The organism is Janthinobacterium sp. GW821-FHT03C10 (assembly GCF_059420865.1).
Map to the genome: position 1 here is coordinate 237,438 of NZ_JBWKUN010000006.1, position 57,012 is coordinate 294,449.

The window sequence follows — 57,012 nt, forward strand, 5'->3', positions numbered from 1 at the left end:
GTCACGCAAGACACCATGGCCAACATGCTGGGCGTGCGCCGCGAAAGCGTCACCGTCACGGCCCGCAAGCTGCAGGACGAAGGCTTGATCCAGTACCGCCGCGGCACCGTCGAAGTGCTCGACCGCGAAGGCCTGGAAGCGGCCGCCGGCAATTGCTACAAGGCAGCGCGCGCCGGTTTCGAACAATTCCGCAGCGGCATCAGCGCACACAATTAAGCACCACGCTGGCAAACGGGCAGGCAAGCGGGTATCGTAGGCATTCCCGCTAACTTCCCCGGAGACTGGCCATGAAACTGATCGGCATGCTCGACTCGCCCTATGTGCGCAGGGTCGCCATCTGTTTGCACTTGCAGGGAATTGCTTACGAGCACTTGCCTCTGTCCGTGTTCCGCAACATGGATGCCGTGCGCGAGATCAACCCCGTCATCAAGGTGCCGACCCTGGTCCTGGACGACGGGCAAGTGCTGATGGACTCCACCTTGATCCTGCACTATCTATCGCTGCTGCGCCCGGACATGTCCGCCCCTCCCCTCGCCGACAGCGTGCGGGCGCTGCGCCTGACGGGCCTGGCCTTGGCCGCCTATGAAAAAGCCGTGCAGATCGTCTACGAACGCAAGCTGCGTCCGCTCGACAAGCAACACGCGCCGTGGCTGGAACGGGTCAGCATGCAACTGCATGCCGCCTGGAATGCGCTGGAACAGGAATGCGCGCACCTGCCCCTGCCTGGCGAGACGGGCAACATCGACCAGGCGGGCGTGACCATCGCCGTCGGCTGGAGCTTCGCCCAGCTGGAAACGCCCGATATCGTCAAGCCGGCCGACTACCCGGCCGTGCACGCCTTTACACGCTCGGCGGAAACCCTGCCCGCCTTCCTGGCCACGCCGCCAGTCTGACGCGCCGGCTAATCGCCGGAAGTGGCTGCGGCAGTGGCCAGGTCAACGTGCCACCAGCCCGGCCTGACGTCGTCAAACGCGTGGTATGCGGGCGCAAAGGCCGCCTGGCTGGGATCATCAAAACTGCCCACCAGCAAAGCCACCGTGGGCGCATCGTCGATGGCGCCGATGGAACTGCCGCAAACGGCGCAAAACGCCCGGCTGGAATAATCGGAAGATCGGTAGGTGGCCGGCGCGCCGGCCGTGCCCGTCCAGTGCACTTGATCGCGCGCAAACTCCACCCACGCCACCGTCGGCGCGCCCGTATGCTGCTGGCAATTGCGGCAGGAGCAGCTGTGCGGATTGCTGCCCTCGCCCCTCACTTCGAAGCGCACCGCGCCACATAAGCAGCCGCCTGTTTGCACCACATTCTCCATTGTTTCTCCTCGTTTGCACCGTTGCGTGCTCTGCCAGCAGATACGTACCCGGTACAATATTGCCACAACCCTCTACCTGGCGCGCCTGGCAGCACATGGCGCCGGCACTATGAAAGAATAAATGGAAGACATCAATTGCGAAGGCTTGCCGCACATCCGCGTACTGGCAGGTGAAAACACCAGCGGCCCCGTGTATGAAACCCTGCCGGCGCGCCAGATTGACGAGCACGTCTACGAACTGCTGGCCTCGCCCGGCCTGACCCTGAACCTGGCGCGCGGCGACATCGTCAGCATCGCCGACCCGCTGGCCCCCGCCGAAGTATTAAAGCGCGGCGGCAACTTCTGCATCCAGATCTACGCCGACGACGTGCCGCAAGAAGCAGTGGACCAGCTCGAACGCGACGTGCAAGGCCAGCTGGGCGGCACCATGGATGGCCAGTACAAGGGCAACCTCACCTTCAGCGTGCCGGGACACCACGGCATCTACAACGTCAACGGCCCCTTCGACGCCTTCCGCGAGGCAACAGGCGTGGAATGGTACTTCGCCAACATCTACGTCAACCTTGATGACGACGATGATGAAACCTTGCTTAACTGGTGGGTGGATATGTAAGGTTGTCCGTGCACCAGGCGGGGCCATGATACATGTCAATGTTCTGTATTGCTCTGGCACACATCAAGCTGCTTGCCCGCGCCTTGCATACGCTCTCTCTATCATCAACCACAGAGAGCAACGCTATGCCCTACATTGCGCGTGCCGATTATGCGAAGCAAAAAGAGTTCGTGGGAAATGGCGAGTGCGTTACCCTGGTCAGGCACCTCACCGGCGCCCGTGCCTCATCGCTTTGGCGCGAAGGAGACAAAGTGCCGGATCTGCTGGAACAAGGCGGTATCGCGAAAGGTACAGTGATTGCCACCTTCGTCAACGGCCGCTATCAGAATCTGCGGCAGGGCAATCATGCGGCGCTGTTCATCCGCCAGGTGCCTGGCGGCATAGCAATTTTCGACCAGTGGCGTAACCACAAGCCCAGCGCCCGCGTGATCTACTTCGGCCGTTCCGCGGCCGGGGCATCGAATCGTCCCGAACGCTATTCGGTAGTGGAATGAAGCCGCTCACACTGGCGACATTGGTCATCGCTGCCGCGGCGATGCGGCCAGTTGCCGCGGCCCCCATTGCGTCCGTTTCTTGCCCGCAAGCGCCTCCCTCAAGCTGGAACCTGCCGGCCAGCAAACTCGATAGCGTACGCGTGCTGTCCTATCCGGCGCATCAGCCGCCAGCAGCTGGCGAAGCGTTGCCTATCCTGGCCCCGGACAAGGAATGGACACGCAACGGCACCTTGCATCAACGCTGGGACATCAATTTTGATGCACCCGAGTATCTGTTTCAGGTGGACTGCCTGTATGCCGGTACCGAACGCTACCTGCGCATGGCTTTGCCAGGCGTCAAACAGTGCGTTGCAGCCATTACACAGCAAACGAAAATAGTCAGTTTTCAGTGCAAATAGTGCGCTCAATACCACTCCTCAAGCCACTCCCCGCAGTTGCGTCAAACATGCAAAAATTCATTCAGAAATGACTGGTAAGCAAGGTCAGCAAGCGGCAAGCGCGTTCGATGTGCGGCAGCCCTACGATTGACATATCTCAAGGTAGCGGCCCAACACCGTGTCCATGCCCAGTTCCAGGCACTCGACCACCAGTGCATGGCCGATCGACACTTCCAGGATGCCGGAAATGTCCAGGAAGCGCGCCAGGTTGTGCAAATCGAGGTCGTGCCCCGCATTCACGCCCAGGCCCAGCGCCTGTGCCCGCCGCGCCGCCTGCAGATACGTGTCAAACACGGCCTCGGCCTGCGCGCCGCCATAACTCTCGGCAAACCGTTCCGTGTACAGCTCGACCCGCGCCGCACCCACCTCGCGCGCCCATTCCAGCGCCGGGTAGTCGGCATCGACGAACAGGCTGACGCGGATGCCCAGGTCGTTCAATTCCGCAATGACGGGGCGCAACAGCGCCACATGCCGTTCGATGTCCCAGCCGTGATCGGACGTCAGCTGGCCCGGCATATCGGGCACCAAGGTGCATTGCGCCGGGCGCGCGCTTTTCACCACCTCCAGAAAATCCGCCGCCGGATAGCCCTCCACATTCAGCTCGCGCCCCCGTTCCGCGCACAGGCGCTGCAACGGAGCAACATCATCGTAGCGCGCATGGCGCTGGTCCGGGCGCGGGTGCAAGGTGATGCCGGCGGCGCCCAGGTCGAGGAAGCGCGCGGAAAACGCGAGCAGGTCCGGGAAATTGCGGCCGCGCGAATTGCGCAGCAGGGCGATTTTATTGACGTTGACGGAGAGCTGGGTCATGAAAGGAATGAAGTGAAAGTGACGGGTCCGGCAGCGATTGTAGCGGATCGCCCGCACAGGGCACGGCCAACCGAACTCAGCGCTACGTGCTACGATGCAAGACAAGTTCCACGCTTTCAATACATACCATGACCTACCAGCTATTCCTGTTTGACCTGGACGATACCCTGCTCGATTTCCGGGCGTCCGAAAAACGCTCGTTCCTGCACACCATGCATGAACTGGGCTTGCGCAACGGCATCGACGGGCTGTTTTCCCAGTACCAGGAGATCAACGTCGACCTGTGGAAACGTTTCGAGACGGGTGAGGTGAGCAAGGATTTCCTGAAGGTGGAGCGCTTCCGCAAGACGTTTGCGCTGAACGGCATCGCCATCGACCCGGAACTGGCCAGCCGCCTGTATTTGGAATCGCTGCCGGACACGGTCGTGCTCATCGATGGCGCCAAGCAAGTGTGCGAAACGCTGTCGCGTATCGGCGAAGTGGGCATCATCACCAACGGCGTCGAGTCCATCCAGAACCGCCGCATCACCGCCTCCGGCCTGAGCGACTACATCTCCTTCGTCGCCACCTCCGAAGCCTGCGGCCACGCCAAGCCGGACGTGCGCTTCTTCGAATACGCGGCCAACATGGCCCGTACATTCAGCAAGGAAACGACCATCATCATCGGCGACCGCCTGGACGCCGACATCCTGGGCGCCAACCGCTACGGCATAGCCAGCTGCTGGTTCAACCCGGACGGCATGGCCAACACCTCGGCCGCCATCCCCACCTATGAAGTGGCCAGCCTGCACGACATCGTGCCAGCGCTGGAGATGATGCAGGTCAACTTGAAACAAGCTTGATCTTCCACAAGCGCACCGCCTGGATATGCGGGCAGCGGCACGAAAACACGCCGCTGTTCGCGTAGAGTGACGGCAAGCGCCCTGCCCGCCTGATTGCGCGTCAAGCGATCAATCGCGCGTCAGCACTTCCAGCAACTCAATCTCGAAGATCAAATTGGAATGCGGCGGAATCAAACCCACCTGCCGCTCGCCATACGCCAGCTCCGCCGGCACCCACAGCTTGCGCGTGCCGCCCACCTGCATGCCCTGCAAACCCAGAATCCAGCCCTGGATGACCTTGTTATTGCTCAATACACAGCGGAAAGGCTCGCCCCGCTTGTGCGACGAGTCAAACTCCGTCCCATCGTCCAGCCAGCCCCGGTAATGCGCCGTGACCAGCGCGCCGCGCGCCGCCGCCTTGCCGTCGCCGATGACAATATCGTCAATCTTCACTTCAGCCGTCATCTCGTTTCATCCTTCATCAATCGTCATGCCGCGATTGTACGACAGCACGAAAAAAGCCCCGGCAGTGGCCCGCCGGGGCTTGTTCTAATATTGCTCAATTCTGGTGGGCCTCCCGTGAGTCGAACACGGCACCAACGGATTATGAGACACATTCCCTACCAGTTACATGCAAACCGGATGCTTTTATCACTTACCTATCAAAAATATCACTAAATAAAGAATGCCACACCGCGCCCGATCCCCAAACCATTCAGAAGAAAAATTGCGAGCCAAGTAACAGTGAAATTTACAGCACCAAAAATAGAAATAGGCAGAAAATAGAAACTTACTTATTTAACCATATCATACAAGAAATTTACTGTCAGGCCCAAAATAATTGTAAGAACTATTGACCCAATAAACATAATATTTTTTCTTTGTAGTTTCTTTAATGTTTTATCTCTATATCTTTCAGTTGCCTTCGACAACACCACAAACGATGGACTAGGCCTTGCAAGTTGTATTGCAAGATAAAAAACAAATATCGCCGTCATGCAACAAATAACAAAAATAGCTACATGTCCAAATTGTTGGCCATCATTGGCATACGTATAATTTACCAATATATTCATTTTCTCATGAAGCTGAGTTAACCCTACTTGTTTCCCGCCTATTAGGGCGTCCAACTTCGACTTCAACAGATCCGCATTCCTCTGCTTATCCCAGGCACCAAAACCAAGCATGAAAAACATAAAAAATGGAAAAAACAACGAATAAAGTGGGAAAACCTTACGTCGCAACCACTCTTTCACTCCTTTATCAACAACACTAATAGCCTCAACTTCATCCAAAATCAATCGGAATAGATCGTCTGCCCAAGTTCGCTCTGTATGCCTAATTTCTATATCAACAACCCCAGTAGATTCTTTAATTCCAAGAAAAATCTCTAAAAAACCTCCAGAAGCAGTTCTTGTTTCAAACTCAAAAACCAAATCCTGTCTTTCCGGAACAAGTTTCCCGGGAAATTGAATCAAAAGGCTAATACTTATTTTCACACCCTTGCAGATAAAATTTTGCGTTTCCGCAAAATGTTCAAAAGCAGAAAATGATGTTATCACCCTCTTAATTCCATCCCCGTAAAAAATAACAGCTTCAAATGAAAGAGGCTCATGTGAATTTTGTTGGTTAATGCGTTGAGTAATCAATGAGCAAAAATGAATGAGCCAGGCATGATCAATCGAAAAAGCAGTATGAATTCGACGTTCGAGAGTTTGTGGCTGCCCCAACAAACCAGAGATAAATTCACCCAATGTTTTCTTATCAACTGGCATGGTAACAACTTTATCCGCCACTTCAATCCGAATTACTTCTGCCATATATACATCCTTTAAAAATAGTAAGGATTATCAAAAATAAAATCCACAAAAAGACAACTTGATGTTTTAATAAATCATAAAAAATCAGTTAGTCCGCTCTGGAAAAATCAACAATGGCAATTTTGACACGTATGTGGCAAGATGCCCAGCAGAAAAATGCGCATACCGTCTTACCGTCTGGGTCGATTGCCAACCACCTAATTCCTGCAAAACATGCAATGGCGTACCACGCTGTACATGCCAACTAGCCCATGTACAGGGTGGCAGGGTCAGGTCCGCCATTCAGACACAAGCCCAACCATAGCCGCATTGAACAACGATAATGACCTGTAGCGTACTTAATTGCAAATATAAGGACGAACGGCAGGCAAAGTGCACACACCTCCTATGCACTCCGTACCGCTATAAGATGAAATTAGTGACGAAGCCAGAACCAGCCCATCCGAACGACCAAACCTTGCGACGATTGTCTCGCGCATAAAAAAAGCCCCGGCAGTGGCCCGCCGGGGCTAATTCTATTATTGCAAGTTGGCAGGGTCAGGTCCGCAATTCAGACACAAGCACAACCATAACCGTATTGCAAAACGGTGATGAGCTGCGGTGTACTCAATTGCAAATACAAGATTGAACGGCAGGAAAAGTACGCAACGCCTCTTATATGCTCCGTACCACCATAAAGATGAAATTAGTGGCGAAGCCAGCTAGTCTGTCCCAATAGCAAACCTTGCGGTGATTGTCGCGCATAAAAAAAGCCCCGGCAGTGGCCCGCCGGGGCTTGTTCTAATATTGCTAAATTCTGGTGGGCCTCCCGTGAGTCGAACACGGCACCAACGGATTATGAGTCCGCTGCTCTAACCAAGCATGAGCTAGAGGCCCGGGGACTGCGGCGTGGCGGCGCTGTTGATGCCCGCCTCGCGCGGCCGTTTTGGAAACGGACACGCGAGGATAGGGGTATCAGGGGCGTACGTCAAGCCCTATTGGCTTCTAGTTGCCTTCCAAGAAGCTTTTCAGCTTGTCGGAGCGCGATGGGTGGCGCAGCTTGCGCAGCGCCTTGGCTTCGATCTGGCGGATGCGCTCGCGCGTCACGTCAAATTGCTTGCCCACTTCTTCCAGGGTGTGGTCAGTGGACATCTCGATGCCGAAACGCATGCGCAGCACTTTCGCTTCGCGTGGCGTCAGGGAATCGAGCACGTCCTTGACCACGCCCCGCATGGACGCATGCAGCGCTGCGTCGGCAGGGGCCAGGGTGTTGTTGTCCTCGATGAAGTCGCCCAGGTGCGAATCGTCGTCGTCGCCGATCGGCGTTTCCATCGAGATCGGTTCCTTGGCGATTTTCATGATCTTGCGGATCTTGTCCTCGGGCATTTCCATCTTGATCGCCAGGGTGGCCGGATCGGGCTCCGCGCCTGTTTCCTGCAGGATCTGGCGGGAAATCCGGTTCATCTTGTTGATCGTCTCGATCATGTGCACGGGAATGCGGATCGTGCGCGCCTGGTCGGCGATCGAGCGGGTAATCGCCTGGCGGATCCACCAGGTCGCATACGTGGAGAACTTGTAACCGCGGCGGTACTCGAACTTGTCGACGGCCTTCATCAGGCCGATATTGCCTTCCTGGATCAGGTCGAGGAATTGCAGGCCCCGGTTCGTGTATTTCTTGGCAATCGAAATAACCAGGCGCAAGTTGGCCTCCGTCATTTCGCGCTTGGCCTTGCGCGCCTTCATTTCACCGGCCGCCATCTGACGGTTGATATTGCGCAAGTCCGGCAGCGGCAAGACGACGCGCGCCTGCAGGTCGATCAGACGCTGCTGCAGTTCCTTGACGGTCGGAATGTTGCGGCCCAGGATGGCGCTGTAGGCGTGTCCTGCGTTGACTTCGCCATCGACCCAGTCGAGGTTGGTTTCATTGCCCGGGAAGACCTTGATGAAGTGGGCGCGCGGCATGCCGCAGCGGTTCACGGCCACGTCGAGGATCTGCTTCTCGATATGGCGCACTTCGTCGACTTGGCCGCGCAGGGTGTCGCACAGCTTTTCCACGACCTTGGCCGTGAAGCGGATGCCCAGCAACTCTTGCGAAATGGCTTCCTGTGCCTTGGCGTACGGTTTCGAGTTGTAGCCTTCTTTTTCGAAGGCGCGGCGCATCTTGTCGAATTGCTGCGAAATGACGGCAAATTTTTCCAGCGCCGTGCGTTTCAGCGTTTCCAGCTGCTCGGCGGAGAAGCCGGCGGCGCCCGAAGCGCTCGCTTCTTCCTCTTCTTCCTCTTCCTCTTCTTCCGCTTCGCCCTCTTCCTCGTCTTCTTCGACGGGAGCGGCCACGACAGGAGCGGCGGCGACCGGTTCGTTTTCATCGACGAGGCCGTCGACGATTTCATCGATCTTGATCTCTTCGTTGGCGATGCGGTCGGCGGCGGCGATGATTTCGGCGATCGTCACGGGACAGGCGGAAATGGCCTGGATCATGTCTTTCAAGCCATCTTCGATGCGCTTGGCAATCTCGATCTCGCCTTCGCGCGTCAGCAGCTCGACCGAGCCCATCTCGCGCATGTACATGCGCACGGGGTCGGTGGTGCGGCCGAAGTCGGAATCGACGGTCGACAAGGCGGCCTCGGCCGCCGCTTCCGCCTCGTCGTCGCTGGTGACGACGGCAACGTTATCGGACAGCAACAACGTTTCCGCATCGGGCGCGTGTTCGTAGACGGCGATGCCCATGTCATTGAAGGTACCGATGATGCCTTCGATGGCTTCCGGATCGACTATGTTTTCGGGCAAGTGATCGTTGATTTCCGCATACGTCAGGAAACCGCGTTCCTTGCCGAACTTGATCAGGGTCTTGAGTTTCTGGCGCCGGCGCTCGAGTTCTTCCTCGCTCGCTTCCGTGTCGGACGAGAAGGCGTCCTTCAGCAGCGCGCGCTCTTTCGCCTTGCGGTCCTTGGCCTTGGCCTTGTCGACGGCTTTCAGTTCGGCCCGCTCGACGGCGTTCAGGGCGGCGACTTCATCATTTTCTGGCTGGAATTCTTTTGGCTTGCGGCCGCGGCGGCCTGGCACTTTTACCGACGGCAAGACATAACCGGACGTATCGATGGCCGCCAGGGTGGCGGCGTCGGTGGTCTGGCTGACCACAGGCGGCGCGCTGGTCACGCGCGCTTCTGGCCGATCGAGCGCCTTTTCGGCTTTCGTGGTAACTTTAGTGGGCTTTGCAGCCGCTTTGGATTCGGGTTTCTTGATTGGCACAGGCGCTTTCGATTACACAACGACTTGCTTTACGGTGGATTAGGATAAAGTTTGCTGCCAGCTCCCTGTCTACCTGCGGGAACCACCATCTTCGAACCTGCCGACTACGCAAATTCGACACTGTTACGTTACTTACACCTCATCGGCCACGATCCGCGGGAAGCGCAGCAATTCCTGTCCACCGGCTGTTGCCAGCCGTCTCGGCAAAAATTCCTGCATCGACCGCGTTGGGAGCGAGAGCCTGGCGCGGCTTGCCAGCGTCCGCGGGCCTTGCCCGCAACGCCGAAAGCACCAGTTGGCCCTGGCTGCCGACACGATCCACCGCGCCGATCAAGAGCCTAACTTACTGAAAACAAATACTATTTACGAAACAGAACTAGCTTGCCAAAGCACACAATACTTAGCATTTAATTATAGCACGCGAAAAATGTTTTTCCAGTGCGCGCCATACCCTCAGGGCAAGGTTAGCGATTCACCAACTCGGCATCGCGTTCGCGTTCCAGCTCGCCTTGCTCCTGCATGATTTCGCGGTAGCGTACACCAATTTTCTCCGATGGCAAACCCGACGCAAACAATTGCTGCAATTCCGCCTTCAAGGCATTCAATTTGATCTCGCGGATGGTGCTCACCAGCCACGACAATTCGCTGTCGTAATCGGATTCCGTGCCGGCCGCGATCTCGCCGATGATCTCGTCGTATTCGCTGCCCAGCTCCTTCAGCTGCTGCGCCAGCGCGGCAAAGCTGCCGTGCTCGCCCAGCGCCTGGCCCACGGCCACCAGCTGCCCCAGGCTGTGCGCCGCATCGGGCCCCAGGTGCTGGAAGGCGGTCAGGGCCGCTTCATCGATGCGCAGGGTCAAGGGCGGGTGCGCCACCAGCATGCGCATGATCTTCAATTCCAGGCCGACAGGCACGGGGCGGCCCGATTTCGGCGGCGCGCGGTGCGCCACGGCAACGGGTTTGGCCAGCTCGAACAGGGCTTCGATCTCGGCCGGCGTGGACTGCGTCAACTGCGCCAGGCCGCGCACGATCTGCAGGCGCAGGGACGACGGCGCCATCAGCTGCAGCAGGGGTTTGGCGTCAAACTGCACGCGGGCGCGCCCTTCCGGTTCCGACAAATCATGCTCGCCCGACACCTCTTTCAGCAAGAATTGCGACAGCGGCATCGCTTCATGTACTTGCTGCTCGAAACCTTCGGCGCCGAACTCGCGGATATAGCTGTCCGGATCGTGTTCCGCCGGCAAGAACAGGAATTTGATGGTTTTATTATCCGACACGTGGGCCAGGCTCGCTTCCAGCGCGCGGCGGGCGGCGCGGCGGCCGGCCTTGTCGCCATCGAAGCTGAAAATCACGTTATCGGTCTGGCGCAGCAGTTTTTGCACGTGGGTGGGCGTGCACGCCGTCCCCAGGGTCGCCACCGCTTGCGGGAAACCCATCTGCGCCAGCGCCACCACGTCCATGTAACCCTCCGTCACCAGCACGTAGCCGGCGTCGCGGATGGCCTGGCGCGCCTCGAACAGCCCATATAGTTCGAATCCCTTGGAAAACAAGGGGGTTTCCGGCGAGTTCAGATATTTCGGTTCGCCATGGTCGAGCACGCGGCCGCCAAAGGCGATGACCTGGCCCTTGGTATTGCGAATCGGAAACATGATGCGTTCGCGGAAACGGTCGTAGCGCTTGCGGTTGTTGCCCTCTTCATCGACCTTGTCGATCACGAGACCGGCCTCGGCCAGAGCCACCACGTCGTAATCGGGGAAGACGGAACGCAGGTTATCCCAGCCGCCGGGCGCGAAACCCATGCCGAAGCGGGCGGCCACTTCGCCCGTCAAGCCCCGGTTCTTCAGGTAGGCGATGGCTTCCGGCGCGTGGCGCAATTGCCCCCGGTAATAGTCGCACGCCTGCGTCATGGCGTCGGACAGGGCCAGGCTTTGCGCCTGGATCTGCGCGCGCTGGGCCGGCGGGATCTTGTCGTCCGCTTCCGGCACGACCATGCCGACGTTTTGCGCCAGGTCCTTGACGGCGTCGACAAAGCCCATGCCCGAGTACTCGATCAGGAAGCCGATCGAGGTGCCATGCGCGCCGCAGCCGAAGCAGTGGTAGAACTGCTTGGTGGGGCTGACGGTAAAGCTGGGCGATTTTTCACTGTGGAACGGGCACAAGCCCATGAAATTGGCGCCGCCTTTTTTCAGCTGCACATAGCGCCCCACGACATCGACGATATCGACGCGGTTGAGCAAATCGGAAATGAAGGATTGAGGTATCACTGGCGAGGGCGGGTCTTGTTATAGGTCAGACTATACTACCGCACGTGGCCTGAGGTTGAGCCAGGTCAACGTGTGGGCTGTTTAACAGGCTGCCAGCGCGACGGCTGGCAGCCCTTGCTACTATTGTTGCTTACGCGGCCGGCGTCAAGGCTTTCTTGACCAGGGCGGACACCACGGTCATGTCGGCGCGGCCGGCCACCTTCGGCTTGACGATGGCCATGACCTTGCCCATGTCTTGCGGACCGGCGGCGCCCGAGGCGGCCACGGCGGCAGCCACTTCGGCCGCCACTTCTTCATCCGACAGACCGGCAGGCATGTAGCCGATCAGGTGCACCAGCTCGGCTTTTTCGATGTCGGCCAGGTCGGCACGGCCACCGGCTTCGAACTGGGTGATCGAATCCTTGCGCTGCTTGATCATCTTTTCCACGATGGCCGTCACGTGGGCATCCGTCAATTCGATGCGCTCGTCGACTTCCTTGCGCTTGATTTCCGCCAGCAACAGGCGAATCGTGCCCAGCTTGCCCGTTTCCTTGGCGCGCATGGCGTTTTTCATGTCTTCGGTAATTTGTTCTTTCAAGCTCATGGCAATCCTCGTTGGTCAGTATGGGAACGGTGCTCGTGCGCGGCCAGAAACAAGTACGGGCCACAAAAGCGAAAACCCGCTGCGGCGAACCGGAGCGGGTATGCGACTCATCTGAAGTATCACTCCAGGCGAATCAAAACAAAACCCGTGGCGAACAATGCGCCGAACTACCCGGGTTGGTTCTGACTGAACAGTCTTAGAATAATTTTTTCGGCAGTTGTTGGCTGCGGATGCGTTTGTAATGACGCTTGACAGCAGCTGCCAGCTTGCGCTTGCGCTCAGCTGTTGGCTTTTCGTAGAATTCGCGAGCGCGCAATTCGGTCAGCAGACCCGTTTTTTCGATGGTGCGTTTGAAGCGACGCATTGCGACTTCGAACGGCTCGTTTTCTTTAAGGCGAATAGTGGTCATGTAAAATTCAAACCGTTGAGGTGGTGTATAGGAAGAGATAGATAGTAGCAGCTTTTATTCGGAAAGGGAAGCCCCTCCCCACTTGCGTGCGGCATGCAGCCTGAGGTCGCTGCCGGAATGTGGCGTAAACCACGCACCGGTGCTCCCATCCTACAGAGTTGCTTACTGCAAGGCAATACCTGCCGCCACGCCGGAAGCCCAGGCCCACTGGAAGTTGTAGCCGCCCAGCCAGCCCGTCACGTCCACCGACTCGCCGATGAAATACAGGCCCGGCACTTTATTGGCCATCATGGTCTGCTGCGACAGTTCGCGCGTATCGATGCCGCCCCGCGTCACTTCCGCCTTGCGGTAGCCTTCGGAACCGTTGGGCACGATGGACCAGGCATTGATGGCCTGGCCCAGCTTGCGCAGCTGCGCGTCGGGCATGTCGGCGATGCGCGCGTCCGGCGCCAGGCCGTTGGCAGCCAGCAGGCAGTCGGCCAGGCGCTGCGGCAGCCATTGGGCGACGATATTGCCCAGCTGCTTCTTCAGGGTGCCCTTGCCTTCGATCAAGGTCTGCGCCACGTCCACTTCCGGCAGCAGGTTGATGACGATGGGCTCGCCCGGCAGCCAGTAGCTGGAAATCTGCAAAATCGCCGGGCCCGACAGGCCGCGATGCGTGAACAGCAAATCTTCGCGGAAACGCGCACCCGTGGCCTTGCGGCCTTTCAGGCTGCCCGTCTCCACATCCACTTCCAGCGCGATGCCGGACAGTTCCGCGAACGGCGCCCAGCTGGCCGGGTCGAACGTCAGCGGCACCAGGGCCGGACGCGGCTCGACCATCGCCAGATCGAATTGCTTGGCGATGCGGTAGGCAAAGTCGGTGGCGCCGATCTTCGGGATCGACAGGCCGCCCGTGGCGATGACGATGCTGGCCGTCTCGATGTCGCCGCTGTCCGTCTGCAGCACGAAGCCGCCGTCCGCTTGCTGGGCAACATTGTCGATCTTGCACGGCATGCGCCAATGCACACCGCCGGCGGCGCACTCGTCCTTGAGCATGTCGATAATCTGCTCGGCCGATTCATTGCAGAATTGCTGGCCCTTGTGCTTTTCGTGGTAGCCGATCCGGTATTTTTTCACCAGCGCGAGGAAATCCTGCGGCGTGTAGCGCGACAGCGCGCTCTTGCAGAAATGCGGGTTTTCCGAGAGGAAATTTTGCGGGGTGGCGTTGATATTGGTGAAGTTGCAACGCCCGCCACCCGAGATGCGGATCTTTTCGGCCAGCTTGGCCGCGTGATCGATCAACACCACGCGCTTGCCTTGCTGGGCGGCAACAGCCGCACACATCATGCCGGCCGCGCCCGCGCCGATCACTGCCACATCAAATTGTTTTGCCATAAGAATTCCGGTCACCGCTGATTACAAAGACGCCATTGTAAACTGCGGCGGCGCGGCTAGCGCGGCCGTGCCGCAATCTGCCGCGATGCCATCAGGCATTGCTCCACCTGCTCGGCGATCGACGGCGGCACGGGCAGCTCGCCGCGCAGCACGGCCGCGATCCAGGCGGCCGTGGTGGCCGCGTCGCGCTCGGCCGGCAAATGCGGCAGTTCTTCCACCAGCAACTGCTTTTCCACCAGCACCGTGCGCTCGCCGCCGTGAAACCAGTCGATCTGCTGCGCCTTGTTGGCGTTGGCCACCGTTTCGCCCTCCGTGCCGCGCATCAGGAAGGCGTCGCCGCGCGCGGGATCACAGGCGGTCAGGAAATACTCACCGAGCATTTCCAGGTATTCGGGATGCGTGTACGACACCAGGCGCAGGGCGGGCCCGGCGAACGGCTGCATGATTTTCACCAGGGTGTGCGTGGAATTGCGCACGCCCAGCACGCGCCGCAGCGACAGCATGTGCGCCAGGCGCGGCGCCAGCGCGTCGATCGGCAGGAAGGCCGCTTCGCCGCGCGCCATGGCGGCCTCGGCTTGTGCATGGTCGAGCGAGGCGGGCACGCCCAGCGCGGCCAGCACTTCGGCCGTCGTGATGCGGCCCGGGTCGCTGGTCACGCCATGCACGAGCACGGGTGCGTCCGCGCGCGCCAGCAGCAGCGCCAGCAAGGCCGTCAGGTTCGCCATCTTGCGCGCGCCGTTGTAGCTGGGAATGACGATCGGGGCGAACGCGCCTGCCGGCGCGGCCAGCGGGGCGAACGAGGCTTCGGCAGCGTCGAGGAAGCCGGCGATCTCGTCCACGGACTCGCCCTTGATGCGCATGGACAACAAAATGCCGCCCAGTTCCAGGTCCGACACGCGGCCCTCGAGCATGGCGCGGTACAGGGCGCAGGCGTCGTCACGCGTCATGCTGCGCGCGCCGTTCTTGCCGCGTCCTATTTCTTTAATAAAACGCGCGGCGGGAAATGGCTCGCCGGCCACGTCGGTATGGGGGATGGATACAGTCGTCATGGCGCCAGCTTACACGGATTTTTCCCCTTGCAGACGGGCTGGCGGATGCCATAGGCGCCGATGCAACAGTCTTTCCAGCTATTTTTTTGATGAATGTGCTTCGTGCCTGCATCCAAACGCGCCGCCGCTGCGTATAAGACTGCACAGGGGGGAACTCATCATGGAACACGCGATCAAACAGGAAACTGCCTTCGTCGGCATCGAAACGGGCAAGCTGCTGCTGAAAGCCGTGCTGCGCTCGGGCGGCGACGTGCTGTGCAAGGTGCTGGAAAACGATATGGCCGGCTACCGCTGGCTGCGCAGCTGGCTGCAAAGGAACGACGTGCCCGTCATGGGCTTGCGCGTCTGCATGCGCCTCGACGCCCCGTACAGCGAGGCGCCGGCCCGCGCGCTGGCGGACATGGGCATGCTGGTCTGCGACGCCCAGCCCGCGCAACTGGCAGACTATCTGCGCGGCCAAGGCTTGCCCGAGAACGCGGCACACGGCGCCGTGGTGCTGGCCAATTACTGCGAGGACAAACGCCCCGCTGGCTGGACGCCGCCCTCGCCCGCCTACGTGGAACTGCGCCTGTGGCTGCGCCGCCTGCACGCCATCGTAGGCGTGCGCAAGCAGGAGTCGGCGCGCCTCGATACCCATCTGCAGGCTGGCCAGCATGCGCTGCACGCCCTGTTGTGTCAGCAAATCGCCTGCCTGGACGCGCAGATACGCCAGCATGAAACGGCCATCCTCGCGCATGTGCGGCGCCATCCCGGCCTGCCCCGGCCGCCCGAGCTGGCCGGCAACTACCAGCGCATCGCCCGCTACAGCACCGGCGCCAGCCTGGCCGGCGGCCACTGAGCGCCCGGCAGCAAGGGGCCGGCGGCGTGCCGGCCCTGCCATAAAAACAACTCATGCATTCCCGTTTTGGCCCCATCCCCGCCGCCAGGCCGCATTTCCGCTACACTATTGCCTCTTAAAGAACGCAATAGCGAAAGCCGAGCCAGAATCATGAATACGCCAGACATCGAAAATATCAACGTCACCTCTTTCGCGCCCATGCCGACACCGGCCGAACTGCACGCCAAGCTGCCCCTGTCGGAGAGCGCCTTCGACACCGTCAGCCGCGGCCGCGAAGCGCTGCGCAACATCATCGACCGCAAGGACCAGCGCCTGTTCGTCGTCGTCGGTCCGTGCTCGATCCACGACCCCGTCGCCGGCCTCGATTACGCGCGCCGCCTGAAAGCGCTGCAAGAGGAAGTCAAGGATACGATGCTGCTGGTGATGCGCGTGTATTTCGAAAAACCGCGTACCACCACGGGCTGGAAGGGCTATATCAACGACCCGTACATGGACGATTCGTTCAAGGTCAACGAAGGCATGGAAAAGGCGCGCCAGTTCCTGCTCGATGTGTGCGAACTGGGCCTGCCCACCGCCACCGAAGCGCTGGACCCCATCTCGCCGCAATACCTGGGCGACCTGATCGCCTGGACGGCCATCGGCGCGCGCACCACCGAATCGCAGACGCACCGCGAAATGTCGTCGGGCCTGTCGACACCGGTCGGCTTCAAGAACGGCACCGACGGCGACATCAGCATCGCCGTCAACGCGATCCTGTCGTCCGCGCACCCGCACTCCTTCCTGGGCATCAACGGCGAAGGCAACGTCGCCATCGTGCGCACGCGCGGCAACGCGTATGGCCACGTGGTGCTGCGCGGCGGCGACGGCCGCCCGAACTACGATTCCGTCTCGATCGCCATCGCCGAACAGGCGCTGGCCAAGGCCAAGCTGCCCGCCAACCTGGTGGTCGACTGCTCGCACGCGAACAGCTATAAAAAGCCGGAACTGCAGCCGCTGGTGATGGGCGACGTGGTCAACCAGATCCGCCAGGGCAACCGCTCGCTGGTGGGCGTGATGATCGAATCGAACATCGTCGGCGGTAACCAGAAGATCCCGCAAGATCTGTCGCAACTGACCTACGGCTGCTCCGTCACGGACGGCTGCATCGACTGGGACACGACGGCCACCATGCTGCGCGACGCGCATGCGCACCTGCTCAATCGCCCGGCGTAAAATATACCGCCAACAATGTTGTCGGATTACGGCCCTGTGGGCCTAATCCGACCTACCCGGCCGGCCGCGTCAATACGTAGGTCGGCTTAGCGCGTAGCGCGTAAGCCGACACATCACTGCAGACAAAGAACGGCGCCCTGTGCGCCGTTTTTGCTTTTCCCTTCATCACGCCATCTGCACATGCGGCAGTACGGCGAACGATCCCGCCAACGCCTGCTCCGCCTTGCTGGCCGGGATATTCAGTTCATTGACGTCCAGGTAGATGCGCCCGTCCAGGATGCGCACGGCGTACATGCGCGCCATGCCCTGCACGGGCGCCACCAGGCGGCCCGAATCGAGCTCGATGATCCAGCCGTTTTTCGGCCCCATCAGGTTCTTCTCCATCAGCACCCCGTGCGCCAGCGGGCCGCCCAGGCAGGGCACCGTGTCGAGCAGCGCGTAGACCGTATCGTCAGCCGCGCGGAACAGCGCCACGCCGGGCAAATCCTGCCACGCCAGGCCCCGCTGCACCATGCGCACGCCCGCCAGCGGCATGTCCTTCAGGCGGCAAATCATTTTCCATTGTTCCGACATCGCAAGCTCCCTTGAGAAAGGCACACGCCTGTCTAAGCAAGAGCGGTGCCAGTGCCGTTCCAGGCGTAAAGCAGCCGCAATCCCGGGCAAAACCGGCCTGCGGCGCACTGCGCAAGTGCACACTGCCGCCGAAATGGTGCGCTGGCCGCACGGTGGACTGCGCGGCTTTCCTTTACAATGGCGGATTACTCCTCCCTATTCAGTACCTTCATGATTGTTCTTGGCGTCGAATCCTCCTGTGACGAAACTGGCCTGGCCTTGTACGACACGCAACGCGGCCTGCTGTCGCACGCCCTCTACTCGCAAGTAGCCATGCACGAGCAGTACGGCGGCGTGGTGCCGGAACTGGCGTCGCGCGACCATATCCGCCGCGCCATCCCGCTGCTCGAAGAGACCCTGACGAAGGCCGGCATCGGCCTGTCCGAAATCGACGCCATCGCCTACACGCAAGGGCCGGGACTGGCCGGCGCGCTGCTGGTGGGATCGTCCGTGGCCTGCAGCCTGGGCCTGGCCATCAACAAGCCGGTGCTGGGCATCCACCACCTGGAAGGCCATTTGCTGTCGCCGCTGCTGGCGTCCGAGCCGCCGGAATTCCCCTTCATCGCGCTGCTGGTATCGGGCGGCCACACGCAACTGATGCGCGTCGATGGCGTGGGCCAGTACACGATGCTGGGCGAAACCCTGGATGATGCGGCCGGCGAGGCATTCGACAAGTCGGCCAAGCTGCTGGGACTCGGTTACCCGGGCGGTCCCGCCATTTCGCGCCTGGCCGAATTCGGCGACCCGCTGGCGTATAAGCTGCCGCGCCCCATGCTGCACTCGAAGGATTTCAACTTCAGCTTTTCCGGACTGAAGACGGCCGTGCTGACCGTGGTGAAAAACCATGAAGAAAAAGTCATCGCCAATATCTGCGAGCAGGACAAGGCGAACATCGCGCGCGGCTTCGTCGACGCCATCGTCGACGTGCTGACCGCCAAATGCGTGTCGGCCCTCAAGCACACGGGCTTGAAGCGCCTGGTGATCGCCGGCGGCGTGGGCGCCAACGCGCAGCTGCGCGCTTCGCTCAATGCGGCCGCCGCCAAGAAGCGTTTCAAGGTGTATTACCCGGAGCTGGAATTCTGTACCGACAACGGCGCCATGATCGCCTTTGCCGGCGCCATGCGCCTGCAGATCAACCCGGCCGCCGCCAAGCACGATTACTCGTTCAACGTGCGCCCGCGCTGGCCGCTGGACGAAATCCGCGAAGTCTGATCACGCCAGCAGGAAGTTGCGCGCGCCCGCCAGGGCCGCGCCCTCTTCCACCGTCTCATCCTTCAATGCCACGCCCGACAACTGCCGGCTGAACGCCTGCGACAGCAGGTAGTGCAGCCGGTACGCGGCCGGCGCATACGCCAGCCCTTCCGGGCGCACGTTCGAGATGCAGTTGCGGCGCTCGTCCAGCAAGCCTGCCTTGGGCGCCCACGTCAGGTACAGGCCCAGGCTGTCCGGGGAACTCAAGCCCGGCCGCTCGCCGATCAGCACCAGCACTGCCCGCGCTTTGATCAATTCCCCCACCTCGTCGCCGACGGCCACGCGTCCCTGCGCCACGATGTGCACGGGCGACAGCGTCCACGCTTCCAGCGCCAGCCGTGCGCGCAGGGCGGCCAGGAACGGCGCCGCGTGGCGTTGTATCGCCAGCGCCGACAGGCCATCGGCCGCCACCAGCGCCAGATCCACTCCCGTCGTCCCTGCGGCCAGCCGCGCCCGTGAAGCGTCGTCGAGCCGGCGCCCCAGGTCGGGGCGCTGCAGGTAGTCGGCGCGCGTGGCGGCGGCGCTGTGCAGCTGCACGCAGGCTTGCCCCTGCGCGGCCAGGGCGCTTGCCAGCGCTTCGCCATCGAGGGCCAGGTGCACGGCGTCGCGCGCCTGCGCATGGGCCAGCTGGAACGCCAGCTGCGCGCGGGTCGGCACGCTCACGCCGCGGCGCCCCAGCGCGATGCGCGCCGCCGTATGGGCGCGCAGCGTTTGCCACGGGGTTTTCTCGTCCATGTATCCTCCTAATCTTCCAGGCGCAGCAGGGCCGCCTGGAAGGCCGGCGCCAGCGCCACGTTCAGATTTCCCCGCGCATCCGTGATCCGCATGCGCACCAGCCAGGCCGCGAATTCGGGCGCGGGGCGCAGGCCCAGCACGCGGCGCGCATACAGGGCGTCGTGGAACGAGGTGCTCTGGTAGCCGAGCATGATATCGTCCGCGCCCGGCACGCCCATGATGAAATTGCAGCCGGCCACGCCCAGCATGGTCAACAAGGCGTCCATGTCGTCCTGGTCCGCTTCCGCGTGGTTGGTGTAGCACACGTCGCAGCCCATGGGCAAACCCAATAACTTGGCGCAGAAATGGTCTTCCAGCCCCGCGCGCATGATCTGCTTGCCGTCGTACAGGTATTCGGGGCCGATGAAGCCCACCACCGAATTGACCAGCAGCGGGGAATACGCGCGCGCCACCGCATATGCGCGCGCCTCGCACGTCTGCTGGTCCATGCCGTGGTGGGCGCCGGCCGACAGGGCGCTGCCCTGCCCCGTCTCGAAATACATGACGTTGCTGCCCACCGTGCCGCGTCCCAGCGACAGGGCCGCCGCCTGCCCCTCGGCCAGCAGGGCCAGGTCGATGCCGAAGCTGCGGTTGGCTGCCTGCGTGCCCGCCACCGACTGGAACACCAGGTCGACGGGCGCGCCGCGGCGGATCGCTTCGAGCGTATTGGTAATGTGCGTCAGCACGCAGGACTGCGTGGGAATCTGATATTGATCGATGACGGCGTCGAGCAGCTGCAGCAGCGAAACCACCTGCGCCACATTGTCGGTGGCGGGATTGATGCCGATCACGGCGTCGCCGCTGCCCAGCAGCAGGCCGTCGAGGACGGAGGCGGCGATGCCCGTGGCGTCGTCCGTCGGGTGGTTCGGCTGCAGCCGCGCGGACAAACGCCCTTCCAGCCCCAGGGTATTGCGGAAAGCCGTGACGACCCTGCACTTGCGGGCCACCAGCACCAGGTCCTGCAGGCGCATGATTTTTGAGACGGCGGCCGCCATTTCCGGCGTGATGCCGGCGGCCACCTGCGACAGCACCTGCGTATCCGTCGCGTCGTCCAGCAGCCAGTCGCGAAAGTCGCCTACGCACAGGTGGGAAATCGGCGCAAAGGCGGCACGCTCGTGGCTATCGATGATCAGGCGCGTGACTTCATCGTCTTCGTACGGCACCAGCACCTCATTGAGGAAGGCCGACAGCGGCACGTCCGCCAGCGCCAGCTGCGCCGCCACCCGCTCGCGCGCGCTGGCGGCCGCCACGCCGGCCAGCACGTCGCCCGAACGCAGCGGCGTGGCCTTGGCCAGCAGCTCCTTCAGGCTGGCGAACTGGTAAACATGGCTGTCTATCGTATGGCTGAAGCGGGGCATAGATTGTGCTCCAAGGCATCCCAATGGCCCATTCTACGCCAGGCTACAGGCTGCGCAGCGCCCCTTCCAGCTGCGGATAGCGGAAGACAAAACCGTCGGCCAGCAGGCGGCGCGGGGCGACCCGCTGGCCTTCCACCAGCAAGTCGGCCTGCTCGCCCAGCAAGGCGCGCATGACAAAGGCCGGCGTGGGCACGACGCTGGGGCGGTGCAGCACGGTGCCCGCCACTTGGGCAAAGCGGCGCTGTTCGATGGCTTCCGGCGCGCAGAAGTTATACGGACCATTCACGGCACCCTCTTCGCTGCGGCGCGCCACATGGGCGATGGCGCGGATGACGTCGCGCACATGCACCCACGTGACCCACTGCCTGCCGCTGCCCAGCGGGCCGCCCGCGCCGAAGCGTATCGGCAGCAGCATCTGCGGCAGCGAACCCTGGTGGCCGAAGACGAGGCCGAAGCGCATGCAGCCCACCTGCACGCCATATTGCTCCGCCTGGCGCGCGGCCGCTTCCCACTCCTGGCACAGCTGCGACATGAAGATGGCTTGCGGCGCGCTCTCCTCCGTCAATTCCGTCGCATCGTCCTGCGGCTGCACGCCGTAGTAGCCGATGGCCGACGCCGACAGCAGTACCCTCGGCTTGTGCTGCGCGCGGGCGATCCACGCCACCAGATCCTGCGTCAGCGCCACGCGGCTGCGGCGCAGGGCCGCCTTGCGCGCGTCCGTCCAGCGCTTGCCGACGATGCGCGCGCCGGCCAGGTTGACCACCATGTCGATGCGCTGCGCATCAGCCAATTCATCGAACGACCGGATGCAGCGTACCTGGCCATCGAAGGTCCATGCGGCCTGCTTGGGCTGGCGCGTCAGCACCGTCACCGCGTGGCCGTCGGCCAGCAAGGCGCTGACCAGCTGCTGGCCGATGAAACCCGTGGCGCCCGTCACCAGCACGGATTGCGGCGCGGCGGCAAAGCGTAGATGCTCCTCTTGCTCTTGCTGCTCCTGCACCTTGCGCCGGCCCAGCTGCCACACGGCATACGCGTCGCGCAGGCCGGACAAGCCCACGCCCACGCCGCACAGGGCGAGGAAGACGCTGAGCCAGCCGTACGGCTGCCACACGAGGGCCGTCGGCAAGGTCGCCCAGTCGCTGCTGTTCAGGGCCAGCAGGGCGATGAAGGCGCCCGCGTTGATTGCCAGCACCGTGTGCGTGACCCGCTCCGTGGCGGGCAAGAGGCGGGTTTGATCTTCCACGACGAAATCCCACAGGGTCAGCACGATTTCCACGCCAAACACGATGACCAGCACCCAGGCCCAGGCGCCATGCCACTCCCAGGCCGCCAGGCCCACGAACAGCAGGCTGTAGATCAGCGCACGCGTGGCGTGGATGGTCAGTTCCAGCCGCGCCGAGGCCTTTTGCGGCAGCGCTTCCGTGATTTCATGGTGGTAGATGGTGTCGAAGGCGCCCAGGCAGCCTTGCGCCGCCATCAGTTGCAGGGCCAGCAGATGCGTATTCATGGTGTCTCCTTCATTTCCGGCGCGGCGGATTCGCGGAACACGCCGACCTGGGTAAACGTGGTGCCGAACAGGGCGTGGCGGATCTCGATGCGGATGTTGAACTGCTGCGGCGTGTCGTTGCGGTGGCACAGATAGGTCTTGCCGGGCGTGAGCACGCCGGGCAGCGGCATGCGCCAGCCGAAAAGATCCCAAAAATAGCCGTCGCTGGTGAAATGCAGGTTGCCATCTTCCACGTGCAGCACCAGCTTCATGCCCAGCCCCATGCCCACGTATTCGAGCACTTCACCTTGTTCGCTTTCGGCCATGTAGGAGGTGAAGCGGATGGGCGCGCGACCATGCAGGCGATAGGTGCGCTGCTTGAAGATGAAGGGGCAGCCGGGGCGCGAATACACTTCGATATCGACGGGGAAGTCGTGGTCGTCATGCGGGATCAGGGCGCCGTCGATGAAGGGGCGCGTGAGCCAGCCCAGCACCTTGCCCAGGCGCGAGCTGGTGAGTTCACTGAGCTCGCCCCGGTAGTACAGGGGCTGGCCCGGCGCGGGATTTTTCTCGAAGCGGCGGCGGATGTCCGGGTGCAGGGTCAGCCACCGCTCGCCCATGACCTTCTTGAACAATTCTCCTTCGGACGGGCCGTTCATGCTTTTCCCGGCCTGCCCGGCTTGCCCGGCTTGTCGTCCGGGCTGAGGAACTTGGCCACCTTGCCGCCCATCGACAGCATGCGCTGCAGGGTCGCCGGCGGCAGGTTCTTGTAGTCGCTGTAGGTGGCGCTGAGCATTTCCAGGAAAGCCAGCACTTCGCCCATGCGCGCCAGCGTTTCTGGCGGTATCGCCGCATCCTGTTCGCCCTCGATCGCGCACTCGCGCAGCACCGTCAGGGTGGGGTCGATCTCGCGCCGCTTGCGCTCCTCCATGATGACGCGGAAGATTTCCCATACATCCTGCAGGGCAACGAAATGGTCGCGCCGGTCCCCCATCACGTGCGTGATGCGCGCCAGGCCCCAGCTTTGCAATTCCTTCAGGCTGTTGCTGACGTTCGAGCGGGCCACGTTCAGGCTGGCCGCGATGTCTTCCGCCGTCAGCGGTGCATTCGCCAGGAACAGCAGCGCGTGGATCTGCGCCACCGTGCGGTTGACGCCCCAGCGGGTGCCCATTTCACCCCAGTGCAAAATATACTTTTGCGTGGTCGGACTCAATTCCATGATTTTCTCTTATTTCTGTTGTTACAGAAATGTAAGACGAAACAGAAAACCAGTCAAGCGCGATTCGTCAGGACTGGGCGGGCGGCTGGCCCATGGCGCGCAGAAATTGCTGCTGCGAGGCGTGCAGCTGGCCGTAACCGAGTTCGCGGTAGACGAGGCCGTGGCGCGGCGCCAGTTCGGCCAGGATGCGCGCCAGCGCCGGGTAGTGGCGGTGGTTCCAGGTGGGGAACAGATGGTGCGTCAGGTGCAGATTCAATCCGCCGAGCCAGTAGCCGAGCCAGCGCAGCGCGCGCGGTTTCGGCGTCCAGTCGCAGGCCGTATAAAACGTGTGCTGGTACCAGTCATGCGGCAGTGTGCCGTCCTGCCCCGGCTGGAAGAATTCCACTTCAGCCCAGTGCGTGCCGAGGATCAGCGCCACCAGCGCGCACGAGGCGAGCATCTGGCCCACGAAATACGCGCCCAGCACCACGCCCCAGCCGATGCCGTGCTGCTGCAGCACCCACATGGGCAGCGCCAGCACCAGCGCCACGTGGCCCAGCTTCCAGCCCAGGAAGGACATCCAGCCGCGCCAGCCCTGCAAGCGGCTGTGCGCGGCGACGGGCGTCTTGCCGAAGCGGTCCAGCCAGTCGCCATACCAGTTCAGATACGGCAGCGACAGGGCCGCCACCACGGGCCAGTACAGGTATTGATAGCGGTACTGGGGCGACCAGCGTTGGAACGGCGTCTGGCGCAGGAAGGGGTTCGGTTCCGTGTCGAGGTCATAGCCTTCCACGTTCGCATACGTGTGATGGAAATGCACGTGGCGGATGGTCCAGAAATCCGTGTCCACGCCCACGGGCAAGCCCACCAGGCGGATCAGGATGCGATTCAGGCGTCCCTGGCGGAAGACGGCGCTGTGGGCCGCATCGTGCAGGGTATTCATGGCCAGCGCCATGGCCGCCACCAGGCAGGCGACATAGCTGGCGACAAACGGCCAGGTGCTGCCGGCGCTCAAGGCCAGCGCATACAGCCCCGCCGTCAGCGCGGCCAGGAAGACGGTTTTCGCATGCAGGCGCCAGTCGCCGAAGCGGTGCTTTCCTTGGGCCGCCAGGTAGGCGTCGGCGCGCGCGCGCAGTTCGCGGCGGAAGGCGGAATCGCGGGCGGGCTGGAAGCGCAGCGGGGGAAGCTGGCTCACGCGCGCGTCCCCGCCGCGGCCGGCCACCACAGGCGGCGCGCGCCGTCGAGGCCATGCGCCAGCAGCGCGGCAAGGAACACCATGCCCCACACGTCGCGCGCGCCATACCAGCCGAGGAACAGCACGGGCATGGTCACGGCGATGGCCACCCAAGCGATGGCGCCCCAGCGGCGCGCGTCCGACAGGCCGCCCAGCGCCAGGGTGCCGCCAAAGATCAGCGCGAACAGGATGGCTTGCTGCGCGCCGGCCAGCACCGCTTCGTGATTGACGTAATAGATCACCAGGCCAAACAGAATCACGCCGCCGATACCGATGAACAGCTCGGGCACCTCGAAAGTGCCGCGCGACTGCCAGTGGGGAAAGCGCGCGCGCAGCCACTTGAACAGTTTGCCGTTGCTGGCCAGCAGGGGATTATGCGTTTGCGTCATGCCCTTCACGCCATAGCGCATTTCCACGCCCTCGAGTTCGGGCTGAAAGCTGCCGAACAGCCTGTCCCACAGCAGCAGGGTGCCGCCGAAATTGCGGTTGATGTAGCGTTTATCGGTGCCATGGTGCACGCGGTGGTGCGAGGGCGTGACCATGAAGCTATCGAGGATGCCGGACTTGTTCACCAGCGCATTGTGGTTGTAGAACTGCACCGTGTAATGCAGGGATGAGACGACGAGGAAGATTTCCAGCGGCACGCCCAGCACGGCCAGGATGGCGATGAACGGGAAATTCGTCAGCGACGAGTACCAGGAATTGCGCACGCCCAGCGACAGGTTGAAATGCTCGCCCTGGTGGTGCACCACGTGCACGGCCCACAGCAAGGGGATCTTATGGTGCAGCCGGTGCATCCAGTAAAAGCACAAATCCCAGGCAAAGAATGCGAACACCCATTGCGCCACCACGGGCCACTGGTCGACGATGTGCAGGTTCACATGGCGCAGCAGCAGGGCGAAGGCCGCCACTTCCACGCCGCGGAACACCCACATCAGGATGTGGCCGGAATTGAGGTTGAAGATCACGTCCTTCCACGGCACCGGGGTCTTGCGCACCCATTTGAGGATCAGCAGTTCAGCCAGCACGAAGGCCAGCATGACAAGGAAAGAGAGGGCAAAGGGGTTCATCATGATGCGGTTTCAGTGGAAATGGCGCGGCGAGCCGTCCAGAATACCTGCATTTTCGCCAGCATGCCGCCCGCCACGCCGACAGCCAGGCCGGCGGCCAGGTCGATGCTCACGTGCCGGCGCAGCGCGATGATGGCGTAGCAGATCGCCACGCCCAGCACCAGGGCCAGCGCGGAGCGCAGCAGGCGGCGCCTGTCGCACAAGGCCCACACGCACAGCAGGGTCAGGGCGCCATGCAGCGAGGGCAGGCAGTTTTGCGCGGAGTCCGCCGCCTGCAGCAGGCGCAGCGCCTGCGTGCTCCAGGCGGCACCGTCGCCCACGGGCGGATATGCGAGCGTGGTCGGATACAGCAGGAAGACCACGCCGCAGGCCAGCGCGGAAAGCGCCATGGCGCGCGCCAGCCAGCGCACGCGGGCCGCATCGGCCGCCAGGTAGGCGTAGGGGATCAGGATGAAGAACGACAGGTACAGCCAGATGGCGGCATCCGTGTAGGGAATGGCGCGGTCGAGCGCCGTTTCCGGCAGGAGCACGCCCTGCCCTTGCAGCACGTCGCTGGAAAAATACACGAGGCCGACGCTGCCCCAGCCGGCCAGCAAATGCAGCAGGCGGCAGCGTACACTCATGGGAGAAGGATTCATGCAGTCGCAAGGCGCCGGATGCGGCGCCGTTTCATGGTGGGGTCAAAGGGAGGCAATTCGCCGCTCGTCGTCCAGGCCAGGCTGTCGACGGCCACGCCCAGGCCGCGCAGCACCGTTGCCAGGTGATCGCGCAAGGCAGCCAGGCCAGCGTCGTCGAGGGCCGCGTGCAGCTGCAAGGCGCTGTCGCCCGACTGCAGCAGGCGGTAATCGGCGTCCGCCGGCAAGGCTTGCGCGAAGGCCCGCGTCAAGACGTCGGCAAACACGGCGACGGGAGCGCCGCCGTTCGCCGACAACATGGATGCTAGGGATGGCAAGGATGGCAAAAGCAGCATGTCGTCGCAGCGCCCTTCAATGCCATCGATGGCGCGCGTGGCGCGGCCGCACGGGCATGGCGTGGCGCGCGCGACCAGGATGTCGTCGAGGCGGTAGCGCACGATGGGCTGCGTGATGCGCGTGAAATCCGTAATCACGGGCACGAAACGGCGTTGCTCCGCATCGAGCCATTGCGGTTCGATGTGCACGTATTCCTCGTTCAGGTGCAGCACGCCGTGTTCGCAGCTGCTGGCGAGGAAACCCTCGGTGGCCTGGTAGATTTCATGCACGGCGCCGAACGCCTGCACGATCAGCGCGCGGTCCTGCGCTTCCAGCACTTCGGCCACGGAGATGACTTTTTTCGGCGCCAGCGCCAGGCTGCCATCGATGACGCGCAGCGCCAGCTGGCGCAGCACCTGGGCCGGCGCGACGATGACGGAAGGTTGATAGCGCGCCAGCTGCGCGCACAGGCTGTCGAACGGTGCGAACAGGTCGTAGAAGGCAAAGGTCAGCCACGGCGAGCGCACGGCCGTGTACAGATTGCTGTTCGCGCGCAGGAACAGCGCCACCTTTTCGCCGGAAAACAGGCCGTCAGGCAGCGCCTTGGCCAGCATCACGCCCGCCCATTGGGCCTTTTCGCGGGGGCTGACGGTAAACACGGCACGCCGCGACGACGTGCCCGACGACAGGCCCACCGTGATGTCGCCCACGGCCGGCGTAAAGTCGCGGCTATGCTCGGCCGCCATGGCCGCATCCATCGCCTGCGCCAACGTGATTCCCTCGGTATTCATGGCATCGAAATGCTCGAGCATCAGCGCCTTGTTCATCGTCGGCCACTGCGCCAGCGACAGCTTGCGGAACGGCGCAAAATACGTGCTGCGGGCGCACAGCACCTCGATGAAACGGGCCAGCTGCTTGTGCTGGTAGGCGTCCAGCTGCGCGCGGTCGGCAAAACGCAGGCGGCGCGTGCGCCAGTACGACAGCAACAGCCAGACAATACGCTTCACGGGCGGCCCGCCACTGGCAAATAATCGTTGGTATCTTCATGCGTGATGCGGATCTGCGCCTGGCCCGACTGGTGCAGCTGGTGCAGGCGGTTCAACGTCTCATAATACGGCGCGCGCTTGTGCTGGATGAGGAAGGACAGTTCGGACGGTCCGCGCAGCTGCTGGAAACTTTCCGGCACCCAGGCCGCGTCCGACGCCAGCAGGGTCCAGCCGCCGTCCTGCAGCACGAAGGCGCCGATATGCCCGATGGCGTGGCCGGGCAAGTCGACGATGTAGATCTCGCCCGTGCCGCTGACGTCGCGCCCGTGCGTGAACGGCAGCAAGGCGGCCGGCAAGGCCGTCTCGGGCACGCTTTCGACAAATGCCAGGCGGTCAGCGATATCGTTTGGCAGCAGCTCGGGCACGAAGGCCTGGCGCACGGCGGCCACGCCGGACAAACCCCGCACGGCGTCCCAGCCCGTTTTGGAGGCCATCAGCCGCGCGCCGGGAAAGTCGCGCAGGCCGGCGATATGGTCGGCGTGAAAGTGCGACAGCAGCAAGGTGTGGATATCGCCGGGCGATACGCCATGCGCGCGCAGCTGGCCGTGCAGCGACTCATTCTCGTCGAACGCAATCGGCGTCACCCACGCGTACATGCGGTACACGCCTTTCGACGTGGCGGCGCGGAAGTGTTCGGCGTATCCGGTGTCCCACAGGTACAGGCCCGCGCGCGTCGCTATCAGGTAGGCGCGCGAAGGGAAGCAGCGGCTGGCCAGCCCGCTGCCTTTCAAGACCATGCACGATGGGTGGGTGCAGTGGCCGACGCGAAATGCCGTGATGCTAGCCATTGCGCTCCTTGCCCACCTTGTGCGCCGCCGCTTCCTGGCGCATCCATTGCGCCGTGCGGGCGATGCCGTCCTGCAGGCTGACGACGGGGCGGTAGCCGAGCACCTTGCGCGCCTTGGCGTTATCGAGCGTCATGTCGAAACTGAGCGCGCCGATGCTGTAGGGCGTGAGCGCCGGTTCGCGCCGTGTAAAACGCGAGGCGAACTGCATCAGGCGCGCCGCCAGCGCCAGCACGCGATACGGCACGCTGACGATCTCGAACGGCTGCTGCAGGTGGTCGCAAAACAAGGTGCGCAAAATGTCGCACAGGCGCGCCGGCTCGCCATTCGTGATGTTGAAGGCGGCGCCCGAAGCGATGGTCTTGTGCACGGTGGCCAGCCACATCGCGTGCACGACATTGTCGACATAGGTGACGTCGATGGTGGCCGCGCCGCCATTGGGCAGCGGCAGCTTGCCGCCGCGCTCCCGCAGCACGCGCGCCAGGCGCGGAATCAAGACCTGGTCGTGCGGGCCGAAGATGGCGCGCGGGCGCAGGATCACGCATGTCATGCCGCGGTGGCGGTCGACGCACTCCTGCACCAGTTTTTCCGCCATCGCCTTGGAGCGCGCGTACGCGTTGACGAAGGCATCGGGACGGAAGGTTTCCGGCACCTCGTAGCGGTTGCGGTAATCGAAATAGATGGCCGGGGTGGAGATGTGCACGAAGCGCGCCACGTGCAGGCTGGCGGCCGCGCGCAGCAGCTGGGCCGTGGCCGTGACGTTGGCGGCGATGAAGTCGCGTTCCGCGCCCCACGGCGACGACAGCGCGGCGCAGTGCCAGACGGCGTCCATGCCGCGCACCAGCTCGTCGACCTGGCGCGGGGTGGCTTGCGCCAGGTCGAGCGCCACGAATTGCGCGCCCATGCGTTCCAGTTCGCGGCCCACGGCCGCGTTGCGGCCCGTGGCGCGCACTTCCACGCCCTGCGCCAGCAGGGTGCGCACGGCATTGCGCCCCAAGCCGCCCGTCGCTCCCGTGACCAGAATCCGCCTCATCGCACCACCTTCACAGGTCAAGAATCATGCCGCCGATGGTCAGGCCCGCGGCCGTGCCCATCATCAGCAAACGCTGGCCTGCCACGGCCCGCCCCGTCATCACCGCCTCGTGCAGGGCGGTGGGCAGGGACGCGGCCACCTGGTTGCCATGCGTTTCAAAGATCTTGATGATTTTAGCATCGGGAACGTCGAGGATGCGCGCCGCATGCGCGAGGCCCAGCGGGCTGGCCTGGTGCGGCACGACCACGTCGATTTTATCCAGTCCCGCGCCCGATTCCTGCATGAGTTCCGTCAGGAAATCCGGCATCACCTTGACGGCCAGGCGGAACACGGCCTTGCCATCCATGCGGAACAGGTAGTCGCCCGGTTCGCAGCCGTTGCGGGGGTTGCGCTCGGTACCGCCGCCGCGGATTTCGCAGTAGCGCCGCCCTTCCGGATACGTGCCCATCTTGTAGGCGCGGATGCCGGCGCTGCCGTCGCCCCGCTCGACGATGACGGCGGCGGCGCCGTCGCCAAAGATCATCGACGCTTCCGGCTCGCTCCAGTCGACCCCGCGCGAGGCGAGGTCGGACGAGACGATGGCGATGCGGCGGTAGGCGCCGCCGGCCAGCATGGACGCGGCCACGCGGAAAGCGGCCATGAAACTGAGGCAACTGGCGTTGACGTCGAAGCTTTGCGTGCCTGGCGGCAAACCGGCATGTTCGGCCACGAAGCAGGCCGTATTCGGCAAGGCTTGCTCGGGCACGCCGCAGGCGCAGATCAGCAAGTCGATGTCGGCCGGACGCAGGCTGGCATTCTTCAGCGCGTCGAGCAGGGCGGCGGCGCCCAGCTGGCTTTGCGATTCATCGGGCGCGGCGACAAAGCGCGACAGCACGCCGCTCTTGCGCAGGGTATAGCCGTCCGGATGCCCCAATTTCAGGTCCAGGCTGGCGGAAGTCACACTATGCGACGGCAAGGCTTTGCCCGTCGCGATCAGGCGAACTGGAATCATGTTGGCCTTAACAAAGTAAAGTAAATATGGTCTATGTATGGTCTATGCGCTAATCGCGTGCCAGCGGCGGCAAATCGACCCCGCAGTTCTTGCAGAAATTGGCATCGTCATCGAGCCCTTCTTTCAGACACGTGGGACAGGTACGCGTGGTGACCAGCTTGGAGCTGCGCTGCACCGTCATCTCGGCGCTGATAATGCCGGTAGGCACTGCCAGGATGCCCCAGCCCAGCAGCATCATCAGCGAGGCGATGGTGCGCCCGATATCCGTCTTCGGCGTGATGTCGCCGAAACCGACCGTGGTCATGGTGCTGATGGCCCAGTAAATCGACGTGGGGATACTGCTGTAACCGTTTTCCGGCCCCTCCACGACATACATTACAGTACCCAGCAGAAAGACCACCATCATGACAAAAGACAAGAAAATGAGGATCTTGCGCCGGCTGGCCAGCAAGGCCCGCCCCAGCACCGTGTACTCATGCACATACGAGGTGAGCTTGAGGATACGGAACATGCGCAGCAGGCGCAAAATGCGCACGTCGATCAGCACGTGCGCGCCCGGCAGCAGCAAGCCGATATAGGTCGGCACGATGGCCAGCAAGTCGATGATGCCGAAAAAACTCTTGGCGTAGCGCACCGGATGCTGCAGGCACGACAGGCGGGCGAAATATTCGATGGTAAATAAAATGGTGAAAAACCATTCGAGCGCCGTCAGCCAGGTGCCATAGCGCTCGGCCACGGAGGCGACACTGCTGAGCACGACCACCGTCACGCTGATCAGGATGGCGGCGATCAGCAGCAGGTCGAAGGCGCGGCCCGTGCGCGTTTCCGCCTCGAAAATGACGGTGTACACCTGTTCGCGCCAGCCCCGCTCGGGCTTGCCATATTTCTGTTGCGTTTCCTGCGCGGCAATTTGCTGCGGCGTCAGCGGAGCCGCCCCGCTCTTCGTCGCGGCTTTCATGTGGTTAGTGTGCTCATATACTATTATTGTATAGATAATTGACAAAGCACGGCGACACGCACGTTTGCACTAAGGTTTGCCCTACGACAATTTTTTCGCCAGCAGCACGGCATTGCGCCGGTCGCGCTCCGCTTGCACGATGTCCGTCGTGCGCGCTTCCGACAGGCCCACCGTGTGCAGCACGGTGGCCGTCAGCTGCAGCGCCGACTCCAGCGCCTCGGGCACGACCAGGGTGGCGCCCGCCTGGATCAGGGCCACCGCATGCGCCTCGTCGCGCGCGCGCGCATACACGGGCAGCAGCGGATACTCGCGACGGATCGATTTGACGGCGTGCAGCACGGACGCCGCATGGTCCATCGTCAGCACGACGGCGGCGGCGCGGTCGGCATTGACCTTTTGCAACAGTTCCGCGCGCGACGCATCGCCGAAATACACGGGAAAGCCGCGCGGATGCAGGGTCGTCACCAGGCGCGCATCATTTTCAATCGCCACATACGCGATATCCTGCTCCGTCAGCACCTTGGCCAGCAACTGCCCCACCCGGCCGAAACCGGCGATGATGACGGTGCTGCCCTGCGGCGGCAGCGCGCCGTGCGCCAAGTCGGCCAGTTGATGGTGGTGGCGCCGCTCCCACCAGTTGCCGAAGGCGCGCGCCGCCTTGGCCAGCGCCGGCGTGGCGAACAGGCTCAGGCCCACCACCAGCATGACGAACTGCGCCACCTGCGGGCCGATCAGCTTGGTACCGAGCGCATATGCGACGACGATGAAGGCGAATTCGCCGCCCTGTCCCAGCAGCACGCCCGTTTCCACGGCGCGCCCCCAGTGAAAGCCGCCGAGGCGGAAAATCACGCTGATGACCAGGGTTTTCACCGCAAACAGGCTCAGCACGGCCAAGGGAATCAGGATGGGCGACTTGAGGATTTCGCGCACGTCGATCTGCATGCCCACCGACATGAAGAACAGGCCCATCAGCAAACCCTTGAAGGGCTCGATCGTCACTTCCACTTCGTGGCGAAATTCCGTTTCCGCCAGCAGCAGGCCGGCCAGCAAGGCGCCCAGCGCCATCGACAGGCCCGCCAGATACGTCAGGCCCGCGATGCCCAGGGTGCTGAGCAGGGTCAATGCCATGAACACGTCGGGCTGGCGTTTCTTGACGAAAAACTGGAACAGGGGACGGATCACGCGGCGTCCCAGCAGATAGATCAGCAGGATGGCGCCGGCCGATTTCACGGCCGCAAAGCTGAGCAGGTACGCCAGGTCGTCGCTGCGCCCGCTGGCGAACACGTCGATCAGGATGAACAGCGGCACCACCATCAGATCCTGGAACATCAGAATGGAAAAGCCCGCCTGGCCGGCCGGGGTCTGCAGGGAGCGCTGGTCCGTCAGCAGCTGCATCACCACGGCCGTGGACGACAGCGACAGCACCAGGCCCAGCACGATGGACGCTTCCAGCGACAGGCCGAAGTAATACGCGACGCCGCCGATCAGGCAGGCGCTGACGGCCACCTGCCCCACGCCCGCGCCGAACACCCAGCGCCGCAGCGCCCACAGCCGTTCCGTCGACAGTTCCAGGCCGATCATGAACATCAGAAACATCACGCCCAGCTCGGCCAGGCCGCTGACCTGCTCGGCGCGCACGAACGAAAAATACGTCAGCCACGTGAAGTCGCCTGCCCACAGGCCAAAGCCGAACGGGCCGAACAGGGCGCCCACGGCCAGGAAGCCGAGCACCTGGTTGACCTTCAGGCGTTGCAATAGCGGAATAAAAATCCCGGCCAAGGCGAGAAACAGCAGGGTTTCCCGCAAATACGGTAAGGCGTGTTGCTCTTCCAAGATAATCCTAACTTAATGGCATGCATGCCGAATTTACAATTGTCGCATGCTGGGCGACAGGGAAGTAAGTGCACACACGATATTTTTTCCACAGAGCAACATATCCGCTACTTGCCATCCTCTTTCGGCAACGCCAGCATGTCGGCACGGGGGCGGTCCCAGCCCGGCACGTAGGCGGGACATGGCCGGCCGCGGAATTGCCGCAGTTCCACGGTCGTGAAATTGGGCAACATGCCGGGGTTGAAGCGCACGTCCGTCAGCTTGTCCGCATTCAATCTGGGCATGCGGGCAAAGCGGAACCAGGCGTCCACATAGCAATTTTCTTCCTGCAGCGCACGCATGGCGCCCAGGCTGCCGGCCGCCTGGGCGGAGACGGCGATGCCGGGCGCAAGCTGCCGGCCTTGCTTGCTGGTTTCCGCCAGGCCGGCCGGGCAGGCGGCGGGCGCCAGCGATGCGGGCAGCAGGCTCAGGGTGCCGCGCCGCAAGGTATACACGTCCGTCTTGCTGTCGAGCGAGACATAGATCCAGCACAGGGGGTTGCTGGGAAACGCCGTCATCGCCACGTCCCACACGCGCGTGCCGGGATCGAGCCGCTGCACGGCCGCCTCGATGCGCGTGCGGCCGATGGCCGACGCCACGCCCTGCGTGCCGATAAACGTGGCGGCCAGCGCAAAGGCCAGCAGCAGCGGTCCCCGCCCCCGCTCGCCAGCCCGCCCTTGCAGCACGGCAAGGACCAAGCCCAGCCCCAGCAGCACGGCCAGCGCGGCGGGCGCCAGGTAGGTTTTATAGGTAAAGAAGCACAGGGCCGCCGCCAATCCGGCCAGCAGCACGCTTTTGACGATACCGTAGCGCAATGACATGATCACGGGCACGCCCAGCAGCACCCAGAACATGGGTTCGACAATGAAGACCATGTCGCCATACAGCCAGCGGCTGTTAAACGGGTAAAACGGGTGCAAGCCATAGGAATTGAGGAAATCCATGCCCATGTGCAAGCAAAATCCCAGCAGCAGACAAGCCGCCAGACCGATGCGGGCGGGCACGCTCTCCTTGAGCAAGCGCCGCGCGCCGGGCCACAACAGCCACAGCAGGGCCAGCAACAGCAGCGCCTGCGGCAAGGCCAGCAGCAAGGTATGCGTGTGGCCCCGGTGGTGCAGCATGTAGCCGAACGGACGCGGCAGCAGTCTGGTCAGCACCAGGTCCAGGTCGGGCGCGTTGCTGGCAAACCAGGCCGTAAACAGAAACAGCGCGCGCCGGGTGCGCTGTGCGGGGGCTTGCGGCTCGGGCGGCAGGCTGCGGTGTACCAGTTCGCCGACCCCGAGGCCGATGACCGAATGCGTAATATTATCCATGGGGCAATTTTACAGGATACGGCCACCCCAAGAGCAAAGGCCGGGGTCGTCCCCTCAGGGTACGCCCCCGGATTCTGCCATTGGGTTTGTTCAATCAAGCGGCTACAGCGCCTGTAAATCTTCCCCACGCATGCCCACCAGCAAGGCGCGGCCATCGGGCAGCACGCGGAACTCGCCATAGCGGGCCTTTTCCCAGCGCGCCGCCTCGCCTTCCTTGAAGAACCAGGCATCGCTGACCAGCACCCAGTTGCCATCCTTCGGCGTCAGCTCGAGCAGGAATTCGCCGGGCGCCAGCGCCTCCCTGGTGTACGGGCGCAGCAGTTCGGCCACGCCGCGCGCATCGCGCCGGGCCACCACGAAGGGACGGCCCGGCGCCCGCTCCACGCTGGCCAACGTGGAGAGGACGCCCAGGTTGACGAAATTGAGGCGCATGTAGTCGCCCTGCATCAGCGAGCGGGGATCGACGGGTTCCAGCGCCACGAAGATGGCCTCGCCCTTGGCAATCAATTGCTCCTTCTGCCAGATGCCGCCGTTGGCGACCAGCAGCACCAGCAGCAAGCCGCCCAGCGCACCCAGGCGCAAGAAGCGGCGTTCGACCGCCACGTCCGCCGGCTTGCTTTCCACCAGGTGCAGCACGGCGCCGCGCGTGGCCAGCCACGACAGGGCGCACAGCACGGCGCCGGCCACGGCCAGCAGCGCCGCCTTGCTGGCCAGCGGCCAGGCCAGCTGGTAATAAAAACTGCCGATGATCCACGCCGCCGCCAGCGCGGCGGCCACGGCCACGCGTGTACGCCCGCTCGTCACGCAGTAGGCGAGGATCAGCAGCACGGGCCCCAGCGCCGGCATGAACCACGCCAGCACGATCAGCACCAGCGCCACGCCGATGGCGGGCAACTGGCGCAGCGCCGGCCAGCGCCAGCCCGTCCAGGCGGCGGCGGCCGTGGCCAGCACGAGCGAGACGCCGTTCAACGCTTGCGCATACCAGGCGCCGGCATGGTGCCGGCTCACTTCGCGCGCCACTTCGCCCGTGAAGCCGCCGCCCAAGGCACCGCCCAGCATGAAGGTCATGCCGGACCAGAAGACCAGTCCCAGCAAGATGGCCAGGACCCACCCCGTCGACAGCGATTCCAGGAAGGCGGCGACGGGGGCGCCGCGGCCATCGTTGAAGGCCTGCTTCTGCAGCCAGTGGGCCGCCAGCCAGAGTGCCAGGGCCAGCATCCAGGCCAGATACAGTTGCGTCGGGTCGTTATCGAAGATCCAGTCGCGCGTGCTGTCGACGATGCCCAGCCCCAGCAGGCCGCAGGCGACCAGACCCAGCAGCACGCGCAGCCAGTCGCGCGGCAAGGCGGCGGCCACCACCAGGGTTGCCAGGCACAGCAGCAGCGACGCCGTCTGCGTGGAATAGTCGCGGTACAGGGCATAACCGAGCAAGCCGCCGCCCACCAGCAGGCAGGGCACGGCCAGCTGCTCGACAAACAGCGCCACGCCGCGCGTGCGGATCAGCAGCACGGACACCACCAGCACGATGGCGGCCACGACATACGCGCCGGGGCCGTGGCGCACCACGCTTTCCAGGCCCACGCCCAGCGCGATCATCAGGGGGATGGCGGCAAGCCAGGCGCCGAAGGCCGTCATCAGCACCAGCGGCCACGGCCGTACATCCTGCACGGGGCGGCTGGCGTTGGGCGGCAACAGGCCGGCGCGCGTGGCATCGTCGATCAGGGTGGCGAGCGCATCGTCGCGCTGAATGTTCATCTTGCTCATGCCGCCTCCTGGCGCGTGCGCCACAGAATGCCTTGCACGGTCAGCGCCAGCAGCACGGCGGCCAGCAAGCCCAGCATGGCCAGCGCGCCGACGCCATCGCCATGCCCGTTGAACAGCACGTGCGTCAGCCCTCCCACCAGCAAGGTATTGATACCGAGCGCGACGGCGCTCAGGCCGAACACGTCAAAGTAGCGGCGCGTGGCCAGCAGGACAGCGGCGACGGCCAGCAAGCCGAGACCGGCCCAGTACGGCGATTCGATCTCATTGCCGAACAAGGCACTGACGGCCGTGCCCGTGATGAGGATGGTGGCCAGCACCAGACCCAGGCGCAAGGCCCAGTTGCCCGCGCCCGTCCAGCGCGCCAGCAGGGGCGAGACAAACGCACAGGCCAGCAGCACGGCCAGCCAGCCGCTGACGAAAATGGAGAGATCGGCCGAATCGATGCGCCAGCTGTGGCGCGCATGCGCCTGCATCCACAGGGCGGCGGCCGTGGCCAGCACCAGCATCCACGGCGTCCACAGCACGTCGCTGCGCGCCACCAGGCACAGGGGCAAGGCCAGCACGGCCCACAGGGCGAACAGCTGCCACGGATCGGCGCCCGTCTGGTAGGTCTGGCCGAAATACGCGAACAGGCCGCCGATGGCCAGCAAGGCCATCAGCAGCAGCGGGATGCGCGCCTTGGGCACGGCGAAGGCGCCCACGCAGGCGGCGGCCAGCACGCCTTGCAGCAGGGCAAAGCGGCCCATGCGGCCCAGGTCTTCCCAGTTGGCGGCGACCCAGCAGATCAAGCCCATGCCCAGCAGCGCGGCGCCCAGCACGGCCACGCCGCGCGGCAGCCAGTAGGCCAGGCGCGCCGGTTCGCGCTGGAAGCCGGCCGCTTCCTGCAACTGCCGGGTTTGTTGGGCATCGAGCGCATGGGCCGAGGCGAGCTGGTACACGGCGAGGCGTAAATCCATCGTCTGCTTTCTGTGGGAATGGTGGGAAAATCGCGGGAGTCAGGTCAGCGCCCGACGCTCACGCCGCGCCAGAAGGCGACGTGGCCGGCAATTTGCTTGGCGGCGTCCTTGGGCTGGGGATAGTACCAGGCGGCGTTGGCATTCGTCTGGCCATCGACGACGAGGTCGTAATAGCTGGCCGTGCCCTTCCACGGGCAGACGCTCGTGTGGCTGCTGGGACGCAGGTACTCCTGCGTCACCGCCGACAAAGGAAAATATACATTGTTTTCAACGACTTGCACCTGATCGTCGGCGGCTTGCGCGATGACGGCGCCATTCCAGCTGGCTGTTGGCATTTGACTATCCTCCTTCTGCGCCGAGTGTAGCGCAAAAAGTCTGCCATGGCGCGCGCCATTGGCGCCCCGTTCAGGCGCCGGTGATGATCTGGCGCAAGGCTTGCTCAAACACCTCGGGAGGCTGGCCGCCGGAAATCAGGTGGCGCTCGTTGATGATGACGGCGGGCACCGAATTGATGCCGTTCTGTTGGTAGAAGCGCTCCTGCGCGCGCACCTCGTCCGCATAGGCATCGGACGCCAGCACCTCGGCCGCTTTCGCGGTATCGAGGCCCACCTTGCCCGCCACGTTCAGCAGCACCTCGTGCGAGGACGGATCCTGGCCTTGCGTGAAGTAGGCATCGAACAGCGCCATCTTGAGTTGCTTCTGGCGCCCTTCCAGCCCGGCCCAGTGCAGCAGCCGGTGCGCGTCGAAAGTGTTGTAGATGCGCCCGCGCTTGTCCATCGCAAAGGTAAAGCCCAGCTGTTCGCCGCGCGCGCGGATCGCTTCGCGCGATTGCGCCATCTGTTCGGGAGTGGAGCCGTATTTGCGGGCGATGTGTTCGCCGATATCCTCGCCTTCGGGCGGCATATTGGCGTTCAGCTCGAAGGGCTGAAAGTGGATCTCGGCCTGGACGGTGTCTTGCAACTTGTCCAGCGCCTGCTCCAGCGACTTCAGGCCGATCACGCACCAGGGGCAGGAAACGTCGGAAACGAAATCGATACGGAGGGGAGCGGGTGTGGCGGAGGTGGTGGAAACGGTCATGGTGAGCAGCCTTTGCGCGGGTCGGTGGCGGCCGCACCGCGCGGCGCCGCAAGCACTGCATATGCGTGCGGGCCGCGGGAAATCAAGCGCTTACTTTTTCTTGACGGGCGCCTTGGCCCCATCCTTCTTGCCGCCGATCTTGCTTTCTTTGCCAGAGAGCAAGTTCGCGATGTTCTGGCTGTGGCGGTAAGCCAGCAGCACGCTCATGACGATCACGGCCAGCAAGATGGGATCGACGCCGAACAGCAAGCCATAGTAAAACGGCGCGAACAGGGCCGCCACCAGGGCTGCCAGCGAGGAATAGCGGAAGGCGTAGGCGATGATCAGCCAGGTGGCCAGGGTCGCCAGGCCCAGCCAGGGATTAATGCCCAGCAACACGCCGAGGGCCGTGGCCACGCCCTTGCCGCCGACGAAGCGGAAGAACACGGGCCACAAATGGCCGAGGAAGACGGCGATGGCGACCAGGGCCACGGCCGTGTCGCCCACGCCCAGCGCGCTGGCAAAATGGTCGGCCAGGAACACGGCCAGCCAGCCCTTGGCGCCATCGCCCAGCAGGGTCATGATGGCCGCGCCCTTGTTGCCGCTGCGCAGCACGTTGGTGGCGCCCGGGTTTTTCGAGCCATAGGTGCGCGGATCGGCAATGCCGTAGACCTTGCTCATCACCACGGCAAACGATATCGAGCCGAGCAAGTAAGCGGCCACTGTCATTGCCACGGTTGTGATTACTGGATTCATTTCTTCCCTTTATTGTGTTTATTGCACCAGCATCGAGGCTGGCGCAGCAGAATATACACCAGCGTCCAGTCCAGGGACAGGGCGGCGTCTGGTTTTCTTAATCTTGCAGCGCGCACTGCACCGGCTTGGCCTTGAGCAAGTCGAGCAAGACCTGCGGCGCCAGCGAGACGAGGAAACCGCGCCGCCCGCCATTGATGTAGATGCGCGGCAATTCCAGGATCGATTGCTCCACATACACGGGCATGGTCTTTTTGGTGCCGAACGGCGAGGTGCCGCCGATCATGTAGCCGGAATGGCGCTGCGCCACCTCGGGCTTGCATGGCTCGACGGACTTGCAGCCGATGCCGCGCGCCAGGTTCTTGGTCGACACCTTGCAATCGCCATGCATGAGCACGATCATCGGCTTGGCCGCCTCGTCCTGCATCACCAGGGTCTTGATCACCGCATGTTCCGGTACCCCCAGTTCGCGCGCCGAGACGCTGGTGCCGCCGTGCTCCTCGTACGGATACGGGTGTTCTTCGAAGGAAACGTGATGCTTGCGCAGCAGCTGCGTCGCCTGGGTTTCGGAAATATGCTCTTTTTTAGCCATGCGTGATACGCTGATCGTTCAGTGAGGAGTGCTAATTATGCAGGAAGAAATCCGCTTTGCCACATTCAATGTCTGCAACCTGGCCCCCGCCGGGGCGAAATTGTATGACAACCTGGAACCGTTGAGCCCGGCGCAATACGAGGCCAAGGCGGAATGGACGGCGCGGCAGATCGACCTGCTCGACGCCGACGTGATCGGTTTCCAGGAAATTTTCTCGCAGGCGGCCCTGCGCGACGTGCTGTCGCGCACGCGCCACTACCGCGCAGCCACGCTGGCCGGCTACGATGCGACGGATATTGCCGGACGCATGCTGCCCACCGTGGCGCTCGTATCGCGCCTGCCGCTGGCCGGCGCTGGTGTTGCTTGGGCGAATTTTCCCGCCGGCGTGACCGTGTCCGCCGACAGGCAGCCTGCCGACGACAACGCCTGCCGCTTCGCCCGCGCGCCCCTGCATGTCCAGGTCATCTTGCCGGGCGGACAACTCACCGACGTGGTCGTCGTGCACTTGAAATCGCGCCGGCCCGACTACCGCCACGGCGACGGCAACGATGCGGCCGCCTACGCGCTGGCCAACCTGCGCTCGCTGCAGCGGCGCGGCGCGGAAGCCGTGGCCCTGCGCGTGCTGGCAAGCGAACTGGGCCACACTGGCCGTCCCCGCATCGTGCTGGGCGACTTCAACGACATCGCCAATGCCGTCACCACGTCCATCGTCATGGGCGCGGGCGCGCCGTGCGAACCGGGCATGGAAATGCGCGCGCGCCTGTACGACGCCAATGCCATCCAGCTGCGCCAGGATGCCCTGCGCCACGTGGGCTACACGAATATCCACGACAGCGCCTACATGACGATCGACCACATCCTCGTGTCCGAGCATTTCCACCCCGCCTCGCCGCGCGCCATCGGCGTGCTGCAGGAAGTGACGTATCTGAACGACCATTTGCTGCTGGGATTGCCGCATGCGTCCGACCATGGCCAAGTGCTCGCACGCATCAAGCTGCTGGGAAACATTCACTAATTCAATAACTTCGCCAGAGCACTGCCCGCCACTTGCGCGCTGGCATAGCGCCCCTGGTATTGCTGGCAGCCCTGCCCCCGCAGATACGCCAGCTGCTGCGCCGTTTCCACGCCTTCGGCGATCACCGTCAATTGCAGCTCGCGCGCCATGGCGATGATGGTGGCGGCGATGGCCGTGTCGGACTCGCCTGCCGCGCCGTCCGCCGCGGCCGGCAGGAACGACGGGTCGATCTTGAGTTGATCCACCGGATAATGGCGCAGATTGGCCAGGCGCGAATAGCCGGTGCCGAAATCGTCGATGGCCAGCCTGGCGCCCAGCGCGCGCAGCTGCGCCAGCACGCCGGCCAGGCGCGCGCCCCCTTTCATCAGCAAGGACTCCGTCACTTCCAGTTCCAGGCAGGCGGCGGGCAAGCCCGACACGGCCAGCGCCTCTTGCACGCTGAGCAATAAGTCATTGTGCAGACATTGCGCCGGCGACAGATTCACGGCCACGCGCCAGGCATGGCCCGCATCGTGCCAGGCGCGCGCGCGGCGGCAGGCTTGCTGCAGCACCCAGTTGCCGATCGACACCATCAAGCCGCATTCCTCGGCCACGGCGATGAAACGCTCGGGCGGCAGCAGGCCCAGTTGCGGGTGGCGCCAGCGCAGCAGCGCTTCGGCGCCGAGGATTTGCCCGCTGGCGACATCAAGCGCGGGCTGGAATTCGAGCACGAATTCGTCGCGCCCCAGCGCCGCGCGCAAGCCTTGCTCCAGGCTGGCCCGCTCGACGATTTGCGCATTCATCTCCGCATTGAAAAACTGAAAATTGTTACGCCCGCTTTCCTTCGCGTGGTACATGGCGATGTCGGCGTTGTGCACGAGGGTATCGATGCTGTCGCCATCGCTGGGAAAGATGGCCACGCCGATCGAGGTCGACACATGCAATTCGTACTCGCCCAGCTGATAGGGTTGCGTGACGGCATGCAGCAGGCTGGCCGCCACGTGGGCCACCTGGTCGATGCCGCCCACCTCGGCCAGGATGATGACGAACTCGTCGCCGCCATGCCGGCTGACGGTATCGACGCCGCGCACGCAGCGCACGAGGCGCCGCGCCACCTCCTTGAGCAGCAGGTCGCCCACGTGGTGGCCCATGCTGTCGTTGATGTGCTTGAAATGATCGAGATCCAGGTACAGGATGGCCAGCATGCTCAGCTTGCGCCGCGCGGCTGCCAGCGCCAGCGACAGCCGGTCCAGCAGCAGCACGCGGTTCGGCAAGTCGGTGAGGAAATCGTGCTCGGCCAGGTGGCGCGTGTGCTCCTCGTTTTTCTTGCGCTCGCTGATGTCGCTGAGGATGGCCAGATAATTGCTCAATTGCCCCTGCGGGTCGCGGATGGCCGTCAGCGACAGCCAGGCCGGATAGCGCCCGCCCACCTTGCGCTGGCCGACGATGTCGCCTTGCCAATAACCGTTGGCATCGACTTCGTCCCACACATGGTCGAAAAACGCGGGCGCGTCCGGCTCGACGCCGTGCGGGACGAAGGGTTTGCCCAGCATGTCGTCCAGGCTGTAGCCGCTGATCTCGCTGTACGCGGGATTCATGCTGACGACGCGCTGCTGCGGGTCCATCACGACGATGGCTTCGCGCGCATGCTCGACCACCTGCGCCGACAGGTACAGTGCCCGCTCGGCCAGTTTGCGTGAGGAAATATCACGGATCACGGCGTAAAACAGATAGCTATGGTCGAGCGTGACGGAGGTGAGCAGCACTTCGCCCCAGAACAGCTGGCCCGCGCACGTCTGATAGCGCCAGTCGTAGCGGCAGTTGCCGTCGGCGTGGGCCTGCGCCGCCAGCTGCGTGCCGCGCAACGAGGACAATTCGCCATCGGGCTGGCGCAAGGGCGAAAAGTCGCTGAGGCGGCGCCCCAGCAGCCGTGGCCGGTCTTCGCATTGAAACAAGGCAATGGCGGCCGGATTCGCCTCGGCGATGTGCTCGTCGCGCAGCAGCACGATGGCGTCGGCGGATTTCTCGTACAACTGGCGGAAATTGTCGCCCATCAACAACAAGGCGCCCTGCGCAGCGCCATCCTGGCCGCTGGCCGTGATGTCGGCATCGATGCACACCACTTGCCGCACACGTCCGGACTGCATGACCGGAAACACGGTGGAACAGATGCAGCGCGGCGCGGTCCCGTCGGCATCGAGCTTCCACAGGCGCATGCCGCGCGCCTTGCCGCTCTCCCACACGGCCGCCAGTTCGCCGGCAAGCTCCTCGGCCAGGGTGGCGCCACCGGGCAGCGAGGCGGCCACCCTGGCCCACGGCTGGCCCAGCGCCAGCTCGGCCGCCACGCCGTACAGGCGCGCCGCACCAAAGCTCCAGTAGCGCACGATGCCGTCGCGGTCGATGCCACGCACGGCCAGGCCGGGCGCCTGCTCGACGGCGGCAACGATGATGGACAGCAAATCGAGCGCCTTGCCGGCCGGCCCCGCCTGCGGTTCGGCCGCGGCCAGCAAACGGCCCGGCGACGGGGCGGCTCCGACAATCCGATCAGACATCAGGCCCCCCGTGGCGCGGCCGCGCGGCAACCGGCGGGCAAATGGCCTGTCCGGTGGCGCAACCATCCCGACCATTCTTGCGCGCCGGCGAATCGGCTTCTTGAGGAGGCGCAAGCATCGTGACGCGCACGGCGCGCATGCTGGCCGTGGTCTTTGGTCGCCGTTTTTTGCATTCCAGCCCCGATTTTGTGCAATCTGTCGCACGGCGATGGCGGCCGGACTTGAATCTTCCTAAAGTGGCAACATGCGCATCGCCGTGAACGGCGGCAGCGGCAGGCGTGTCGTCTGCGGCCGCCACGGTGATGCGCTACCCGAATTCCCCCGGCCCGCCGCAGGCCGGCCGCACCGAGACCTGGCGCCGAACCCCTGCGCCGCTCCTGAAAAAAACCTATGAAAAACGAGACCCTGCCCCCCGCCTCTCCCCTTGCCGCCACGCGCCGCCGGCGCTGGCGCACGCCCCTCTTGATCCTCGTCGTGCTGGGCCTGGCCGGCGGCGGCTGGACCGTGATGCAGTCGAAGCAGCAAGCGGCCAAGGCGGCCGAACAGCAAGCGAGCAAGAAGAAGGAACAGGAAAAGACGCCCGTGCATGAACTGGCGCAGGGCGACGTGGCCGCCATCGACGCGCGCGCACTCAGTATCAGCCTGCCCCTGTCCGGTTCGCTGGCGCCCGTGACCCAGGCCACCATCAAGGCCAAGGTTTCCGGCGTGATCCAGGAGACGACCTTGCAGGAAGGCCAGCACGTGGCCAACGGACAAATCCTCGTGCGCCTGGACGCGGCCGACCTGCGCGCCCGCCTGACGCAGCAGCAAGCCATGCTGGACGAAGCGCAGGCGCGCCTGTCGATGGCGGCCAAGAACGAGGCGAACAGCCAGGCGCTGCTCAAGCAAAAATACATTTCGCAGACGGCCTACGACACGACGCAGAATTCCGTCGACCTGGCGCGCGCCAACGTCAAGTCCGCCGCCGCCATGGTCGACATCGCCCGCATCGCGCTGGCCGACACGGTGATCCGCGCACCGATGGCCGGCATCGTCAGCAAGCGCCATCTGCAGGCGGGCGAAAAAGTCTCGCCCGACATGCCCGTCTACACCATCGTCAACCTGGCCCAAATGACCCTGGAAGCGCCCGTGCCCAGCGCGGAGATTCCCCGCATCAAGCTGGGCCAGGACGTGCACTTCAAGGTCGACGGTTTCGGCGCGCGCGACTTCGCCGGCAAGGTCATGCGCATCAACCCCACCACCGAGAGCGGCTCGCGCGCCATGCTCGTCTACATCGCCGTCGACAATGGCGATGGCGCGCTGCGCGGCGGCATGTTCGCCAAGGGCAGCATCGTCACCGAGCGATCAATCGTCGCGCCGCTGGTGCCCTTGACGGCCGTGCGCAACGAAAAGCAGGGCCCCGTCGTGTATGCGCTGGTGAACAGCAAGGTGGTCGCCCAGCCCGTCACCCTGGGCTTGCGCAACGAGGATGAAGGCTATGCGGAAGTCAAATCGGGCCTGGTGCCGGGCGCGAAAGTCATCATCGCCAGACTCGATGGCGTAAAACCGGGCCATGGCGTAACCTTCGCCGCGCCCGCCACGGCCCCCGCCGCGCCGGCGGCCGTGCTGGCACGAAAGGATTAAGCCATGTGGATGACCAAAGTCAGCATTCAAAACCCCGTCTTCGCCACCATGGTCATGGTGGCGCTGGTGGTGCTGGGCATCTTCTCCTACCGGGGCCTGGGCGTGGAGAGCATGCCCAGCGTGCAATTTCCGTTCGCCGCCATTGAAGTGAACTACCCGGGCGCCTCGCCCGAAGCCGTGGAAAACGACATCACGCGCCCCATCGAGGACGCCGTCAATACCGTCAGCGGCATCAAGACCATCCGCGCCAATTCGTGGGAAGGACGCGCCGGCGTCTACCTGGAATTCGAGCTGTCGACCAATATGGACAAGGCCATGCAGGACTTGCGCGACAAGGTGGCCCTGGTGCGCCCGCGCTTCCCGAAGGAAGCCAAGGATCCGTTCATCGCCCGCGCCGAGGGCGACAACGAACGCCCCATCGCCACCATCGTGCTGACCTCGACCGGGCATGACCTGCGCGCGCTGTCGATCATGACGGAGCAGATCATCAGCAAGCGCTTCCAGGGCGTGGCCGGCGTGGGGCAAGTCAAGCTGCGCGGCCTGCGCGCGCGCCAGATCCTCATCAGCATGAAGCCGATCGAACTCAATGCCCAGGGCATCGGCGTCGATGAAGTGATCCGCGCCATCCAGGCGACGAACACCAACCTGCCGGCCGGCTCCATCAGCCATGGCGCGGCAGAGCAGCTGGTGCGCGTGGAAGGCAAGATCAAGGATGCGCGCGAATTCGGCAAGATCATCGTCGCGCGCCGCGCCGTCGGCCCCGTCTACCTGGACCAGGTGGCCACCGTCGTCGACGGCGAGCAGGAAGAACTGTCGATTTCGCGCATGAACGGCCAGCAGGCCGTGACCATGGAAATCACCAAGGTGCAGGACGCCAACGTGGTCGAAGTGGGCACCGGCATCCTGAAAGTGGCGGCGGACCTGCAAAAGACCCTGCCGCCCGATATCACCCTGCGCGTGCTCGATGACGAATCGGAGCGGGTGCAAAGCCAGCTCAATAACGTCAAGCGCACCATCATCGAAGGCGCCGTGCTGACCATGATGATCGTCTTCCTGTTCCTGCACTCGTGGCGCTCGACCATCATCACGGGATTGACCCTTCCTATCTCCGTGCTGGCCAGCTTCATCGCCATGAAGGCCTTCGGCTTCACCCTGAACTTTCTGACCCTGATGGCGCTGTCCCTGTGCATCGGCCTGTTGATCGACGACGCCATCGTGGTGCGCGAAAACATCGTGCGCCACCTGGGCATGGGCAAGAACCACTACAAGGCGGCCAACGACGGCACCAATGAAATCGGCCTGGCCGTGATGGCCACCACCTTCGCCATCGTCGCCGTGTTCGTGCCCGTCGCCTTCATGGACGGCATCATCGGCCGCTTCTTCCTGCAGTTCGGCATCACCGTGGCCGTCGCCGTGCTCGTCTCGCTGTTCGTCAGCTTCACGCTCGACCCCATGCTGTCGTCCGTCTGGCGCGATCCCGTCAAGGACCGCTTCAAGTACGCGCCGTGGCTGGGCCGCTTCATGGCCTGGATCGAAACGGGCATCGACCGCCTGCACGTCTGGTACGGCAAGGTGCTGGCAGTGGCCCTGCGCTGGCGCAAGACCACGCTGGCCACGGCCGTGGCGCTGTTCGCGGGCAGCCTGATGCTCGTGCCCATGATCGGCGGCGAGATGTTCCCGGAAACGGACCAGGGCTGGGTCAACCTGCGCTTCAAGACGCCCGTCGGCTCCAGCCTCGAATACACGGATTCCAAGGTGCGCCAGATCGAAACGGCCTTGAAGGAATTTCCCGAGATCGACAGCCTGGTGGCCAATATCGGCACGCCCGATGGGCGCAACACGGCCGAGGTGAACCTGAAGCTGACGGACATCAAGACGCACAAGCGCCGCTCGCAGCAAGAACTGGAAAAACTGATCCGCGAACGCCTGGCGCCGATCGCCGGCATCACCCTGTCCGTCGGCCAGCGTCCCATCTTCATCGCCATCCTCGGCACGGATGAAGGCAAGCTCGATGCGGTGGCGCACACCCTGATGGACAAGATGCGCAACATCAAGGGCCTGGCCGACATGGAATACAGCCAGGAAGGCGCCAATCCCTCGACCACCGTGAAGATCAATAACGAACTGGCCAGCGACCTGGGCTTGTCGGTGCAGCAGATCGGCAATGCCTTGCGGCCGTTCGTGGCGGGCGACACGGTCAGCCACTGGCTGGCCAGCGACGGGCAGAACTACGACGTCAACGTGCAGCTGCCGAAATCGGGCCGTCAGAAAGTGGCCGACCTGGCCGACCTGTCGCTCGCGTCGAGCAAGTTTGACGCGAACGGCAAGCCCGTGATGATTCCGCTGCGCCAGGTGGTCGAATTCGTGCCGTCCTCCAGCCCGCAGGTGCTCAAACGCCAGGCCTTGCAGCGCCGCGTCGCCATCTATGCTGGCGTGCAGGGCCGCCCTGCCGGCGACGTCGGCGCCGACGTGCAGAAGGCCATCAAGTCCATCGACCTGCCGCCGGGCGTGCGCTTCGACGTGGCCGGCAATGCGCAGCAGATGGCCGAAACCATGGGCGGCGCGATGATGGCGCTGGGCATCGCCGTGATCTTCATCTACCTGGTGCTGGCGTCGCAATTCGGCAGCTTCCTGCAGCCGATCGCCATCATGGTGTCCTTGCCGCTGTCCCTGATCGGCGTGCTGGCCGCGCTGCTGATCACGGGCAGCACCCTGAACATCTTCTCCGTGATCGGCTTCATCATGCTCATGGGCTTAGTGACGAAGAACGCGATTTTGCTGGTCGACTTCACCAACCAGCGCCAGCGCGAAGGCCTGGGGCAGTTCGAGGCGCTGATGGAAGCGGGGCAGGTGCGTCTGCGGCCCATCCTGATGACGACCCTGGCGATGGTGTTCGGCATGCTGCCGATGGCCATCGGCATGGGCGACGGCGGCGAATCGCAGGCGCCGATGGGCCGCGCCGTCATCGGCGGCGTGATCACCTCGACGCTATTGACGCTGGTGGTGGTGCCCGTCGCCTACACCTATCTCGACAGCCTGGGCAAGCGCGCCGCGCGCTTTTTCGGTGGCAGCGGCGAGCATGCCGAATCCGCCGATGACGGCAAGGCACACGCCCACTGATTGACCGGTCGCCTTCACCGTCCCCGCATTGGCGGGGACGACGCGGCGGCTGCCTGAAGAGAGCTTCAGTTGACCAAAGCGGCCCCACTGGCTAGACTGTCCCCGTTATCAATGATATGGAGTGACTCGTGGGTGCTTGTTCCAGTGACAGTAGTCGATTGACCATCGGCGATCGGCCTTAGGCAAGACGCGCGCATTCCGCCCGCCCTGCCCTCGGCAAGGTGCGGTTTTACCAGCGGCAGTACTCTCTCGCCGCCACTTCCCTCCTCATCGTTCCACCGTGATCGTCTGCTGCCCCCTTGCGGGCGGATTGTCTTCGCCCTTGCACTCGCCTGTTCCTCCCCAGCCGGGAGAAACTGATGGTGGTATTTGACTTTGCGCTGCGCGTTGCCGCGGCATTGACCCTGGGCGCCATGATCGGCGCCGAACGCCAGCTGCGCCAGCGCATGGCGGGCCTGCGCACGAATGCGCTGGTGTCCGTCGGCGCCTCGCTGTTCGTGATGGTTTCCGTGCTCGAAGGCGATGCCTCGGGCCATATGCGCATCGCCGCGCAGGTGGTGTCGGGCATCGGTTTTCTCGGTGCCGGCGTCATCATGCGCGAGGGGATGACGGTGCGCGGCCTGAACACGGCCGCCACCCTGTGGTGCTCGGCCGCCATCGGCATCCTGTGCGGCCTGGGGTTTGCCCTGGAAGCGGCCATCGGCACGGGCTTCGTGCTGATCGCCAACCTGGTGCTGCGCCACCTGGCGCAACGCATCAACGCCCACGGCAGCGAAGCGGGCATCGAGACGGAAAGCATCTACCGCGTGACGGCCGTGTGCGAGGCGGAGCAGGAAGTGCAGGTGCGCAAGCTGATGCTGCGCTTGATCAGCGGCATGCCGGCCCTGATGCTGCAATCCTTGCACAGCGAGGATGCGGCGCACGCCGGGCGCATCGAAGTACGGGCCGACCTGCTCACGCCCCTCTCCAGCCTGGGATTACTGGAGCAGATCGTCAGCCAGGTCAGCCTGGAAGGCAGCGTCTCGGCCGTGCGCTGGGCGCTGGTGAACAACGCGGAATTTGTCGCCGAACGGGGAGTGTGATGATGAAAAAATTCTTCCATTGGTTTGCCGGGCGCGGTCCCGTCGTGGCCACCTACCGCCTGACCGTCACCTGCCCCGCGGCGCAAGCCGACCACGTGGTGCGCCTGCTGCTGGCCGAACTCAAAGGCGCTGGCCTGGCGCCGTCGCAGATGCTGCGCAGCTGGGACGAGGCCCGGCAAGTGGTGCGGCTGATCGCCACGGTGCTGTGCCAGGCCGTGCAGCGCGCCGTGCTGGTGCGCTTCGTCAACCGCGCGGGCGCCTGGCCGCAAGTGCGGCAGGTGCGCTGGGAAGGCGTCGCCCCGTCAGCTTGAGGCGGGCAGGCGCATGAGGAACAGCGCGCCGCCTTGCGGGCGGTTGCGCGCCTCGATGCTGCCGCCGTACGCGTGCACGATCGCTTGCGACAGGGCCAGGCCCAGGCCGAAGCCGGGCGCCTCGCCCGCGCGCGCCTGGGCACCGCGGTAAAAACGCTCGAACAGATGCGGCAAGTCTTCCACGCCGATGCCCGGTCCCGCGTCCGCCACGCCGACGAACGCATGTTCGCCCTCGCGCGCCACGTGCACGGTGATGCTGCTTCCTGGCGGCGAAAACTTCACGGCGTTATCGAGCAGATTGGCCAGCACCAGATCCACGGGACCGGCCGCCACGCGCGCCTGCACGGCCACGCTGTCATCGAAGACGATGCGGATGCCGCGCTGCGCGGCCGGCTTTTCCAGCCGCTGTGCGGCCGCCCGCACGAGCGGATTGAGCGCGATGGTTTCCACGGCATTGCGCTCCTGGCCCACGTCCAGGCGCGTGAGCATCAGGAGCTCTTCCACCAGCGTCGTCAGGCGCTGCACTTCGTCGAGACAGGACGCCAGCGCGTCGACATACTCGGGCGCTTCGCGCGGGCGGCGCAGGGTGATTTCGATTTCCGTGCGCAGGCGCGACAGGGGCGAGCGCAGTTCGTGCGAGGCGTCGGCCGTGAAGCGGCGCTGCGCATCGTAGCCCTGCTCCAGGCGGTCCAGCATGGCGTTCAGGGTATCGACCAGGCGGCCGATCTCGTCCTGCGTGCCGGGATGGGGCAGGCGCTGGTGCAGGCTGGCTTCGCCGATCGAATGCGCCTGGTCCACCACATCGTCAATGGCGCCCAGCACGCGGCGCGTGAGCATTTCGCCGGCCAGGCCCACGGCCGCCAGCAAGGCCAGCGCCATGGCGCCAAACAGCACGGTGGCCGCGGCCAGCACGTGGTTGGCGTCGTCGAGCGAACCGGCCACCTGCACCGTCAGGCGCGCGCCGGATGAGGGCACGGGAATCGAGACCATGCGCAGCGGCTCTTCGCCGAACTTGGGCAGGGTTTCGAAGACGGTCTCGCCGGCCGCCAGGCGCGCCAGCAGGGCGGGCGGCGCCGGCAGCTGCGCCGCCTCCAGGTTGCGGCTGCGCGCCAGCACGCGGCCTTCGCCATCGATGATCTGCACCAGGCGGTCCAGGCGCGTCAACGACGGCGGCGCCAGTCCCGGCGCCACCTCGTGCACCTGCACGGGCTGGCGCGGCGCGGCCGGCAGCATGGCCATTTCCGTCTCGGCCAGCGCCAGCAGGGCCGCATCGAGCTGGCCATGCACGGCGCGCGACAGGCCCCAGTAGCCGGCCAGCGCCGTGCAGGCGACGATGGAGAGGATGACGGCCAGGTGCACCAGCAGCAATCGCTTGCGAAAGCTAGCCATCATGGTTTTCCGCCAGGCGGAAGCCGCGTCCGCGCACCGTGTGGATCAAGGGCGGCAAGCCCGGCGCATCCACTTTTCCCCGCAGGTTGCGCACGTGGACGTCGATCAGGTTATCGATGCCGATCAGGTCCGCCTGCCAGATCTGCTCGGCCAGGCGCGCGCGGCTGACCACCTCGCCCGCCTGGCGCAGCAGGATCAGCAGAATCGCGTATTCCTTGGGCGTAAGCACCAGCGGCGCGCCGGCCCGCGTCGCCTGGTGGCTGACGGGATCGAGCGTCAGGTCCGCCAGCGCCAGCACCAGCGGGCGGCTGATGTCCGAGCGGCGCAGCAAGGCGCGGATGCGCGCCAGCAGCTCCTCGAATTCGAACGGTTTGGTCAGGTAATCGTCGGCGCCCGTGTTCAGGCCCGCCACGCGGTCGGCCGTGGCGTCGCGCGCCGTGAGCATCAGCACGGGCGTCTGGATGCCGCGCGCGCGCAAATCGCGGCAGAAATCGATGCCCTGCTTGCCCGGCAACATCCAGTCCAGCACGATCGCGTCGTAGTCGACGGCGTAGCTTTCGTCCTCGCCCTCTTCCGCGCTGTGCGCCACGTCGACGACAAAGCCTTCTTCCTGCAAGCCACGGGCCAGCAGGCGCGCCGCCTTGCGGTCGTCTTCCACCAGGAGGATTCTCATGCCTGCCTTTCATCGAGCCCTGCGTTTTCCATACGCGTATTTTAACGCGCCAGGCCCTCGCGCGACCGAACCTGAAGAATGATTCAGGCGTTCTTGGGCGCTTCTTCAGGAGCACATTGCTATGCTTTTCCGGCGCTGTCATACCGCTGCCCGCGCTCCCCTCTGACCGCCCGCCTGGGCACGGCATCCACGCATGCCCCATCACCATCAATAACAAGGAAACACGGGATGAACACGACCACCCGCAACGCCCTGGGCGCCAGCTGCGCCCTCGCTCTCGCCTGCTCGGCCCTGGCCGGCTGCGCCAAACCGACGGCGGCAGCCATGCCGCCCGCCCAATCGAGGCACCTGGACGACGGCAGCATCGCCGTCGACAGGATGTCGCCGCTGCGCCAGCGCCTGCAGATCGCGTCCGTGCAGGAACAGGAGTTCGCCACGCAGACGGAGGCGCCTGGCAGCATCGTAGCGATGCCGGAAAAACTGGTGAAGATCACGCCGCCCCTGGCCGGGCGCATCACGCGCCTGCAGCGCGCCCTGGGCGACAGCGTGAAGGCGGGCGACCCGCTGTTCACGCTCGACTCGGCGGAACTCAGTGCCGCCTACGCGGACGACAGCAAGGCAAAGTCCGTCCTGCTGCAGGCGCGTCAGGAACTGGAGCGCCAGAAAACCCTGTTCGAGGCGGAGATCGCCGCGCGCAAGGAGTACGAAGCGGCCCAGGCGGCCTTTGCGCAGGCGGGCAGCGACGCCCAGGCCAGCGCCGACAAGCTGGCCCAGTACGGCGCCGGCGCACGCGGCGCGCGCCGCGACTACGTGCTGCGTTCACCCATCGCCGGCACCGTGATCGCCATGGAAGGCGCCCAGGGCGGCTACTGGAACGATATCAACGCGCCCGTCATGACGGTGGCCGATCTGTCCACCGTGTGGCTGTCGGCCAACGTGGCCGAGCGGGACCTGGCCCAGGTCGCCGTGGGCCAGACGGCGCGCATCACCGTCGACGCCTGGCCCGGCAAGGCTTTCGAGGGCAAGGTCGCGTATGTGGGCGCCGTGCTCGATCCCGAGACGCGCACGGTGCAAGTGCGCGTGGCCATCGACAACCGCGCCGGCACCTTCAAGCCGGGCATGTTCGCCCACGCGGGATTCGCCGGCGCCAGCCGCCGCGCCCTCCTCGTGCCCGCGTCCGCCGTGCTGCAGAGCGGGCCGTCGACGCGCGTGATGGTCGAGCGCAGCCCGCTGGTATTCACGCCGCGCACGGTGGAAGTGGGCGCCAGCCATGGAGAACAGGTGGAAATCCTCGCCGGCCTGAAAGCGGGCGAACGCATCGTCGTCAAGGAAGGAGTGCTGCTCAATGATTGACCGTTTCATCGCCACCTGCTGCCAGCGGCGCGGCATCGTCTGGCTGGTGCTGCTGTTCGTCGCCGTCTACGGCGTCTACTGCTGGAAGCAGCTGCCCATCGAAGCCTATCCCGACATCGCCGACGTCACTTCGCAGATCGTCACGCAGGTGCCGGGCCTGGGCGCCGAGGAAATCGAGCAGCAGATCACCATCCCGCTCGAGCGCGCCCTGCTCGGTACGCCCGGCATGCACGTGCTGCGCACGCGCAGCCTGTTCGCGCTGTCGCTGATCACCGTGGTGTTCGAGGACGGCAGCGACGGCTACTTCACGCGCGAACGGCTGCAGGAGCGCCTGGCCAGCGTGAACCTGCCGTACGACGCCAAGCCGGGGCTCGATCCCTACACCTCGCCCACGGGCGAGATCTACCGCTACACGCTGGAGTCGAAAACACGGTCTTTACGCGAACTGTCCGAGTTGCAGTTCTGGACCGTGATCCCGCGCCTGCAGCAGGTGCGCGGCGTGGCGGACGTCAGCAATTTCGGCGGTCTGACGACGCAATTCATGCTGGAACTCGATCCCGCAAAACTGGACAGCTACGGCTTCTCGCTGGCGCAGGTGAAGGACGCCATCAACGCCAACAACGTCAGCGGCGGCGGCAGCGTCATCGACCGCGGCCAGCAATCGTACGTGGTGCGCGGCGTGGGCCTGCTGCATTCGCTCGATGACATGGGCAACGTCGTCGTCAGCAGCAAGGACGGCGTGCCCGTGCTGGTGAAGGACCTGGGCAAGCTTGCCTACGGCAACGTCGAGCGGCGCGGCATCCTCGGCAAGGACGACAACCCCGACACCATCGAAGGCATCACCCTGCTGTTGAAGGATTTCAATCCGTCCGAGGCGCTGGCCGGCATCCATGCGGCCGTCGATGACTTGAACGCCAACGTGCTGCCGAAGGACGTCAAGGTCGTGCCCTACCTGGACCGCAGCTCGCTGATCGACGCCACCCTGCACACGGTCGGATTCACCTTGGGCGAAGGCATGCTGCTGGTCGCCCTCGTGCTGCTGCTGTATCTGGGCAGCCCGCGCGCGGCCGCCATCGTCGCGCTGACGATTCCGCTGGCCCTGCTGATCGCCTTCATCTTCATGCACCACTTTAAGATTCCCGCCAATTTGCTGTCGCTGGGGGCGATCGACTTCGGCATCCTCGTCGACGGTTCCGTGGTGGTGCTGGAAAACATGCTGCGCCGCCGCGAGCGGGAACAGGAGCGGCCCCTCACCCTGCAGGACGCCATCGACGCGACCCTGCAGGTGGCGCGCCCCATCATGTTCGGCATGGCCGTCATCATCGCCGCCTACCTGCCCCTGTTCGCCTTCCAGCGCATCGAGTACAAGCTGTTCTCTCCGATGGCGTATGCGGTGGGTGCGGCGCTCGTGGGCGCACTGGTGGTGGCCCTGGTGCTGATTCCGGGCCTGGCCTGGCTGGCCTTGCGCAAGCCGCGCCGCACCTTCCATAACCGCGCGCTGGAAAAGCTGGCGGCCGCGTATGGCCGCTTCCTCGAACGCATGGTGGGCAAGAAGCGCTGGGTGGCGATGGTGTGCGCAGGATCGCTCGCAGCGCTTGCCATCCTGGGCGGCAGCATCGGCCGCGATTTTTTACCCTACCTCGATGAGGGTTCGCTGTGGCTGCAGGTGCAGATGCCGCCCGGGATCACCCTGGACAAGGCGTCGGAGATGGCCGGCGAACTGCGGCGCGCAGCGCTGGAATTTCCCGAAGTGTCGACCATCGTCACGCAGACGGGGCGCAACGACGACGGCACCGATTACTGGACGCCGTCGCACATCGAGGCGAGCGTGGGACTGCATCCATACAAAAGCTGGAAGTCGGGCATGAGCAAGCAGCAGCTGATCGCGAAAATGAATGCACGCTTCGCGCGCATGCCAGGCGTCACGGTGGCCTTCATGCAGCCGATGATCGATGGCGTGCAGGATAAATTGTCGGGCGCGCACAGCGACCTGACGGTGAAAATCTTCGGCAACGACCTCGATGAAGTGCGCGCCATCGCCGGCAAGGTGGCAAATGTCCTGAAGGCTGTCCATGGCGCCTCCGACGTGGCCGTGGACGTGGAGCCGCCGCTGCCCAACCTGAAGGTGGAACTGGACCGCGCGAAGGCGGCCCGCTACGGCATCAATGCAGCCGACGTGGCCGACCTGATTGCCACCGGCATCGGCGGCGCGCCCATCGGCCAGGTCTACGTGGGCGAGAAAAGCTACGACATCGCCGTGCGCTTCCCGCCCGCGACGCGTTCCAGCCCGGACGCCATCGCCAGCCTGAAGCTCACGGCCGCCAACGGCGCGAGGATACCGCTGGCGCAGGTGGCCACCATCAGCACCACCTCGGGCGAAAGCGTGATCGTGCGCGAAATGGGGCGGCGCCACATCATCGTGCGCCTCAACGCCCGCGGACGCGACCTGGCCGGTTTCCTGGCCGAAGCGCGCCCGCTGGTGGCGCAAGCCGTGGCCAACGAGCACCAGCGCATCAGCGTCGAGTGGGGCGGCCAGTTTGAAAACCTGCAGCGCGCGCAAAGCCGCCTGGCTCTGATCCTGCCGATGACCCTGGGCGCCATGTTCCTGCTGCTGTTTGGCCAGTTCCGCAACCTGCGCCAGCCCGCGCTGGTCTTGCTGGCCGTGCCGCTGGCCATGCTGGGTGGCCTTGCCGCGCTGCACCTGCGCGGCATGACCTTGAACGTGTCGAGCGCCGTCGGCTTCATCGCCCTGTTCGGCGTGGCCGTGCTGAATGCCGTGCTGATGCTGGCGCAGATCAACCGCTTGCGCGCCGACGAAGGCATGAGCTTGCGCGAGGCCGTGCTGGAAGGCGCGCGCGACCGCATGCGCCCCGTGCTGATGACAGCCACCGTGGCCGCCCTGGGGCTGACGCCGGCCATGCTGGCGACGGGCCTGGGCAGCGACGTGCAGCGCCCGCTGGCCACCGTGGTGGTGGGCGGGCTGGTGACGGCGACGGCGCTGACCTTGCTGCTGTTGCCGGCCCTGTATTACCTGATCGAGGCCTATGTACAACAACGCCGGACCGATACCGAAGGAGTGAACCATGACACGTTTTAAAGTCCTGCTGGCGGCCTGGCTGATCGCCCCCGGCGCCAGCGCCGCGCCGTTGAGCTTCGAGACCTATTTGTCCGCCGTGGAGAGCCACAGCCTGGAATTGCAGGCGCAGCAGGAAGACATCGTCTCGGCCAAGGCCGGCATCGGCATCGCCGGCCTGCGTCCCGATCCCGAATTCACCGTGGGCGCCACGCGCGAAACCGTGCGCAGCGTCGAACACCGTCCCGTCACGTGGAATCCGGCCATCAGCATGGCCATCGAGACGGGCGGCAAGCGCGCCGCGCGCTTGAAGGCGGCGCACAGCCATGTCGCGCTGGCCGAGGAAACGGTGGCCGGCTTCAAAAGCGAACTGTATGGCACGGCCGCCGCCGCGTTCACGGAAGCGTGCCGCACGCGCGAGGTCCTCGCCCGCAAGCAGCAGACCATGGCGGCCCTGTCGAAAGTCGTCGATGCAAACGTCGTGCGGCGCAAGGCGGGCGACGTGGGCGGCATCGAGCTGCTGCAGTCGCGC

The 57,012-nt window shown here is 64.2% G+C and carries 52 protein-coding genes, 1 tRNA gene and 1 pseudogene (2 of these 54 running past the window's edge); 17 read left to right on the top strand and 37 right to left on the bottom strand.

The features are described from left to right. Positions 1-216: the 3' portion of a Crp/Fnr family transcriptional regulator gene (locus tag AC07VH_RS20810; protein ID WP_035828139.1), read on the top strand. The gene continues 504 nt to the left of window position 1, outside the view; the window shows 216 of its 720 coding nt (coding positions 505-720); the start codon falls outside the window, past its left edge; the stop codon is at positions 214-216. 71 nt (positions 217-287) lie between these two features. Next, positions 288-893 carry a glutathione S-transferase gene (locus AC07VH_RS20815; protein WP_494787853.1) on the top strand — a complete coding sequence of 202 codons (606 nt, stop codon included), beginning with the start codon at positions 288-290 and terminating at the stop codon, positions 891-893. Positions 894-901: 8 nt separating this feature from the next. Here the strand turns inward: AC07VH_RS20815 and AC07VH_RS20820 are convergent, their stop codons facing one another. Continuing rightward, complete coding sequence (locus tag AC07VH_RS20820; RefSeq protein WP_494787854.1) at positions 902-1,309, bottom strand: GFA family protein; 408 nt, start codon at positions 1,307-1,309, stop codon at positions 902-904. Between the two features lie 121 nt (positions 1,310-1,430). Here AC07VH_RS20820 and AC07VH_RS20825 point away from each other — a divergent pair, with 121 nt between their 5' ends. The 3 genes from AC07VH_RS20825 to AC07VH_RS20835 are packed head-to-tail and all read left to right on the top strand — an operon-like array spanning position 1,431 to position 2,814. Next, the gene (locus AC07VH_RS20825) at positions 1,431-1,922 is read left to right on the top strand and encodes a DUF4265 domain-containing protein (protein WP_494787855.1); all 492 of its coding nucleotides are present in this window, start codon (positions 1,431-1,433) and stop codon (positions 1,920-1,922) included. Positions 1,923-1,954: 32 nt separating this feature from the next. Then, on the top strand, positions 1,955-2,416 hold the full coding sequence (locus AC07VH_RS20830; RefSeq protein ID WP_494804033.1) for a BPSL0067 family protein: 462 nt from the start codon (positions 1,955-1,957) through the stop codon (positions 2,414-2,416). Then, positions 2,413-2,814: an STY0301 family protein gene (locus AC07VH_RS20835; protein WP_494787857.1), complete on the top strand. Its 402-nt coding sequence runs from the start codon at positions 2,413-2,415 to the stop codon at positions 2,812-2,814. The genes AC07VH_RS20830 and AC07VH_RS20835 overlap by 4 nt, the downstream gene beginning before the upstream one ends. A gap of 120 nt (positions 2,815-2,934) precedes the next feature. Here AC07VH_RS20835 and AC07VH_RS20840 read toward each other — a convergent pair whose 3' ends face one another. Beyond that, entirely contained in the window at positions 2,935-3,660 is a 726-nt protein-coding gene (locus AC07VH_RS20840) for a pyridoxine 5'-phosphate synthase (protein WP_494787858.1), read from the bottom strand. A 128-nt stretch (positions 3,661-3,788) separates the two neighbouring features. On the opposite strand from AC07VH_RS20840, the gene AC07VH_RS20845 reads away from it, so the two are divergent. After that, positions 3,789-4,502, top strand: a complete 714-nt coding sequence (locus tag AC07VH_RS20845; RefSeq protein ID WP_494787859.1) for a YjjG family noncanonical pyrimidine nucleotidase — start codon at positions 3,789-3,791, stop codon at positions 4,500-4,502. Between the two features lie 108 nt (positions 4,503-4,610). Here the strand turns inward: AC07VH_RS20845 and AC07VH_RS20850 are convergent, their stop codons facing one another. The 10 genes and pseudogenes from AC07VH_RS20850 to ybiB form a co-directional block, all read right to left on the bottom strand. Further along, positions 4,611-4,946 carry an FKBP-type peptidyl-prolyl cis-trans isomerase gene (locus AC07VH_RS20850; protein ID WP_494787860.1) on the bottom strand — a complete coding sequence of 112 codons (336 nt, stop codon included), beginning with the start codon at positions 4,944-4,946 and terminating at the stop codon, positions 4,611-4,613. A gap of 329 nt (positions 4,947-5,275) precedes the next feature. Further along, a complete protein-coding gene (locus AC07VH_RS20855) occupies positions 5,276-6,301 on the bottom strand; it encodes a hypothetical protein (RefSeq protein WP_494787861.1) in 1,026 nt (341 codons plus the stop codon). An 84-nt stretch (positions 6,302-6,385) separates the two neighbouring features. Next, positions 6,386-6,556 (bottom strand): annotated as a pseudogene (locus tag AC07VH_RS20860) (site-specific integrase); the annotation flags it as partial. Positions 6,557-7,098: 542 nt separating this feature from the next. Next, a tRNA-Ile gene (locus AC07VH_RS20865) sits at positions 7,099-7,177 on the bottom strand. Between the two features lie 108 nt (positions 7,178-7,285). Beyond that, a complete protein-coding gene (rpoD, locus tag AC07VH_RS20870) occupies positions 7,286-9,529 on the bottom strand; it encodes an RNA polymerase sigma factor RpoD (RefSeq protein ID WP_076567827.1) in 2,244 nt (747 codons plus the stop codon). Positions 9,530-9,993: 464 nt separating this feature from the next. Beyond that, on the bottom strand, positions 9,994-11,790 hold the full coding sequence (dnaG, locus tag AC07VH_RS20875; protein ID WP_494787862.1) for a DNA primase: 1,797 nt from the start codon (positions 11,788-11,790) through the stop codon (positions 9,994-9,996). A gap of 130 nt (positions 11,791-11,920) precedes the next feature. Further along, on the bottom strand, positions 11,921-12,373 hold the full coding sequence (locus AC07VH_RS20880; RefSeq protein WP_494787863.1) for a GatB/YqeY domain-containing protein: 453 nt from the start codon (positions 12,371-12,373) through the stop codon (positions 11,921-11,923). Positions 12,374-12,569: 196 nt separating this feature from the next. Further along, positions 12,570-12,782 (bottom strand): 30S ribosomal protein S21, encoded by a 213-nt coding sequence (gene rpsU / locus AC07VH_RS20885; RefSeq protein ID WP_008451879.1) that lies wholly within the window; start codon positions 12,780-12,782, stop codon positions 12,570-12,572. Positions 12,783-12,944: 162 nt separating this feature from the next. Continuing rightward, on the bottom strand, positions 12,945-14,159 hold the full coding sequence (locus AC07VH_RS20890) for a BaiN/RdsA family NAD(P)/FAD-dependent oxidoreductase (protein WP_494787864.1): 1,215 nt from the start codon (positions 14,157-14,159) through the stop codon (positions 12,945-12,947). 56 nt (positions 14,160-14,215) lie between these two features. Next, entirely contained in the window at positions 14,216-15,208 is a 993-nt protein-coding gene (gene ybiB / locus AC07VH_RS20895; protein WP_494787865.1) for a DNA-binding protein YbiB, read from the bottom strand. Between the two features lie 160 nt (positions 15,209-15,368). Here ybiB and AC07VH_RS20900 point away from each other — a divergent pair, with 160 nt between their 5' ends. Next, complete coding sequence (locus AC07VH_RS20900) at positions 15,369-16,046, top strand: hypothetical protein (RefSeq protein WP_494787866.1); 678 nt, start codon at positions 15,369-15,371, stop codon at positions 16,044-16,046. A 150-nt stretch (positions 16,047-16,196) separates the two neighbouring features. Further along, positions 16,197-17,258, top strand: a complete 1,062-nt coding sequence (locus tag AC07VH_RS20905) for a 3-deoxy-7-phosphoheptulonate synthase (RefSeq protein ID WP_102294162.1) — start codon at positions 16,197-16,199, stop codon at positions 17,256-17,258. A gap of 165 nt (positions 17,259-17,423) precedes the next feature. Here the strand turns inward: AC07VH_RS20905 and AC07VH_RS20910 are convergent, their stop codons facing one another. Then, entirely contained in the window at positions 17,424-17,831 is a 408-nt protein-coding gene (locus AC07VH_RS20910; RefSeq protein ID WP_475417352.1) for a nitrite reductase (NAD(P)H) small subunit, read from the bottom strand. 210 nt (positions 17,832-18,041) lie between these two features. Here AC07VH_RS20910 and tsaD point away from each other — a divergent pair, with 210 nt between their 5' ends. Beyond that, entirely contained in the window at positions 18,042-19,082 is a 1,041-nt protein-coding gene (tsaD, locus tag AC07VH_RS20915) for a tRNA (adenosine(37)-N6)-threonylcarbamoyltransferase complex transferase subunit TsaD (protein ID WP_070287772.1), read from the top strand. Here the strand turns inward: tsaD and eutC are convergent, their stop codons facing one another. The 21 genes from eutC to ybaK form a co-directional block, all read right to left on the bottom strand. Then, a complete protein-coding gene (gene eutC / locus AC07VH_RS20920; RefSeq protein WP_494787867.1) occupies positions 19,083-19,856 on the bottom strand; it encodes an ethanolamine ammonia-lyase subunit EutC in 774 nt (257 codons plus the stop codon). An 8-nt stretch (positions 19,857-19,864) separates the two neighbouring features. Further along, on the bottom strand, positions 19,865-21,253 hold the full coding sequence (locus tag AC07VH_RS20925; protein WP_494787868.1) for an ethanolamine ammonia-lyase subunit EutB: 1,389 nt from the start codon (positions 21,251-21,253) through the stop codon (positions 19,865-19,867). Between the two features lie 43 nt (positions 21,254-21,296). Next, positions 21,297-22,760 (bottom strand): TIGR01777 family oxidoreductase, encoded by a 1,464-nt coding sequence (locus AC07VH_RS20930; protein ID WP_494787869.1) that lies wholly within the window; start codon positions 22,758-22,760, stop codon positions 21,297-21,299. Continuing rightward, a complete protein-coding gene (locus AC07VH_RS20935) occupies positions 22,757-23,398 on the bottom strand; it encodes a DUF4166 domain-containing protein (RefSeq protein ID WP_494787870.1) in 642 nt (213 codons plus the stop codon). Before AC07VH_RS20935 ends, AC07VH_RS20930 begins: the two co-directional genes overlap by 4 nt. Beyond that, complete coding sequence (locus tag AC07VH_RS20940; protein ID WP_494787871.1) at positions 23,395-23,958, bottom strand: GbsR/MarR family transcriptional regulator; 564 nt, start codon at positions 23,956-23,958, stop codon at positions 23,395-23,397. The genes AC07VH_RS20935 and AC07VH_RS20940 overlap by 4 nt, the downstream gene beginning before the upstream one ends. 67 nt (positions 23,959-24,025) lie before the next feature. Next, complete coding sequence (locus AC07VH_RS20945; protein ID WP_494787872.1) at positions 24,026-25,132, bottom strand: fatty acid desaturase family protein; 1,107 nt, start codon at positions 25,130-25,132, stop codon at positions 24,026-24,028. Further along, positions 25,129-26,244 (bottom strand): sterol desaturase family protein, encoded by a 1,116-nt coding sequence (locus tag AC07VH_RS20950; RefSeq protein WP_494787873.1) that lies wholly within the window; start codon positions 26,242-26,244, stop codon positions 25,129-25,131. Before AC07VH_RS20950 ends, AC07VH_RS20945 begins: the two co-directional genes overlap by 4 nt. Further along, positions 26,241-26,864: a phosphatase PAP2 family protein gene (locus AC07VH_RS20955; RefSeq protein WP_494787874.1), complete on the bottom strand. Its 624-nt coding sequence runs from the start codon at positions 26,862-26,864 to the stop codon at positions 26,241-26,243. Before AC07VH_RS20955 ends, AC07VH_RS20950 begins: the two co-directional genes overlap by 4 nt. A gap of 11 nt (positions 26,865-26,875) precedes the next feature. Then, positions 26,876-28,198: a F390 synthetase-related protein gene (locus tag AC07VH_RS20960; RefSeq protein ID WP_494787875.1), complete on the bottom strand. Its 1,323-nt coding sequence runs from the start codon at positions 28,196-28,198 to the stop codon at positions 26,876-26,878. Further along, complete coding sequence (locus AC07VH_RS20965; RefSeq protein WP_475417341.1) at positions 28,195-29,025, bottom strand: MBL fold metallo-hydrolase; 831 nt, start codon at positions 29,023-29,025, stop codon at positions 28,195-28,197. The genes AC07VH_RS20960 and AC07VH_RS20965 overlap by 4 nt, the downstream gene beginning before the upstream one ends. Then, entirely contained in the window at positions 29,018-30,055 is a 1,038-nt protein-coding gene (locus AC07VH_RS20970; RefSeq protein ID WP_494787876.1) for an NAD-dependent epimerase/dehydratase family protein, read from the bottom strand. The genes AC07VH_RS20965 and AC07VH_RS20970 overlap by 8 nt, the downstream gene beginning before the upstream one ends. Positions 30,056-30,065: 10 nt before the next feature. Beyond that, positions 30,066-31,046 (bottom strand): 3-oxoacyl-[acyl-carrier-protein] synthase III C-terminal domain-containing protein, encoded by a 981-nt coding sequence (locus tag AC07VH_RS20975; protein WP_070287756.1) that lies wholly within the window; start codon positions 31,044-31,046, stop codon positions 30,066-30,068. Positions 31,047-31,095: 49 nt separating this feature from the next. Beyond that, the gene (locus AC07VH_RS20980; RefSeq protein WP_475417339.1) at positions 31,096-32,004 is read right to left on the bottom strand and encodes an ion transporter; all 909 of its coding nucleotides are present in this window, start codon (positions 32,002-32,004) and stop codon (positions 31,096-31,098) included. Positions 32,005-32,085: 81 nt separating this feature from the next. Beyond that, positions 32,086-33,837, bottom strand: coding sequence for a cation:proton antiporter domain-containing protein (locus AC07VH_RS20985; protein WP_475417338.1), 1,752 nt, complete (start codon positions 33,835-33,837; stop codon positions 32,086-32,088). Positions 33,838-33,944: 107 nt separating this feature from the next. Beyond that, positions 33,945-35,189 (bottom strand): metal-dependent hydrolase, encoded by a 1,245-nt coding sequence (locus AC07VH_RS20990; protein WP_475417337.1) that lies wholly within the window; start codon positions 35,187-35,189, stop codon positions 33,945-33,947. A gap of 102 nt (positions 35,190-35,291) precedes the next feature. Beyond that, positions 35,292-36,953 (bottom strand): GDYXXLXY domain-containing protein, encoded by a 1,662-nt coding sequence (locus tag AC07VH_RS20995; RefSeq protein ID WP_494787877.1) that lies wholly within the window; start codon positions 36,951-36,953, stop codon positions 35,292-35,294. Then, the gene (locus AC07VH_RS21000) at positions 36,950-37,909 is read right to left on the bottom strand and encodes a DUF2157 domain-containing protein (RefSeq protein WP_494787878.1); all 960 of its coding nucleotides are present in this window, start codon (positions 37,907-37,909) and stop codon (positions 36,950-36,952) included. Before AC07VH_RS21000 ends, AC07VH_RS20995 begins: the two co-directional genes overlap by 4 nt. A 44-nt stretch (positions 37,910-37,953) precedes the next feature. Continuing rightward, complete coding sequence (locus AC07VH_RS21005; RefSeq protein WP_475417334.1) at positions 37,954-38,244, bottom strand: DUF427 domain-containing protein; 291 nt, start codon at positions 38,242-38,244, stop codon at positions 37,954-37,956. Positions 38,245-38,314: 70 nt separating this feature from the next. After that, positions 38,315-38,986 (bottom strand): DsbA family oxidoreductase, encoded by a 672-nt coding sequence (locus AC07VH_RS21010; RefSeq protein WP_494787879.1) that lies wholly within the window; start codon positions 38,984-38,986, stop codon positions 38,315-38,317. A 90-nt stretch (positions 38,987-39,076) separates the two neighbouring features. After that, complete coding sequence (gene plsY / locus AC07VH_RS21015) at positions 39,077-39,721, bottom strand: glycerol-3-phosphate 1-O-acyltransferase PlsY (RefSeq protein WP_289945846.1); 645 nt, start codon at positions 39,719-39,721, stop codon at positions 39,077-39,079. A 97-nt stretch (positions 39,722-39,818) separates the two neighbouring features. Then, positions 39,819-40,310: a Cys-tRNA(Pro) deacylase gene (ybaK, locus tag AC07VH_RS21020; protein WP_494787880.1), complete on the bottom strand. Its 492-nt coding sequence runs from the start codon at positions 40,308-40,310 to the stop codon at positions 39,819-39,821. 37 nt (positions 40,311-40,347) lie between these two features. Between ybaK and AC07VH_RS21025 the strand changes: the two genes are divergently transcribed. Further along, on the top strand, positions 40,348-41,325 hold the full coding sequence (locus AC07VH_RS21025) for an endonuclease/exonuclease/phosphatase family protein (RefSeq protein WP_475417332.1): 978 nt from the start codon (positions 40,348-40,350) through the stop codon (positions 41,323-41,325). Here the strand turns inward: AC07VH_RS21025 and AC07VH_RS21030 are convergent. Continuing rightward, the gene (locus tag AC07VH_RS21030; protein WP_494787881.1) at positions 41,322-43,856 is read right to left on the bottom strand and encodes a sensor domain-containing protein; all 2,535 of its coding nucleotides are present in this window, start codon (positions 43,854-43,856) and stop codon (positions 41,322-41,324) included. The two genes, AC07VH_RS21025 and AC07VH_RS21030, sit on opposite strands and share 4 nt — an antisense overlap. 390 nt (positions 43,857-44,246) lie before the next feature. Between AC07VH_RS21030 and AC07VH_RS21035 the strand changes: the two genes are divergently transcribed. The 4 genes from AC07VH_RS21035 (at position 44,247) to AC07VH_RS21050 (ending at position 49,992) form a co-directional block, all read left to right on the top strand. Continuing rightward, entirely contained in the window at positions 44,247-45,479 is a 1,233-nt protein-coding gene (locus AC07VH_RS21035) for an efflux RND transporter periplasmic adaptor subunit (protein ID WP_494787882.1), read from the top strand. 3 nt (positions 45,480-45,482) lie between these two features. After that, complete coding sequence (locus AC07VH_RS21040) at positions 45,483-48,599, top strand: efflux RND transporter permease subunit (RefSeq protein WP_494787883.1); 3,117 nt, start codon at positions 45,483-45,485, stop codon at positions 48,597-48,599. Between the two features lie 362 nt (positions 48,600-48,961). Next, positions 48,962-49,681: an MgtC/SapB family protein gene (locus AC07VH_RS21045; protein ID WP_205412515.1), complete on the top strand. Its 720-nt coding sequence runs from the start codon at positions 48,962-48,964 to the stop codon at positions 49,679-49,681. Further along, positions 49,681-49,992 carry a hypothetical protein gene (locus AC07VH_RS21050; protein ID WP_494787884.1) on the top strand — a complete coding sequence of 104 codons (312 nt, stop codon included), beginning with the start codon at positions 49,681-49,683 and terminating at the stop codon, positions 49,990-49,992. Before AC07VH_RS21045 ends, AC07VH_RS21050 begins: the two co-directional genes overlap by 1 nt. On the opposite strand, the gene AC07VH_RS21055 is transcribed toward AC07VH_RS21050, so the two are convergent. Together AC07VH_RS21055 and AC07VH_RS21060 are read right to left on the bottom strand one after the other, a co-directional pair. Continuing rightward, entirely contained in the window at positions 49,984-51,381 is a 1,398-nt protein-coding gene (locus AC07VH_RS21055; RefSeq protein ID WP_494787911.1) for a sensor histidine kinase, read from the bottom strand. The genes AC07VH_RS21050 and AC07VH_RS21055 overlap by 9 nt on opposite strands. Further along, positions 51,374-52,054 carry a response regulator transcription factor gene (locus tag AC07VH_RS21060; RefSeq protein WP_475417327.1) on the bottom strand — a complete coding sequence of 227 codons (681 nt, stop codon included), beginning with the start codon at positions 52,052-52,054 and terminating at the stop codon, positions 51,374-51,376. Before AC07VH_RS21060 ends, AC07VH_RS21055 begins: the two co-directional genes overlap by 8 nt. 228 nt (positions 52,055-52,282) lie before the next feature. Between AC07VH_RS21060 and AC07VH_RS21065 the strand changes: the two genes are divergently transcribed. The 3 genes in view from AC07VH_RS21065 to AC07VH_RS21075 are tightly spaced (each overlapping or abutting the next) and all read left to right on the top strand, a layout consistent with a single transcriptional unit that may run on beyond the window. Then, positions 52,283-53,407, top strand: a complete 1,125-nt coding sequence (locus tag AC07VH_RS21065; protein WP_489629861.1) for an efflux RND transporter periplasmic adaptor subunit — start codon at positions 52,283-52,285, stop codon at positions 53,405-53,407. After that, on the top strand, positions 53,400-56,504 hold the full coding sequence (locus AC07VH_RS21070; protein WP_494787885.1) for an efflux RND transporter permease subunit: 3,105 nt from the start codon (positions 53,400-53,402) through the stop codon (positions 56,502-56,504). The genes AC07VH_RS21065 and AC07VH_RS21070 overlap by 8 nt, the downstream gene beginning before the upstream one ends. Beyond that, on the top strand, positions 56,491-57,012 hold the start of the coding sequence (locus AC07VH_RS21075; protein WP_494787886.1) for a TolC family protein. The gene runs 756 nt beyond the window's last position; 522 of the gene's 1,278 nt are visible here — the first part of the coding sequence; its start codon is at positions 56,491-56,493; its stop codon lies beyond the right edge, outside the window. Before AC07VH_RS21070 ends, AC07VH_RS21075 begins: the two co-directional genes overlap by 14 nt.

Bases quoted from the DNA above. Each gene is read 5' to 3' on its own strand.
- AC07VH_RS20900 (WP_494787866.1), top strand. From the start codon at position 15,369: ATGGAACACGCGATCAAACAGGAAACTGCCTTCGTCGGCATCGAAACG.
- AC07VH_RS20950 (WP_494787873.1), bottom strand. From the start codon at position 26,244: ATGATGAACCCCTTTGCCCTCTCTTTCCTTGTCATGCTGGCCTTCGTG.
- AC07VH_RS20815 (WP_494787853.1), top strand. From the start codon at position 288: ATGAAACTGATCGGCATGCTCGACTCGCCCTATGTGCGCAGGGTCGCC.
- AC07VH_RS20955 (WP_494787874.1), bottom strand. From the start codon at position 26,864: ATGAGTGTACGCTGCCGCCTGCTGCATTTGCTGGCCGGCTGGGGCAGC.
- AC07VH_RS21005 (WP_475417334.1), bottom strand. From the start codon at position 38,244: ATGCCAACAGCCAGCTGGAATGGCGCCGTCATCGCGCAAGCCGCCGAC.
- AC07VH_RS20980 (WP_475417339.1), bottom strand. From the start codon at position 32,004: ATGAAAGCCGCGACGAAGAGCGGGGCGGCTCCGCTGACGCCGCAGCAA.
- AC07VH_RS21065 (WP_489629861.1), top strand. From the start codon at position 52,283: ATGAACACGACCACCCGCAACGCCCTGGGCGCCAGCTGCGCCCTCGCT.
- AC07VH_RS20910 (WP_475417352.1), bottom strand. From the start codon at position 17,831: ATGTCGGAACAATGGAAAATGATTTGCCGCCTGAAGGACATGCCGCTG.
- eutC (WP_494787867.1), bottom strand. From the start codon at position 19,856: ATGGACGAGAAAACCCCGTGGCAAACGCTGCGCGCCCATACGGCGGCG.
- ybiB (WP_494787865.1), bottom strand. From the start codon at position 15,208: ATGACGACTGTATCCATCCCCCATACCGACGTGGCCGGCGAGCCATTT.
- AC07VH_RS21010 (WP_494787879.1), bottom strand. From the start codon at position 38,986: ATGACCGTTTCCACCACCTCCGCCACACCCGCTCCCCTCCGTATCGAT.
- AC07VH_RS21050 (WP_494787884.1), top strand. From the start codon at position 49,681: ATGATGAAAAAATTCTTCCATTGGTTTGCCGGGCGCGGTCCCGTCGTG.
- AC07VH_RS20930 (WP_494787869.1), bottom strand. From the start codon at position 22,760: ATGAATACGCATCTGCTGGCCCTGCAACTGATGGCGGCGCAAGGCTGC.
- plsY (WP_289945846.1), bottom strand. From the start codon at position 39,721: ATGAATCCAGTAATCACAACCGTGGCAATGACAGTGGCCGCTTACTTG.
- AC07VH_RS21000 (WP_494787878.1), bottom strand. From the start codon at position 37,909: ATGGATTTACGCCTCGCCGTGTACCAGCTCGCCTCGGCCCATGCGCTC.
- AC07VH_RS21035 (WP_494787882.1), top strand. From the start codon at position 44,247: ATGAAAAACGAGACCCTGCCCCCCGCCTCTCCCCTTGCCGCCACGCGC.
- AC07VH_RS20830 (WP_494804033.1), top strand. From the start codon at position 1,955: ATGTCAATGTTCTGTATTGCTCTGGCACACATCAAGCTGCTTGCCCGC.
- AC07VH_RS20940 (WP_494787871.1), bottom strand. From the start codon at position 23,958: ATGGAATTGAGTCCGACCACGCAAAAGTATATTTTGCACTGGGGTGAA.
- AC07VH_RS20880 (WP_494787863.1), bottom strand. From the start codon at position 12,373: ATGAGCTTGAAAGAACAAATTACCGAAGACATGAAAAACGCCATGCGC.
- AC07VH_RS20850 (WP_494787860.1), bottom strand. From the start codon at position 4,946: ATGACGGCTGAAGTGAAGATTGACGATATTGTCATCGGCGACGGCAAG.
- AC07VH_RS20925 (WP_494787868.1), bottom strand. From the start codon at position 21,253: ATGCCCCGCTTCAGCCATACGATAGACAGCCATGTTTACCAGTTCGCC.
- AC07VH_RS20965 (WP_475417341.1), bottom strand. From the start codon at position 29,025: ATGGCTAGCATCACGGCATTTCGCGTCGGCCACTGCACCCACCCATCG.
- rpsU (WP_008451879.1), bottom strand. From the start codon at position 12,782: ATGACCACTATTCGCCTTAAAGAAAACGAGCCGTTCGAAGTCGCAATG.
- AC07VH_RS20995 (WP_494787877.1), bottom strand. From the start codon at position 36,953: ATGAGCAAGATGAACATTCAGCGCGACGATGCGCTCGCCACCCTGATC.
- AC07VH_RS21055 (WP_494787911.1), bottom strand. From the start codon at position 51,381: ATGGCTAGCTTTCGCAAGCGATTGCTGCTGGTGCACCTGGCCGTCATC.
- AC07VH_RS20935 (WP_494787870.1), bottom strand. From the start codon at position 23,398: ATGAACGGCCCGTCCGAAGGAGAATTGTTCAAGAAGGTCATGGGCGAG.
- AC07VH_RS21025 (WP_475417332.1), top strand. From the start codon at position 40,348: ATGCAGGAAGAAATCCGCTTTGCCACATTCAATGTCTGCAACCTGGCC.
- AC07VH_RS21060 (WP_475417327.1), bottom strand. From the start codon at position 52,054: ATGAGAATCCTCCTGGTGGAAGACGACCGCAAGGCGGCGCGCCTGCTG.
- AC07VH_RS20840 (WP_494787858.1), bottom strand. From the start codon at position 3,660: ATGACCCAGCTCTCCGTCAACGTCAATAAAATCGCCCTGCTGCGCAAT.
- AC07VH_RS21030 (WP_494787881.1), bottom strand. From the start codon at position 43,856: ATGTCTGATCGGATTGTCGGAGCCGCCCCGTCGCCGGGCCGTTTGCTG.
- AC07VH_RS21040 (WP_494787883.1), top strand. From the start codon at position 45,483: ATGTGGATGACCAAAGTCAGCATTCAAAACCCCGTCTTCGCCACCATG.
- AC07VH_RS21070 (WP_494787885.1), top strand. From the start codon at position 53,400: ATGATTGACCGTTTCATCGCCACCTGCTGCCAGCGGCGCGGCATCGTC.
- AC07VH_RS20820 (WP_494787854.1), bottom strand. From the start codon at position 1,309: ATGGAGAATGTGGTGCAAACAGGCGGCTGCTTATGTGGCGCGGTGCGC.
- AC07VH_RS20970 (WP_494787876.1), bottom strand. From the start codon at position 30,055: ATGAGGCGGATTCTGGTCACGGGAGCGACGGGCGGCTTGGGGCGCAAT.
- AC07VH_RS20890 (WP_494787864.1), bottom strand. From the start codon at position 14,159: ATGGCAAAACAATTTGATGTGGCAGTGATCGGCGCGGGCGCGGCCGGC.
- AC07VH_RS20990 (WP_475417337.1), bottom strand. From the start codon at position 35,189: ATGGATAATATTACGCATTCGGTCATCGGCCTCGGGGTCGGCGAACTG.
- AC07VH_RS20835 (WP_494787857.1), top strand. From the start codon at position 2,413: ATGAAGCCGCTCACACTGGCGACATTGGTCATCGCTGCCGCGGCGATG.
- tsaD (WP_070287772.1), top strand. From the start codon at position 18,042: ATGATTGTTCTTGGCGTCGAATCCTCCTGTGACGAAACTGGCCTGGCC.
- AC07VH_RS20975 (WP_070287756.1), bottom strand. From the start codon at position 31,046: ATGATTCCAGTTCGCCTGATCGCGACGGGCAAAGCCTTGCCGTCGCAT.
- ybaK (WP_494787880.1), bottom strand. From the start codon at position 40,310: ATGGCTAAAAAAGAGCATATTTCCGAAACCCAGGCGACGCAGCTGCTG.
- AC07VH_RS20855 (WP_494787861.1), bottom strand. From the start codon at position 6,301: ATGGCAGAAGTAATTCGGATTGAAGTGGCGGATAAAGTTGTTACCATG.
- AC07VH_RS20845 (WP_494787859.1), top strand. From the start codon at position 3,789: ATGACCTACCAGCTATTCCTGTTTGACCTGGACGATACCCTGCTCGAT.
- AC07VH_RS20905 (WP_102294162.1), top strand. From the start codon at position 16,197: ATGAATACGCCAGACATCGAAAATATCAACGTCACCTCTTTCGCGCCC.
- AC07VH_RS20825 (WP_494787855.1), top strand. From the start codon at position 1,431: ATGGAAGACATCAATTGCGAAGGCTTGCCGCACATCCGCGTACTGGCA.